Source organism: Lentzea aerocolonigenes, from assembly GCF_000974445.1.
Taxonomy (GTDB): domain Bacteria; phylum Actinomycetota; class Actinomycetes; order Mycobacteriales; family Pseudonocardiaceae; genus Lentzea; species Lentzea aerocolonigenes.
In genome coordinates this window covers 57,672-115,342 of the sequence record NZ_BBOJ01000024.1, presented here as the reverse complement: position 1 = coordinate 115,342, position 57,671 = coordinate 57,672, and the positions used below count along the sequence as shown (strand labels likewise).

Here is a 57,671-nt window from a genome sequence, read left to right as displayed (position 1 = left end):
CCAGCACTGCGCCGGCGGCCGACTTCTTCGTCAGGGTGCGGATGCGGTCGAGCGGGTCGTAGCTGTACTCGCGCACCTCGTCCAGGTAGGCGGACGCGTTGTCCGCGTTCTGGACCTTCGACGCGTCCCTGTTCCGGTGACCGTTGGCGTCGTAGTCGATGACGTGCTGGGACACCAGCGCACCACCGGACTTCGACTCCACCTGCGAGGCGAGAGCGCCGTCCTGGTGGTAGCCGTAGACGACCTTGTTGCCGTTGGGCTTGGTCTCCTCCTTGACCTGACCGCGGTCGGTGTAGCTGTAGGAGGTGATCTTCGGTGTGCCACCGGTCTCGGTGTTCTTGACCTGCGCGACCAGGTCGCGCGGGTCGTAGGAGAACTCAGCGGACTGCTTGTCGTGCCCGCGAGTCAGCGGAGCACCGTTCTCGTTGTAGGAGAACGTGGTCGTGCCCTTGATGACCGAGGCCAGCTTCTCCTCGACCTTGGTCAGCTGGTTCAACCCGTTGTAGGTCAACGCGTAGGCGTCCACCTTCGCACCCGGCGACGAGTCGGTCAGCGACGTCAGGTTGCCGTTGGCGTCGTAGGACTGGCCGAACGTCTTCGACTCGTTGTCCGGCTCGGAGGCGTTGTTGCGCACCAGCTTCACCGCGTCGGCGAGCACGGTGCCGTCGGCGTTGTCGGACACCGTCACCTTGGCTGCGGTGCCGGCGGTGAACGCGAAGCTGCCGACGCTGACCCACTCGCCGCCCCGCTGCGTCTGGTTCACCGCGACGGTGGACCTCGCCGTGCCCGTCTCGACCGTGTACGGCGCGTTGGTCGCCGCGCCCGAGACGTCCTTCGGGTACTTGACGAACACCTCGTAGCTGCCGTCCTGCGGGATGACCGGCTTCCACGTGAACGTGGTGGCGCCGGTGCCGCGGGCGGTGCTGCGGTAGTCGTAGCCCTGAAACTCCGCCCCCGCGGACGAGGTGGTCCAGTTGCCCGCCAGCTCGACGAACCCGGTGTCGGAGTTGTCGGTCAGCGCCACGTGCAGGCCGACCGGCACACCACTGTCCGAACGCGACTTCAGCTTGCCGTCCGGGAAGTGGTCCCACGTCATCGTGCGGCTCGACGAACCACCGGCCGACGTCAGCGTCCGGGAGGCCTGCTGCCCGAGCGGGTTGTAGTCGTAGGTGGTGACGATGTTCCACGGGTCGGTGGACGAACGCACCCAGCCGGTGTCGAAGTAGGAGTACCTGGTGACGTTGCGGAGGGTCTGACCGGCCGAAGGCGGTGCGCTGACCTGCTCGACCCTGCCGATGGCGTCGTAGACGTAGGTCGTCTTGTCCGCGGTCTTGTAGCGCGAGTCGTCCTTGTCGAACGGCGTGAGCTTCTCGACCGGCCGGTTCAGCTTGTCGTACACGGTCTGCGCGACGAAGTCGTCGGCGTCGTCGGTGGTCTCGACGCCGCGCGGCGAGATGACGCGCGTGGAGTTGCCGACCTCGTCGTACTCGAACTTCGTGACCCGCGTGACGCCCGCCTTGTGCGGGACGCGTGCCTCGACGACCTTGGCGCGCTCGTCGTACACGAGCGTAGTGGTGTTGTTCTCCTTGTCGCGCTGGGTGGTGACGTTGCCGTCGCGGTCGAAGCCGACGTGCGTGGTCTTGCCCGCGGCATCGGTCGTGTCGACGGCGCGATGGTTGAGGTCGTAGGCGATCTTCGTGGTGTAGTCGGTGGTGTCGGCGGTCGCGTTCTTGCGCGGGTCCACCACGGTGATCAGGTTGCCGACGCGGTCGTACTCGTAGGTGATCTTCTTGTTGTCCGCGTCGGTCGCCGACTTCAGCTGGTAGATCTCGTCGTAGTCGTACCGGGCGACGTAGTCGTTCGCGTTCGCCGGCGTCAGGTTGCCGAGCGGCTGCGTCTCGGTCTTGAGGTTGCCCACCGAGTCGTAGGTGAAGCTGGTCTTGCGCTCAGGACCGGTCGGCGTGTCTTTGGGCGCCGTGGTCTCCAGCAACTGGTCGGCGTTGTCGTACACGGCCGTCGACACCGCGCCGTTGGGAGCCGTGGACTGGGTGACGTTGTCGTTCGCGTCGTAGACCGGTGCCGGCGAGGTGATGAAGAGGCCGGCGGCCTGATCCTTCGGCGTCCTGCGCTCCAGCGGACGGCCGAACACGTCGTAGGCGACCGTGCTGGTCTTGCCCAGCGCGTCGGTCGTGGACGTGACGTTGCCACGCACGTCGTAGACCGTGTTGGTCACCTTCCCGTACGCATCAGTCGTCTTCTTCGGATAGCCCGTCGGATCGAACTCCGAGTACGTGGTGGTGTTCTCGTTGGCGTCCGTGGACGTCTGCAGCTGCCCGAACTGGTCGTAGGTGTAGACGGACTTGTAGTCGTCCGGCGACGCCGTCGGCACGCCCTTCGGGTCGGTGACCGAGGTCAGGTTGCCCTTGGCGTCGTAGCCGAACGCCCACGCACGCCCCTCCGGCGACGTCTTCGAGGTCAGCTCGGCGACGTGGCCGTTCAGCGACGTCTGGTACGCCATCGTCGTGGCGGGCCAGTTGTTCGCCACCGCCTCGGCGTCCCGCAGCGAGGTGGGGTAACCGGTCTTCTGGTCGTAGGACCACGTCGACACCGCGCCGTTGTCCTCGGTCAGCTTGGTGACGTTGTTGCCGGCGTCCCACTCCAGCGCCGTGGTCTGGTTCTTGGCGTTGGTCGTCCTGAGTGGACGGCCGTACCCGTCGATGCGGAACTTGGTCTGGCGGTTCTCCGAGTCGGTGACGGTCGACTCCACCTCGGAGCCGGCCGAACCGTCGGGGTCGGCGTAAGCGAACGTCGTGGTGGCGTTCAGGCGATCGGTGATCGTCTGGAGCTTCCACTTGTCCTTCGGGTCAACCGGAGCCGTGTAGTAGGCGAGAACGGTGTCGTGGTTGCGCGGGTCGGTGACCTTGACCAGCTTGACGTTCTTGTTGCCCTGTCCGGCGTCGTAGCCGAACTTGAACGTCTTGGCGAGCGACGTGCCGGAGCCGTCGACGAGCTGGGTCAGCAAACCCTTGTCGTCGTATGAAAAGGTGATGGTGCGGCCCGAGACGTCCTTGAGCGACTGGACGTTGTCGATGATCTTCGGGTTCTGCGTCTCGCCCTTCTCCCAGTAGTCCAGGGTGAGCGTCTGCCGGCCGGACGGGTCGGTGACGTAGGCGAGGAACTTGCGCGGCTGGTTGTTCGACCTGCGCTCGGTGTAGGTGAACCGCTGCTCGTTGCCGTTGCGGTCGCGGACGGCGGTGAGCCAGCCCTCGTCGTCGAACAGGAACTCGGTGCGGTCCGGGCGGGTCATCTTCCAGCGCCGCGACTTGTCCGCGGCACCGTCGCGCTGCACGTACAGGTGCACGCCCGCCGGTTCGTCGTACGTCCACTGCGCCGGGTCGGAGCTGTTGTTCTTGTTGAGCTCGAAGGTGTGCGAGGTGCCGTCACCGTCGGGCAGCGTGATCCGGCTCGGGTGGTCCTGCCCCTTCGGGTGCAGCTCCAGGTACGCGCCCAGCCTCGTCACGCCCGCGGCGGCCAGCGACCAGCCCTGCCCGAGCGACGTGGCCGAGGTGTCCAGGCTGTTGTAGGTCATGCGCACGAACGAGTTCAGGCCCCGGCCGGGGTTGGTGAACGCGTCGTACGACCAGACCGTGTTGCCCGCGAACTGGTTCACCAGCACGTTCGAGCCGGACCCGGTCGACTTGCCCGCGTAGGAGTAGAACTTCTCCAGGCCCAGCTGGTCCGACGTCGGGTCCTCGACCGTGACGTTCTGCGGCAGCGCCGCGATCCCGCCCGTCGCGGACAGCCACGTGCCCGCGGTCTTGTTGCGCAGGTCCCAGTTCAGCACGAACTGCTCACGCTTGTTGCCCGCCTCGGACTGGATCGGCGTCTTGACCTTCGCCTGCACCGTGACGCTGCCGCCGGGCGGGACATCGGCCGGCAGTGCCGTTTCGAGGCGGTTTCCGCCGGTGGTGACGTCGGTGCCGTCGGGCAGGTTCCAGCGGTAGGACACGACCTGGTCCGCCGCGCGCCACGTCGACGTGGTCGAGTTCGTGACGGTCACCGGGATCGTGTACTCGTCGCCGGGGATCATCCGGATCGACGGGGTGTCCGGCGCGTAGTAGGTCATCTCCGCGATCGGCTGCGTGTAGGTGACCGTCAGCTTCGGCCGCAGATGCGGTTCCGCGGCCTCGTCGGACAGGAACAGAACCCGTTGCGTGGGGCCGTTCTCGTCGCGCAGCTTGACCTCGTAGCCGTAGTTGGTCGCGGGGTTGTCCACCCAGCCCTGCGCGGCCGCGGTCAGGTCCCAGATGTGCCGGTTCGGGTCGTTGGTGATGCCGGAGACGTTGTCGCCGGCCGCACCGATGTCACCACCCGGCGCCGTCCACGCCGTCGCCGTGGACGCCCGGTTCCACGTGACCTGGTTCTCCACGAAGGACTTCGTCAGCGGATGGCCGTCGAAGATCGCACCGGAGCCGGTGCTGTAGAAGCCCCACAGCGTCATCTCGGCGTTCGTCACCCGCGCACCGGCCGGCAGCGCGGACAGGTCGCGGAACCGGACGGCCGCCCGCGTCGTGCCGTAGGTGCCGGAACCCTTGCCCGCCATCAGCCACGGCTGGCCGCCCAGCGTGTCCAGGTTCGTGTTCGGCTGCGTCGACGACAGGGTCGCGTCGTCTGCGCCACCGCGGAACACCTGCGTGATGAACCCCGCCTTGGGCAGCCGCACCAGCTGCGTCGGACCCGGAATCACCTGTCCGTCACGGGTTTTCGCCGCGACCATGTAGTAGTAGGCGTTGCCGAACGGGTCCGGTGAATCCGCTGGCGTCGGCCGGGCGGTGGTGTCGGTGAACGTGGTCGTGGCCGGGGCGAGAGGCGCGACCAGCGTGGACTCCGACGGCGTGAACGCCTGGAACACCGACCGGTGCACCTGGTACTCCACCACGTCGTCGACCGGGTTGTTCGGATCCGGATCCGGGTAGGCGCCCCAGTTCAGCTCCGCACCCGTCGCGAAGATCTTCGTCGGTGCCTGCAGGTCCGCGCTCGGCCTGCCGTAGGTCAGGACCAGCTTCGGGGAGTTCTCGGTCTCCCCGTTGTAGGCGAACTCGGCGGCCTGGTAGATCGCACCACCGCGGTTCAGCGTCTCATCGGTCGACTTGACCATCAGGCCGAAGTTCGACGCCGAACCCGACACCCACTGCTGGGCGATGTTGCGGACGTCCCACTCGTGCCAGACGTTGCTCACGTTCGCCTGCTTGGTGGCGGTCGACAGCGCGGCCTCGGCGAACGCACCGTTGATCGAGTTCCACGTCGCCGTGTCCTCCGACCAGCCCTGCGTGACCCGCCGCACCTCGTGCACGTTGCTGTTGGCGCCGGTCCACAGCTCGGAGTCGTAGTACAGCCGCAGCTTCGCGCTCGTGAGCGCGGTGCCCGCGGGCACGACGCTCGTGTCGAACTTGATCAGCGTGCGGGCCTTGCCCCACGCGTCCGTGCCGACGGAGAGCTGGTAGCTCGACCCGTCGTTGCGATCCGGTGAGTCCGACCAGATCTGGACGTCCTGACCGGTGGTGGCGGTCGGCTGCAGCTTGATCGTCGGGTCGATGACGACCGGGTACTGCCGGTCCTTCGCGGTGAGCCAGCCCTGGTCCGCCTTCACCGTGACGGTGAGCTTCGAGCCCTGCTGCTCGACGGTCTGCGTGACCTTGTCGCTCCACACCTTGCCGTGCGGCGACTTGCGATCCGCCTTGTTGTCGAACATGAACGGCTTCGGCATGGTGAACAGCGGCGGTGCGTCCGGGTTGTCGAAGAACCCGATCGCGCCGTCCGGCAACGCCCGCGCCGTCACGCCGGAGAGGTCGAGGGTGAAGCGGTACGTCGCGTCCTTCGGCGCCTTGGCGAGGACGATCTTCTCCTTCAGCGCCTCGCCCGTGACCTGGTAGACCACGTCCGCGCTGTCGAACGCGCCGGCGTAGGTGACGACGTTCTTCTCCACCTTCGGCTTGACGACCCTGGACGTGCCGTCGATGCCGAGCCCGATCCGCCTGCCGCCGGCCTCGAACCGGGCGAGCTTGTCCGTCGACTCACCGAACAGGCTCGCGAAAGCGCTGGTGTCGGTGGCGAACCGGTAGCCGTCGCGCGGCTTCTCCCTGACGGTCGTGTCGACGTTCGGACGCGGCGAGACCTCTGCCTCGATCTGGCCGTCCGACAGCTGGAACAACCGCACCGACGGCGTCCGCCGCTCGGTCAGCTCCCGCACCCGCTTCGGCGGCTCCTGTCTCGGTCTGGGCGCCGCCTCGGCTCTGCCGCCGAACCACCCGGCGATCGACTGCCACAGCCCCGAAAATCCCAGTTCAGGAAGGTGGCCTGGGCCGTTGATCCCCGGTCCGGCGGGGACGCCGACCAACGCGAGAACGGTCAGTGAGAACACGACCAGAAGTTTTTTGGGCAGGCTGAATCCACGCGGCGGCACCACGTAACCCCCAGGTCTCAGACGCCGCGGGCCGTCACCCCACAGTGATCGACAAGCCACGCGGCATCCACGCGGAGAGGGACGCTAATTGACGAACAAACCGCCGCACAGGGCCGAATGGAGGAATCGGCGCCGCCAACTCTCCCACCGCACCAGTGCGGTCAGGCTGGGCCAGTCGCCGTAACGATCAAGGGCGGATGAGCCGGCATGTAAGCCGGATCCTGTTCATGGGACTCGCGTCCCACTTGGCGGCCATCCATCTGGGCCTGCCGTTGCCGACAGGCTCTAGCGGCCTACCCGCGAGCATCGGACGGGCCGCCCTCGAACGCTCGCGCAGGCACTCACGTGCCCTCTTGGCCTTGCTCCGGGTGGGGTTTACCTAGCCGCCCCAGTCACCTGGGGCGCTGGTGGTCTCTTACACCACCGTTTCACCCTTACCTCGACAAGCGAGGCGGTCTGCTTTCTGTGGCACTGTCCCGAGGGTCGCCCCTGGTTGCCGTTAACAACCACCCTGCCCTGTGGAGTCCGGACTTTCCTCGACAGTCTCCTGCCGCGGCCGCCCTGCCGACTCATCCGCGCCCACCAGGATATCCCAGCGGCTGGAACTGGTTGTCCAGTGGTCCGGACGTTGGTTCACTCAGTCCATGACACGACGTCGCCACGTCGACTACGGCCGCGTGGCAGCCAGCCTGTGTTGCCTCCGCTGAGCGCTTGCCCCGTCCGCAACCTCAGGGAGCCCTTGTCATGTCCGATCTGCTGATCATCTCCGGCGCGCCGTCCCCCGCCGCGCCGACCGGCGTCGTCGTGTCGTTCGTGGAGGAGCACCTCCGCGCGGCCGGACACCGCGTGTCGGTGCTCCACGTGCGGTCGTTGCCCACGTTGTCGCTGCTCACCGAAGACCTGCGCGACCCGGAGATCGCCGGCGCGGTGAGCGGTGTGCTCTCCGCGGACGGCGTCGTGGTCGCCTCGCCCGTGTACCGCGCGGCCTACAGCGGCCTGGTCAAGGCGTTGCTGGACCTGCTGCCGAAGAAGGCGCTGCGCGGGCGCGCGGTGCTGCCCCTGGCGACGGGCGGCAACCAGGGCTTTCTCGTCGCGATGGACTACGCGTTGCACCCGCTGCTCGCGGCCAAGGGCGCCGACCAGGTGGTGCGCGGCGAGTTCGTGCTGGACCGGAACGTGGACTCACCCGGCGCGGCCGCGGCCCTGGAGGCGGCGGCCGACCGGTTCACGACGGCGCTGACGCCGCGGCTGCGCAAGGTCAGCTGAGGTGTGAGGTGTCGTTGACGAGCTTCACCGAGGCGTGCCCGTCCGGGTAGAACTCGGCGATCGACACACCGGTCAGGTCGAGGTGCATCCGGAAGAGGAACTGCGGCCCGACGTCGAGCGCCTGCCGCAGCAGCGTCTTGATCGGCGTGACGTGACTGACCAGCACCAGCGTCTTGCCGCCGTACCGGGCGATGATCTCGGTGCGCGCCTTCCGCACCCTGGCGTTGACCTCGTCGAAGCTCTCCCCGTCCGGCGGCCGGACACTCGTGTCGGCGAGCCACCGCCGGTGCACCTCGGGGTCCTGCTGCGCCGCCTCGGCGAACGTCAGCCCTTCCCACGTGCCGAAGTCGGTCTCGATGAGCCCCTGGTGCGTGACGACCTCGAGCCCCGTCGCGTCCCCGAGCTTCTGCGCGGTCTGCACGGCCCGCTGCAGCGGCGACGAGATGATCGCGGCGATGTCGTCCACTTCGGAGAGACGCTGGGCGGCCTTGGTGGCCTGCTCCAGCCCGAGCTCGGTCAGCGGGTGATCACCCCGTCCCGAATAGCGTCGCTCGATGGAGAGCTTGGTCTGCCCGTGCCGCAACAGGATCAGCCGCGTGGGCTCACCGACAGCCCCGCTCCAGTGCGGCTGCTTGTCCCCCTCAGCCTCGCCCTTGGTCTCCTCGTCCATCGCCTCGTTGGCGAGCCGGTCGGCCTGCCGGTTGCGCTCGCGGGGAATCCACTCGTAGCTGACGGCCCTGAACGTCCGCGCAAGAGCCTGAGCCTCACGCGCGAGCGGCTGCATCGAGGGGTGCTTGATCTTCCAGCGCCCGCTCATCTGCTCGACGACGAGCTTGGAGTCCATCCGCACGTCGACGGTCTCGGCGTTCAGCTCGCTGGCGGCCCTGAGCCCGGCGATCAGCCCCTGGTACTCGGCGACGTTGTTGGTGGCGACACCGATGGAACCCTTGCGCTCGGCCAGCGTCTCACCGCTGAGCTTGTCCCGGACGACCGCGCCGTACCCGGCCGGCCCGGGGTTGCCCCGCGACCCGCCGTCGGCCTCGACGATGACCTTCACGCGGCGATCGTAGCCCCGCGTTCAGGGGGCCCGGACGGGTCTGTATGATGATCCCATCAGTCTGGGTGGCGGAATGGCAGACGCGCTAGCTTGAGGTGCTAGTGCCCGAAAGGGCGTAGGGGTTCAAGTCCCCTCTCGGACACGTTCGCCAATGACAGGGCGGATGCTCACATCGAGCATCCGCCCTGTTGGCGCCGCAGACGGCCTCGTTGCTTTGTCGTACGACAACTCGGCCCCGAGTCTCACGGTGTCCGACCAGTGAGGCGTGCCCGCGGTAACTCGGTTGCAGCAGGCGCCGATGATGGGGCCATGCGCGCAACAGACGACGCCGGCGCCGAGCTCAACGCGGAGTTCGAGATCGAACCGGACGGCGACCATCTCGCGTTGGTCATGAAGAGTTCGGGCGGCAAGGTCAACGGAAGTCCTCACCCCCGCAACCACCAGTACAACCTCGCCCTGGAGCTACTGCTCCGCCGGCTTCGCGAGCGCGGTGCAGCGCTACAGAGCGGAGTCGTCGACTCCACCAAGGTCCAGGATCTGCCCGAGACGCAACGCACGATCGTCGAAGTGCCGGTCGTGCTGGCGACGGTGCGAGACGTGGAGGCGCTGCGCAAGAAACTGGGACGCGCACAGGGAAAGATCGGCAGGAACCCGGACGGTAACGCCACCAAGCAGATTCGGCTCAGGCTGCGGGTACCCGGATACGCCGCCGACGACGCCGACCGTCTGGCTGCGGACCTGGCGAAAGCGGCGAACCGCGGCAAGGCACCGGACGCGTCGGCTCTGCTGCGCTCGCTCATCGGAGATCCCATCGAGACGGTGACCGGCAGCGTGAACACCATCGTCGAGGTCAAGCAGAAGCAGGTACTGGTGACCACCGACCGATCGCCTCTGGGGCAGTGGGTCGACATCGCCGATGTCGAGGCCGGTCTGGAGAAGCTGCACGCGCAGGGGTCTGTGCTCGTGGCCGTCGACGAGCTCGGGCACCGTTCCTCGTTCGTCGGAGCTGTATTGGCGACCATTCCCGGCACAGTCGTCTCCCTCCGGCCAGCCATCGTCACCTTGCACGACCCGAAGTTCCCAGTGCGCATCCGGAAGTTCACTGTGCTCGACGGCAGCGCGCAGGTCACGACCCGCAAGGAGCAGAGGGAATTGCGCAGGTTGTTGCTCGGCGGTCGCACCGCCGCACCCTGTGACCTGTGCGGGCACGACTACCCAGGAGACTTCCTCGTCGCCGCCCACATCAAGAAGCGGTCGCTGTGCACCGACGACGAGCGCAACGACCTGACCAACGTGGCGATGCTCGCCTGCAAGTTCGGCTGCGACAGCCTGTTCGAATCCGGCCACATCACCGTGGACGACACCGGTCGCGTTCTCTCCTGGTTCGAGGACGGGCTCCGCGGCCGCCTGCGCGATCACCTGAACCAGCTGCACGGACGTCCCTGTGGAGCACACCGAACCAGCTCGCAGCCGTACTTCGCTTGGCACCGCGACAACGTCTACCGCGGATAGCGGACGAATCCCGCCCTGGAGGTTGCTACGTCGAGCGGCACCATCGTCCTACTCAGCTGCGGGACTGGTGTCACTCACCTTCGGTCCAGTACCTGTTTGCGCGTTCGATCGCCTGCTCCTTGGTCATCCGCATGACCTCGACTTCAGGGATACCGACCTGGCTGATGAGCAGGTGGACAAGTTGGGCAGGAATCGCCTCCGGCGGCGGTTCAATACCGCCACGAGACGGGATTACCCCGTCACGCACGCAAGACCAGAACTCAGCTTCGTCGACGTCGAGCTGGTCGCGCAGGATGTACTTCCACAAGCTCGGCCCGTATCCGTCGCGGTTGACAGGCCGTGAAACGCGAGTGCGCAGAATACGACCATCAGGCAGGTTGAGTTCGTATGTGACGTGATGGGAGACGGCGCGGCCGCGAGCGTCGCGTACCAACTCCCACCCTTCAACCTCGCAGAACTTGTTGTGGTCGCTTCGAGTGGGCTCAGGCCAGGTCACCGGTGATCAGCCCACCAGCCAAGCTTGAAGCTGCTCGTCCGTACTCAGCACGATCAATGCGACAATGCCCCAGTTCTCGCGGTGGTTGGGTGCATCGCGCAGGCGTGCTTGCCAATCCTCGGCGTACTCCCGAAGAGCATCGATCATCTCGGTGATTGCCTCGTCGAAGCTGTTGCCATCGGCCGACACAGGCAACCCGGGAATGAACACGGACCAGCCGCCGTTTTCCGGCACGACAGAAGCATGCGAGGGAACCACTGAACTCAGGAAATGCCGCATGCGATCACTGTCGACAACCACCGCCGTGTGGCGGTCCCGCCGCAGCGTCGCGACGCGCCCTTGCTCCGCCGCGTCGAGCAACGTCTTCAGATTGGCCCGGCCTTCGCTGTAGCTCTCAAAGTGCACGGCAGCGCTCATGATGCCCTCCCCAGATCGACCAACTGCGACAGGTGCTCCTCGACTGCGCAGCTGCCGTTGACCTTGACATCGAGTATGCATCGCTGGTTGACGTACGTCAAGTACGGCCAGTACGTGACGTACGTCCAACCCCTCGCCAGGAAGGCAGCTATCTGAGCCGGTCCTGCCTCGTCGAAGCATGGGCCTCCTTTGCTGGCCGGTTCAGCTCACATTGAGGCGTGTACTTAGCGAGCAAGTCCCCCCTCGGACACCAGCTTCATCCCTACCGACAGGGCGGACGCTCGCATCGAGCGTCCCGCCCTGTCGGCGTTGTGGACGATTTCCGTGTTCCACTTCTCGTGGAGTCTCTGCAGTGCTTCCGGCTCGCCGAACCTGGTCACCTTCCGGTCAGGGGCAGCGCTTCCACACGAGGTGGTAGACCGTGGCGAAGTAGGCGTCAGTCGAGTCCATCGCCATGTAGCTCGTCGTCTTCGGATCCGACGTGCCGACGCTGACCCGCAACTCGGTGTTGATGTTGAGATTCCCCGGCACGCCGCACGGCCGGTAGAAGGGTGTGTCGATGGTGTCCGTGGCCTGCCAGTTGTCGTCCAGCGGACCTTGCCAGGTGTGACTCTTGTTCGTCACCTGCGGCATGCCGGCGAAGTAGTAGGTCCCTCGCTGTGTGCCGGTAGCGCCGCGTTCGAGGTGGGCGAAGCCGCGGTAGTCGATCTGGCCTATGGCGAAGGTGAAGTCCTGCGGCACGTTCACCCGGAGGTTGAGTTGGCAGTTCTTCCGGTAGTCCGTCGGCCTGGTACCGGCACCGACCGCCGCGAGGTAGTCGCTGTAGAGCACGTGAAGGGTTGCGTTGTCCGGTGACGGGGCTACCGCGGCCGTGCCGGGGCGGCAGCCGGACCCGTTGACGGTGACCACCTCGACGGTGACCGCACCGGGCGGTGGGCTGTCCGCCGCTGGGAGGGCGACCGTGGACATCGCCATGACAACGGCGACCAGGGTGTTGATCATTGGACACACCTTCCGGCTCGTGCGGTGCGCAGCGGCGGAGAAGCTGGTGGATCAGTGCTGTCCAGGAGAAGCCTCACGTGACACTGGCGCCGGTGGTCGGCGGCCTGCCGGTTGTCGCTGAGTGGGCCGTCGAAGGTGCGGCACTTCCCGACAATCTCCGACTGGCCGCAGAAGCCGTTCGTGCCCAGGCGCGCGGATCCATTGATCGTCACCACCTCGGCGGCGATCCGAGCAGGAGGCACGGTGCCCGGCGTGATCGTGGTGGGCATCGCGAACGCGGTGATCGTCGTCGCACGCAACATGGTCCAGCCTTTCGGGCACCGCTGAGGCAGCAGTACTCGTACCCAACCCGATGGGGCCGATCGCGAACGTTTCAGCCGCCTTGCGATCAACTGACGATCCGCACGTTCGCACCCCTGCCTGACCGCTGCGGACGTGCTCAGCTCCGTGGTCGCGAACCTCTCCGGGTAGTTCGGCGGCACACGGCGGCAAGCATGGACGTGCGGAATCCCGCGATTCTCGGATCGACCTCCACAATCCGCGGGTCCAACGGCTTCAACGAATCTCACCGTCCACACTGGAGTGTGTAGATCATGTTCCAGCAACGGAGAAAATGCGCGCCACCGTGGCCACCATCGCGTCTCACCGACGGCCCCTCCGCTTTGTCGTGCTTCGGAACCTGATCAGAGGTAACCGAACAACGGCGGGAACACCAGCACCACTGTCCACGCCCACCCCGCGACCACCGGCAGATACGCGGTCTGCCAGCGTTCGAGCGTCGCAAACGGGGTGCGGCCGCGCGCGAGGCCCACCAGCAGCCACGCCGACACGGCCAGGTTGGCCAGCAGCAGGACGTTCTCGCCCAGTGCCGCCGCCTTGTTCGGGGTGGTGCCGAACTCGGTGATGCGGCCGGTGATCTCGAGCAGCACCAGGACGTCGATGGCCAGCGCGCTGATCACCAGGGCCAGTTGCAGCTTGTCGAAGAGGCCCGCTGGGGCCAGGGGGTCGCGGGCCGAGATCGAGTAGAGCAGCAGTGCCAGCACCACGGCCAGGAGGACGTCGAACAGGATCAAGGCCTCCCGCTCCACGTCGATGCCGCTGCCGGAGAAGCCGAACGCGACGAGGAAAGCCAGCAGCGCCACGGTGAACAGCGGCGTGAACAGTCTGGTGAGGACCGGGGCGATGTTCTCGACCACGCTCTGTTTGGCCTCGACGAGCCAGCCTGCCACGACGACTGCCGCCATCGCGCCGCACGGCACCAGCCAGCGCGCCACGAAGTTCTGCGGCGAGATTCCGATGGCTTCGAAGGTGCCGAACGTGAGGCCGGTCAGCACGCCGCCGCCGAGGGCGATGAGGACGTAGTAGACGAACCACTCGCCGGTGAACCGCACGAAGTCCATGCGGCGGCGGGACGAGCGCAGGTCGTCGGAGACGTAGGCCACGCCGACCACGAACCACAGTGCGATGACCAGGTGGATCGTGGTGAGCACCAGGGACTGGGACTCGTCGCCGAGCTGGTAGACGTTGGCTCCCACGGCGCCGAGTGCGAACAACCCCACCAGCGCGGCGATCACCGGGGGCGCCGTCTTCCTGCGCCACGCCAGGAAACCCGCCAGCCAGGGCAGCGCGAACAGGGCCAGGTTGGGGGCGTAGAACCCGCCGTCTCGTTCGAACCGCTGACCGAACAGCTCCGGCACCTTGATCGACACGGCCGCGCCGAGCGCGCAGAGGACCATGACCAGCAGGTCGCGGCGGGACCGGGGAGACGTGCTATCGGGTTCACCGGTCAGGACGAGCTGTTTCCACAGCCGTTCCGAGTGTTCCCTGGCGAACTCGCGGGACAGGTCGTCCAGGCTGCCCATGCGTTTGACCGCGACCAGGAACGCCTCGTCGGTGTGCAGGCCCGCGGCGAGCAGTTCGTCGACGGAGCCGCGGAGGTGGTCTTCCAGCTCGTCGGCGTCGGCCTGCCGCAGTTCCGGGCGGCTCCGGACGTAGCGTCGCCACTCGGCGAACTGGGCTTCCAGATCCTCGGTCATGCGCGGGCCTCCGACGGGATCACGACGAACTGGTTGGAGTCGCGCCAGAGGCCCTTGAGCGTGTCGACCACGGTGTCCCACTGACGGCGCTGCTCGGCGAGCTCGGCCAGGCCGCCGGGAGTGACGCGGTAGTACTTGCGGCGGCGTTCCCCCGCCACCGCCTGCCAGTACGACTCCACGTGCCCGAGCCGCTCGAGCCTGTGCAGCAACGGGTACAGCAGCCCTTCCGTCCAGTCGAGCTCTCCCCCGGACAGCTCGTTGATCCGTTTGAGGATCGCGTAGCCGTAGCTGTCCTCATCGGCGAGGATGCCGAGCACCATCGGCGTGGCGGAGGCGGCGACGAGGTCTTTGGTGACCTTCATGAGACCCCTAAGTGCCTTATGCATAGAACTGCTAGGCATTGTACACCTGTCAGTGCCGTGTCAGCGCCGGCTCCTAACTTGCCGAGCAGATCAACACGAAGCTGGGAGTCCGATGATTCGCTTGGCCAGCACGGTTCTCACCGGTGTCGCCCTCGCGCCCTGATCACTCCGCCCGCCGGAGCGGCGACCTGCTACAACCTGATCAACCACAAGAGCGGCAAGGTCGCGTCGGTCGCCGGAGGTGGCAGCACGGCGAACGGCGCCAAGATCGTGCAGTGGACCGCGACGGGACGTGCGGAGCAGGGCTGGACGTTCGACGCCCGCGTCATCGACGCGTGATCTTTCCGGCGGTGGTCGAAGCCGAGTGGAAGCCGAAGAGAAGCGGCGACCGCGAAGCTCCCGGGCACCCGACCCAGAGAGGGATCACATGAGATCAACGTTCATCGCCGCAGCGGTGGCCGTCGGACTGGTCACGGGCACCACGACGGCCACGGCCGCCGTCGATCCGGAGCCGCCGGCGGTCATCCAGACGGGGACCAACGAGTTCCAGCACTTCTTCGTCAAGAACGGCAAGGTGATGCAGCGGGCCAAGTCGAGCACGGGTGCCTACCGGGACACCGCGGTGACCGGGTCGACCGGGTTCGCCCAGCTGCCGGTGGCCGTCGTCGATCACAGGGACGGTCACGTGTCCCTCGCCGCGGTCAAGAACAACGGCAAGGTCTACTTCACCAGCAAGACCACCCTCAACGGCACCTGGAAGGCGTTCCAGGACCTGGGTGGGAACATGCCGTCCGGTATCGACATGGTCGGCTACAACCACAACGACGCCGTCGGGATCTACGGGGTGTCCGGGGGACAGCTGTCGTATCGCGGGCAGGTCACCTTCGACGGCGCGTTCTCGCCGTGGGAGAACCTCGGTGGCAGCGAACTGAGCGGCCGTCCGACGCACAGCATCCCGTTCTCGATGGGCCGCGGCGCCCAGCTGGCGATTCGCCAGGGCGGCGGCGCGGTCGTGTACCAGCACTACGCGGACACTCCTGAGGGCAGCAGGTTCCTCAACCGGGGCGGCACCCTCACGGGCAACCGCGTGGAGAGCGCGGCGGACGCGCGGCTGGGCACCCGGCTGTTCGGCACGACGCCGGACGGTCAGGTCGTGACCAGCAGCTTCTACAGCCTCGAGTGGACTTCCCTGAACAGCCCGAAAACCAGCCTTCCTCCGGAAGCCATGTACGACGGGCGGCGGGACGGCTCGGACGTCGTGATCCGTGCCGTTGACGGGTACCTGTACCGCACCAGGCAGATCGGTTCGAGCCCCGAGTTCTCGCCCTGGGTGCGCGTGAGCGACAGCCGCTACGGCAGCGCGGCCACGCTCGTGTGGTACTGGGACGAGACGACGGGGATCTTGTTCACCGACCAGGCCGGCGCGACACACGTGTGCGGCTTCGACGCGCAGGGCAACGAGACGGGCTGCCAGGTGCTGCGCTGAGAAACGGGCCGGGGCTCGCGGCGAGCGAACGAGCCCCGGCCTGAAGGTCACGTCGTTTCCGGCACCGTCACGGGTCGCGGTGCGCTTCGGCGGCCGCGCACGACACCCACCGCCACCACCACTGCCGCGACGAGCAGGCTCAGCAGCAGCTGGGAACGGGCGTCCGCGTCGAACAGCATGCCCACGAGCAAGCCCACCATGCCGACGATCGTCACCCAGGTCAGGTACGGGTAGCCCCACATGCGCAACGTGAGCTGCCCGGGGGTCTGCTGTTCGAGCTGCCGCCGCATCCGCAGCTGGGACACGGCGATCGCCAGCCACACGAAGATCGCCACCGCGCCGGAGGAGTTCACCAGGAACAGGAACACCGTGTCCGGCGAGAGGTAGTTCAGCGCCACCGTCGCGAACCCGACGACGATGGACGCGAGGACCGCGGCGGTCGGCACTCCCCGGCGGCTGACCCGGCCGAGGGCCGCGGGGGCCTCGCCGCGCCTGGACAGCGAGAAGATCATCCGGGACGCGGTGAACAGGCCCGAGTTCAGGCAGGACAGCACCGACGTGAGCACCACGACGTCCATGACCACCGCGGCCGCGGGCAGGCCGAGGGTGTCGAGCACCGCCACGTACGGGCTCTTGGCGACGTTGGCGTCGTCCCACGGCAGCAGCGTGACGACCACGGCGATCGAGCCGATGTAGAAGACGAGGATGCGCCACACCACCGACTTCACCGCGGCGCGCACGGCCTGCACGGGGTTGGCCGACTCACCCGCCGCGACGGTGGCGATCTCCGCGCCGAAGAACGAGAAGACGACCACGAGCATCGCGGCGAAGACCGGACCGGAGCCCGACGGGAAGAAGCCGCCGTGGCCGGTGAGGTTCGACATGCCGGGTGAGGAGAAGCCCGGCAGCAGACCGCCGATGGCGAGCACGCCCAGCACGAGGAACACGGTGATCGCCGCGACCTTGATGCCGGCGAACCAGAACTCGAACTCGCCGAAGGACTTGACCGAGTAGAGGTTCGTCAGCGTCAGCGCGATCGTCAGCACGAGGGCCCACGTCCACTGCGGCACGCCCGGCACCCAGCGGTGCACGATGGCGGCGCCCGCGGTGGCCTCGATGCCGACCACGACGACCCAGAACCACCAGTACAGCCACCCGATCGCGAAACCCGCCCACGGACCGATCGCACGCTCGGCGTAGGCGGAGAAGCTGCCGGTGTCGGGGTTCGCCGCCGACATCTCTCCCAGCATCCGCATCACCAGCACGACGAGCAGGCCCGCGGCGGCGTAGGAGAGCAGCACACCGGGTCCGGCCTTGCCGATCGCGGCACCGCTGCCGACGAACAGCCCGGCGCCGATGACCCCGGCGATCGCGATCATGCTGAGGTGCCGCTTGCGCAATGAGGGTTGCAGGTCCTGCGACATCGGCCCTCCTTCCCTCGACGAGAGCGACTGACTGGCTGCGGATCAGTCTGGGAGCGCCACCACCGCGAGGAACAGTGGACAATCCGTCGAAGACATACGGCCCGACTATCCAGATCCGACAACGCGCGTCATCCCGATGACGACGCTGTTTCCGTCAGGTGACCGCGCAGCCGGCGGTGCGCGGCCATCCGCACCGGCGCGTTGGCGGCACCGACACCCGAATAGCCACCAACGCGTTGCGCGATCTCGAAGAACACGCGCGATCCGACCATCGGCGTGGAGAAGTGGAAGAACTCGCCACCGCTGTCATCCCGGTCGTACTGCAGGCCGAACTCCCGCAGGCTCGCGAGCAGCTCCGCGGACAGCGCCAGCCGCGCTTCGAGGTCGTCGTAGTAGTTGTCCGGAATGGACAGTGCCGAGCCGCCGCAGGCGCGGAACGCCTCAGCGGTGGCGAAGATGTCGTCCGTGGCGAAGGCGATGTGCTGCGGATCGGGCACGTGCGGCGCCCAGTCCCCACGCCGGAGCAGTGGGCGCGTGAGCACGACGTGGACGCCCGCGCGCACGAGAGAACGGCTGCGCACCAGACCGAACGGTGCCGCGTACTCTGTGTCGTCGTGTGGCCGCAAGCCCAGGACGGACCGGTAGAACAACGCCACCTCGTCGAACCGGTCGAACGGCTGCCCGAGTGCGACGTGGTCGATGCCGGTCAGTCCGATGCCGTCTTCCTCGGCTTCCCCGGTCGGGAGGAACACGGCCGGCCACGTGTCGTCGGGCGGGCAGAACGTCAGTGACAGTCCGTCCGGGTCGGCGACGGTGAACGTGCCGGAGTCCGAGGGCAGTTCCGGGGCCAGCAGGGCGGCGGCTCGGCGCGCGGAGGCCGACGGGTCCGCGCTTTCCAGGCCCAGCCCGCTGATCTCGCCGGGCGAGGTGCCGGTGGTGACCAGAAGTGTTGCCGCGCCTTGCCGCCACAGCCGGACCGGGCTGGTGCGGTGGTTCGCGTGACGGGTGAAACCCAGTGACGCCAAGGCGATCTCGGTGTCGGAGCTGTGCGCGGTCAGCTGGGCGAAGGCGATCGAGGCCAGTTCAGCGGCAGGCGGCACCACGTCGTCGCCGCAACGGTCCTGCAGGTCCAGCAGGGAGCGCATCGCGTCCACGGCCGTGCTGCCGGGATCGGCCTGGCGGTAGACGTCGTTGAAGACCTCCAGCGAGAGCGGGCCCTCGTAGCCGGTGCGCCGGACGAGGTTCGTGAAGCCCGGCAGGTCGAACGCGCCCTGGCCGGGGAACAGGCGGTGGTGCCTGCTCCACTGCAGCACGTCCATGTCCAGGTGTGGCGCGTCGGCGAGCTGGACGAAGAACAGCTTGTCCCCCGGCACTTCGGCGATGCCGCTCACGTCGGGGGTGCGCGACAGGACGTGGAAGCTGTCCAGGCACAACCCGAGCGCGGGGTGGTCAGCGGTGCGCACGATGCGCCAGGAGTGGTCCCAGGTGTTGACGTACCGGCCCCAGGCCAGTGCCTCGTAGGCGATGCGGAGGCCGTGCTGTGCAGCACGGCCCGCCAACGCGTGCAGTTGCTCGGCGGCGAGATCGTCGTCGCCGAGACCGTCGGGGGACACCGACGAGCAGACCAGGAGCAGGTCAGCGCCCAGGTCACGCATGAGCTCGAACTTGCGTTCCGCGCGGTGCAGGTTCGCGGCGAACACCGCCGCCGGGACGTCCTCGAAGTCGCGGAACGGCTGGTACAGCTCGATCGACAGACCGAGATCCGCGCACCGCGCCCGGATCTCCGAGGGCGACCACGGGCTCGCGACGAGGTCGTTCTCGAAGATCTCCACGCCGTCGAACCCGGCCCGTGCCGCGGCGGTGAGCTTCTCCTCCAGGGTTCCGGACAGGCAGACGGTGGCGAGTGAGCGCAAGGTGCTGCTTCTTCCTCGGTCAGGCGGACACGGTGGTGCGGAGGCGGTCGTACTCCTCGCGCGGCAGGGGTTCGGCGGTGCGGACGCCCAGGTCCTCCGTGCGCAGGCGGTAGGTCTCACGTGCGGAGAGCGCCGCGATCGCAGCGATGACGGCACAGCCGAACGTGAAGCTGCCGACGATCAGAGGCACGTTGGCTCCGGGAGGGGCGACGACGGCGTACAGCGTGGGCAGGAACGCGGTGATCGCGGTGCCGAGGTTCTGCGAGACCGCGAACCCGGTGACGCGGGTCCTCGCCGGGAAGAGCTCCTGGTAGAAGGACGGGAACACCGCGTTGTAGCCCTGGTAGACCATTCCCCACATGAGCATCGCGAGGATGAACGTGAGGACGGTGTCGCCCTCGCTGATCGCCCAGAGGTAGGCGTAGGACAACGCTCCCGAGCTCAGGGCGCCGACGACGATGCACGGCCTGCGCCCGATCCGGTCGGAAAGGCTGCCCACGAACGGGATGAGCGCCACGGCGACGGCGTTGCCGGCGACGGAGATCCACAGCAGGGTGGTGGTGCTCATACCCACGCCGTAGGCCTTGCTGGTGGCGTAGGTCGCGCCGAACACCGTCGTGGCCACCGGGACGACGTTCATCAACGCCATGCAGACGACCCGGAGCATGTCGGAGCCGTTCTCCCGCACCGCCAGCACGATCGGCGCCTTCGGGGTGGCGTCGTGCGCCTTCTCCTGCTGGAACACCGGTGTCTCGTCAACCCTGCGCCGGATCACGTAACCGGCGATCACCACCACGACGCTGAGCAGGAACGGGATCCGCCAGCCCCACGCCTCGAACGCGTCCTTCGGCAGGATCGCGGCCAACGGGAGGAACACCGCGGCGGCGAGAATCTGCCCTGCCTGCACGCCCTGGAGAGCGAAGCTCGCGTAGAAGCCGCGGCGGCCCGGCGGGGCGTGCTCGCCGATCATCGTGCTGGCGCCGGAGATCTCACCGCCGACGGCGAAGCCCTGGATCAGCCGCAGGACCACCAGCAGGGCCGGGGCGAGGACGCCGACGGAGGAGTACGTCGGCAGCAGCGCGACGAGGAACGTCGACAGGCCCATCATCAGCATGCACAGGATCAGCACGTTCTTGCGTCCGTGCCGATCACCCCAGTGGCCCAGCACGAAGGCACCGATCGGGCGGGCGACGTACCCGACGCCGAACGTGGCGAGCGAGGCGACGATGGCGACGGTCGGGTTGCCCTTCGGGAAGAAGATCGAGGGGAAGACCAGGGCCGCGGCCTGCGCGTAGATGAAGAAGTCGTAGTACTCCAGGGCGCTGCCGAACCATCCGCTCGCGGCGGCCGCGCGCGGTGCTCGCCGGGTGGCGAGCGAACTCGATGTTGGGGTGTCCACGGTCTTCTCCTTTGAAGCGCAGTGACATCAACAGAAGAGGGCTAATGTGCGCTATGCGCACAATTGTGTTTGATGCGCATGGGCACGGTAGGTCTACCCTCATTACCCAGTCAACTGTTTGCGTACAGGTAGTTGACCATGTATGCGCAGATGAACCCGCTTCCGGAGAGGAACGGAGCCGTCACAAAACAGTGAGTCCGCTTGACAGGTGTGCGCATCGTGCGCGTTAGTGCGTATAGCGACGAAGGGAAGTGGTGTGGTGAAGGCCGCCGCGTTGGTCAGTCCAGGGGTCGTCGAGATCATCGACGTCGAAGAGCCGCACTGCGGTGCGGACGAGGTGCTGGTGCGCATGCTCGCCGTCGGCCTGTGCGGGTCCGACCTCACGGTTCGCTCAGGCGCGAAGGCCGTGCCGTCGATGCCGTGGGTGCTCGGCCACGAGGGCGTCGGCGAGGTCGTCGCCGTGGGCGAGCGGGTACACGACCGCCACGTCGGGCAGCACGTGGCGATCGAACCCAACTACTGCTGCTTCGCGTGCCCGCCGTGCCGCACCGGGTTCACGTCCGCGTGCCCGAACCGCGTCGTCATCGGGCTCGGCACGCCAGGACTCCTCGCGGAACGCGTCGCCGTCCCCGCCGAGTTCGCCTTTCCCGCCGCCGCGCACGTCGCACTCCCCGACCTCGTGTGCGCGGAGCCGCTGACGGTCGCACGCGCCGCGATCCGCCGTTCAGGGATCGCACCGGGCGACTCGTGCCTCGTCGTCGGCACCGGTTCACAAGGCTTGTTCGTGTGCCTGACCCTGGTGGAAATGGGGATCACGCCACACGTGCTGGAGCCCCACGAGGGACGCAGAGACCTCGCCGTGTCACTGGGCGCGGTGGCCGCCGGAGAGACGTCCGCCGGGTTCCGGTTCATGTTCGAGACCTCCGGCGTACCGGAGGCCCTCGCCCCCGCGCTCGAACGGCTCGCGCCGGGAGCCACCGCCGTCCTGATCGGCCTCACCGCCCGGCCGCTCGGGGTGCTGATGTCCGAGTTCGTCTACCGCCAGCTCACCCTCGTCGGCTCGCTGATCTACGACCACCCGTCCGACTTCGCCGGCACCGTCGCCGCTCTGGAGGACGGCAAGATCGCGCCGTCCCGCGTGCTCGGCGCGGCGTTCGGGTTCGAGGAGACCGCGAAGGCGTTCGAGGCCGTCCGCTCGACGCCGGGCAAGTGCTGGATCGACCTCACCGCGTGATCAGGCCAGTCCCATCATGTCGGCCTCGATCATCCGGACCGTGCGCAGGATCGCGGGCACGTACTCCCGCTCGACCTCCTGCGGCGTCATCCTGCCCGCGTGCACGGAGACGTTGGCCGCCGCGATCACGGCGCCTGCCCGGTCGCGCACGGGGGCGGCCGCTCCGCGCAGACCGGCCTCCAGCTCGGCGTCCACGAGCGCCCAGCCCTGCTCGCGCGTCCTGTTGATCTCCTCGCGCAACGCGTCGACCGACCGCACCGTGCGGTCGGTCTTGCTCTCCAGGTGCAGGCGCGCCAGGTAGTCCTCGAGCCGTTGCTCCGGCAGGCCCGCCAGCAGCACGCGCCCCATCGACGTCGGGTAGGCATCGAACCGGGTGCCGATGTTGATGCGCACCGTCGCGACGCGCGAGCTCGGGATCAGCGCGACGTAGACGATCTCGTCCCCGTCGAGCACGGCCAGCGCAGCGGTCTCGTTGAGGTCACCGGCGAGCTTGCGCAGGTGCGGGCCCGCGATCTCCGGCAGCGACAGGCCGGACAGGTAGGCGTAGCCGAGCTCGAGCACGCGCGGGGTGAGCTGGAACTCCCGCCCTTCGGCGCGCACGTAGCCGAGGTCCGCGAGGGTGAGCAGCAGCCGTCGTGCGGTCGCCCGGTCCAGACCGGTCGCCCGTGCGACGTCCGCGAGCGACTGGGACGGACGCTCGGCGTTGAACGACCGCATCACGGACAACGCTCGCGCCACTGACTGGACGAAGTGCGGCTCTCGATCCTCGCCAGCCGGCCGCTCGTTTGTGCGCACAGCGCACGCTAACACGCCCACCGGCCCATTCCCTGCTCAGGCGGGTTCGGCGGTGGCCAGCTCGGGCGTGTGGAAGTCGAGCACGAAACAGCCGATCGCTCCGTGGGCGGTGCGTCCGAGCCAGACCGGGAACGCGCCGTCGCTCCAGCCCGGCACGATGATCAGGTCGGTCCTGGCGTCGGAAAGCCTGTGGTGGCGGGCCTCACCGGCGGAGACTGCCGTGATGGCGGCATCGTCGTAGGCCGTCGCACCGGTCTGGTCGACCAGTGCGAGCGTGGCGGTGTCGACCGGGTTGCCGAAGTACTCGCCGTCACCGAGGTCCAGCTCGTGGTCGCCGTCGCGCAACGCGAGGTGCCACGACGTGACCGGTGCGTCCGTGACGGTCACCCGGCACGCGGCCGTCGTCAGCTCGGTCCCGTTCTCCGTCAGCCCGAACACCTCCACGGGGTACTCGCCGGGTGGAACCGTCTCGGCCAGCGGCTTGGACTCGGCGTCGAACCAGTGGGGGTCGCCGACGAGCAGCTTGCCGCTGGGCAGCCGGATCGTGCCCGCGGGACTCCGCTTCACGGTCAGGACACGACCTTCCCGCGTGCGGAAGCGCGCGCCGTCCGTGACGGTCTTCTCGATGTGGTGCGGACGCAACGGTTGCGGTGGGCGCCACGGGAACGTGGCGGGAACCTCGTCGGGGCCGGAGCGGGTGGTCACCGGGCCGGTCAGTCCCGCCAGGGCGGGCCAGCCACCGACCTGGGGAACCGCGACGTCGTCCGGCGGCCGCACCGGTTCGGGCCAGTCCTCGCGCGAGGTCTGGAACGTGCTCCCGTCGGGAAGCTCCGCCGACACCTCGAAATTTTCGATCTCCGCCGTCGCGGTGCGGTGGACGCGGGTCCGCACGGTCGGCCTCTCGCCGGCGAACTCCGGCGTGTCCTTTCCCTCGTAGCGCCAGCCGCGTACCTCGAACAGCCGCACCCGCCCGTCCGGCCACCGGCGGTAGGCGACACCGCGGTAGCGGCGACCGGCCGAGTCGACGTGCCACACCTCGGCGTGGTGAGCCGTCCAGCACACCTCGACCACCGCCCGCGCCACCCCGCCGACGAGCAGGACCGCGGCGTACTGACCGCCCGCGGCGTCCTGAGCACGGGCAACCGCCTCGGACATCGGCAGGACCGGGGCACGCGTGGCGGCGTCCCAGCCCGCGCAGTACACGACCTCGACCGGCTCGGCCGTCGGGCCGGGCGCGGGCACCGTCGGCAACGACTGCTCGTTGATCGGGTCGGGCAGCCGTTCGTCGCGGAACCTCAGCAGCCCGGCGGCGGCCAGCGACACGACGGCGACGCCGGACAGGAGCAGGGTTCTCCGGTTCATTCGCCGCGGGACGACTTGAGCGCCGCGAGGACGGCCAGCGTGCGCCCGACGCCGAGGACGGGCCCTGCCGGAAGCGCGAACCCGAGCCAGTACGCCACCTCGAACGGGAGCAGCGCGAGCGACAGCTTCGTCCCGGCCCTGCGGCGGCGCCACAGCAGGCCGCCGGCGATCACCTCGGCGCCGCAGACGGCCGCGAACCCGGCGAGCAGCGGCACGGTCGTGGGGACGCCGACCTTCTCGAACGGACCGTGCCCGTACGTCGGGAATCCCACGAACTGCCAGACTTCGCCGGTCCGCGCGAGGTGCACGGCGCCGTACACCGCGGGCAGGCCGAACCCGAGTCCGGACAGGACCGAGAGGCCCGCCGCGATCCTCAGCGCCGTCTTCCCGGCGTTCACACCGGCCTCCTCACCGGCACAGCACGGGATCCGCGCAGTGCTCGACCTTCCCGCCGACGATTGTCGCCAGCACCCCGACGTCCGGCAACGAGACGGCGGTCGTGGGATTCTCCGCCAGAACGACGAGGTCCGCGTACTTGCCGGGAACCAGGCTGCCCTTCACGTCCTCCTCGAACGTGCCGTACGCGGCGTCGACGGTGAACATCCGCAGCGCCTGGTCGACCGTCAGTCGCTGGGTCACCGCCTGGTGCACCGCCTCCAGGGGAGAGCCGTGGGGCAGGTCGGTGGCGTGGGAACCCAGTCCCAGCACCAGCCACGGCATGTCTGAGCTCCCGATGGCGCGGACACCGCTGTCGACGAGGTCGCGCCACCGGGCGATCCACTTCGGATCTCCCCGCGCCACCAGTTCGGAGAATCCCTGTTCTGTCACGGAAGCGCCGACCAGACCGGGCTGGATGGAAGCGATCATGCCCAGTTCGCGCATCCTGGCGAGCTGGTCGTCACGCAGCTGGACGACGTGCTCCACGCGGTGGCGGGCGTCCGGGTCGGGGTGGGCGGCCAACGCCCTGGCGATCGAGGTCAGGTACTGGTCGTGAGCCCGCGCGCTGACCGCGTGCGCGCTCACCTGCCAGCCGTTGCGGTGAGCGGCCAGGACGAACGTGTCGAGCTCGACCTGGTCCCAGTGGAAGTCGGTGCCCCAGTCGTGGTCGAGGAACAACTTCACGCCCGCCACTCGCAGGTGCGAGCTGTAGGTGTAACGCGGCTCGTGGTCGAGGAACCAGGTGAACTTGTCGTCGGTGAAGTTGAGCGGCAGGTAGGCGTTGACGCGGACGCGGAGTGCGCCGGAGGCGTCGAGCTCCCGCAGGCGGTTGAGCCGCGGCATGTCGACGAACTGTTCGTTGATGCTGGTCCAGCCGCGCCGCAGGGCGGCCTCGACGGCCTGTTCGGGGCTGAGGCCGACCAGCTGGCCGTCGCCGATCCAGTGCGCGTGCGAGTCGATGAATCCCGGCAGCACGGTCCGGCCGCCCAGGTCCACGAGGCGGGTCACCCGGTCGGCGAGCGGCAGGACTTCCTCGTCGTCGCCGACCGCGGTGATCCGATCCCTGCTGGTCGCGATCGCCTGCGCGTGCGGCCTGGTCTGGTCCATCGTGAGCACGACACCGTTGTGGTAGATCACGGCCGGTGCGGTCCGGCTCGTCAGCAGCACCGGCACGTGCGGCAGCGCCAGACACCCCAGGAGGGTGAGAGCCAGCGTGGCGGTGCGGCGCCTGGACGGCCGTGCGGCCATCGTCCAATGGTGACACTCTCAGCGCATGTTCCGGACCATCGTCGCGGGGCTCCTGCTGGTGCTCCCGGTGAGCGGCTGCGCGCACACGCCTCCCGCGATCACGTGGACCGACTGCGACCGGCGGCCCGCGCTCGCGGAGCACCTGGACGTCGGCTGCGGCACCCTGGCCGTGCCGCTCGACCACAACACCACCGGGAAAACCATCTCCCTCAAACTCGTCCGCGTCCGCCACCGCGAGCAGACCGGCCGGATCGGGTCGCTGGTTCTCAACCCGGGTGGACCAGGGGTCGCGGGGATCGAGTTCGCCACGTCGTTCGCGGCGAGGGCCTCAGAAGGCCTGCTGAAGAGGTTCGACGTCATCGGCTTCGACCCGCGCGGCGTCGGCGAGTCCGCGCCCGTCCGCTGCACCAGCGACCCCGACCTGGACCGCCTGATCGACTTCAACGGCGACATGCGCACCCCTGCCGGCCGCGCGGAGGCCGAGCGCGACAGCCGCCGGACCGCCTTCTCCTGCAAGGAGAAACTGGGCGACTCCGCGCAGTTCTTCAACACCGAGGCCACCGCGCGCGACGTGGATGCGATCCGGGACGCGGTCGGCGACGCGAAGCTCACCTACGCGGGTTTCTCCTATGGCGCCAAGCTCGGCGCGACCTACGCCCACCTGTTCCCGGACAAGGTGCGCGCGCTCGTCCTCGATGCCCCGTCGTTCCCGCTCGTCGACGACAACTCCACCGCGGAACGGCAGCTGCGCGGGTTCGAGGAGGCCTTCGACGGGTTCGCCAAGGACTGCGCGGCACGGCCGTCCTGCGCGGAACTCGGTGACCTGCGCGCCCTGCTCACAGGGGTGCTCGCCCAGGCCGCAACCACGCCTCTCACCCACGAGAACCCGGCCGACCACCGCCGCACGAAGGGCGGAACCGTGCTGTTCGGCGTCATGTCCGCGCTCTACGACAGCGCCCGGTGGCAGCCGCTCGAGGACGCTCTGCGCCTGGCTCGTCGAGGAGACGGCACCGGGTTCTTCGACCTGGCGGACGCCGGCAGCGGGCGGCACGACGGCACGTTCCCCAACGCCGCCGACGCGTCGTTCGTGATCGGGTGCAACGACGGCACCGCGGTGCTGACGGACGAGCAGATCGCGACCGCGGCGGCGCGGTGGAGCAAGGACTTCCCGTTGTTCGGCGGGTATCAGGCGCGAGGGCTGTTCGGCTGCCGGTTCTGGGACGTGCCGCGCCACCCGCTGGCACGTCCGGCCGCGGCCACCGCCTCACCGGTGCTGGTGATCGGTGGTCTGCACGACCCCGCGACGCCGTACCAGGGCGCCGTCGACCTCACCGCCGCCCTCGGCAACGGTGTCCTGCTCACCTGGGAGGGCGAAGGACACACGGCCTACCTGCGTTCGGAGTGCGTCAACGAGGTCGTCGACCGCTACCTGGTGGATCTGGCGGTGCCGGAACGCGGACGCCGTTGCCAGGCCTGACCGTCACCTCCGCGGGCGCCGCCCCTGCGGGAAGAACCCCTCGTCGTCACGCTCCCGCGCCTCGGCCATCCGCTGCCGCGCGAGCGAGAACGCCTCGTCGGCGTCCACCAGGCAGGCGCCGAGCAGGGTCCGCGCCTGCTCCCTGACGCGCTGCTGATCGGGATGGCCGGGCATCCATTGCTCAGGTTCGCCGACGACCAGCTCCCACCGGTCGCCGTCCAGCCGCCGCGCACCAGGGGGAGGACCTCCCAGCCGTTCGACGTGACCGGCGGACAGCACCTGGCACCACATGACGTCCGGCACGACGAAGTCGGCCAGGTTCCCGACCTCCGCCGGCAGCTCGGCCGACAGCAGGTCACGCGCGTCCGGCACCGCGGACACGCCCGCCCACGCCAGCCTGTCGGCGTGGGTGAGCACCACGTCGCGTTGCGCGCGCAGGTGGGCCACCACGTCCCCGGACGCCGTGAGGGTCGCGCCGGGGGTGAGGTGGCCGAAGCCTCCGGTCACCGCGCCTGCCCGCACCCACGTCGCGAAGTCGCTCGCCACCACCGCCGTGGGCGCGCCGGACGACACCGCCGCGGCCACCGCTTCCGCTGTGGCGGGCACCTCCGCCGACAGCACCACTGCCAGCGCATCGGGGCCCGTCCACTCGTGGACCAGGCCCGCGAGCCAGACGGGCGGTGTCCGCGGTGCCTCGCCGAAGGGCTTGGCCAGCGGTGCGCGCAGCCACGCCCGTGCCGATGGAGCCAGCGCCTGGATCGTCTCGTAGCGCTCGCCGATGCGCGTGGGCACGGCGAGCACCGCGTCCTCCACACCTGCCTCGCGCAGCCGTCCGATGACCACGTCCGGCGCATGCCGCAGGTCGGCGGCGCCGGGGTCGATCATCAGCAGGTGGCCGCCGGGGACGGCGAACGCGGGCGACACGAACTTCGCGCCCAGCCCCGTGAGGTCCCCGGCGAACTGCTCCACCGCGGTTCGTGCGGCAGGAGAGTCCGAACGGATCTCGACGAGAACCGTGTCCGCCGACCCGAACTCCGCCCTGGCTTCCTGCCGCACGACGATCGCCACGTGCCGATCCTGCCCTACACCGGGACCGGCACGGGGACGGGAATCGGGATCGGCACGGGAATCGGGAACCCCTCCTCGAACTTCTGCCGCCACACCTTGCTGCGCACCCGCTCCGGGGTCTTGTCCTTCTCCTCGAAGTAGATGTGGCCCGCCGGGTTCTCCAGACCCCAGACGTAGATCGTCTTACCGCCGGTCAGGAAGTCCCAGAAGCCCTCGCTGACGTGGTACGTGTCCGCCCAGTCCATCAGCTCCCGGCCGCGGTCGAAGTGCACGTTGTCGTACCAGAAAGCGAGGTACTGGTAGTGCCCGAGCTGGGCGTCGACCTCGGTCGTGGTCGCCGGGCCGCGCCAGCGCTTGACCTCGTAGATGTTGCGTTCCTCGGTCACGATGTCGATGCGGAAGGTGTCCATGTAGTTGTCCGGCGGGCCGACCTCCCAGTCGACCTTCTCGCTGATCGTCGTGCTGAAACCCTTGTTGTCCCAGAGGTTGTCCCACCAGCTCTGCCGCCGCACGTTCAGCTCGTGGATCGTGAACGCCTGCGAGGCCCGTTCCGGCTGACGGCCGTGCCACAGCGCGTCCAGGCAGCTGTAGTCCGCGTCGAGGCAGTCCTCCGGGACGTAGCCCCTGGTGCGGTACACGTGGTTCTGGAAGCACTTGTCGTGCCTGGTGATCGCGTTGGTCGACGGCGGGCAGTTGGGCGTCAGGCCCGCCAGGATCGCCGCCACCGCGCGGAACAACGCGTCGGTGATCGCCCACTCGCCGAGCGGGTCGGTGAAGTTCACCGGGTCGTTGTTGCCGTAGACGTAGGCGCTCACCGGGTTGGCCTGCCCCGCCTTCGTCGCCACGGGGTCGCGGCTGAGGAACCGGCCGGTGCCGGTCTCGTAGAACCTCGCCCGCAGGTACACGGCCTGCCCGAGCGCGAGCTCACCCCGGTAGCCGAACTTCGGCTTGTCCGGGTTGGACGTGTCCGCGTCCTCACCCTTCTGCGGTGCGCCGAAGACGTCGTAGCCGTCGGCCTGCACCCAGTCGTGCGTCTGTCCTGTTCGGACGGACGAGCCGTACGCGTCGCGGGAGAACGTGGCCGACTTGTGCCGGGTGTCCGCGAACACGCGGCCGTAGCCGTAGACGAAGTCCGCTTCCCCGTTCCCGCTGTCCTCCTGCCGGCCGTCCTCGCGCTGGGACAGCACCTGCGGCACCGGGTCGCCCACGCTCCACCGGTACCGGGACGTGCGCTGATGCTTGCCGCTGTCGTCCTGGTCGCCCTCGGACTGCGTGAGCGCGACCAGGAGGCCGTCACCGTTGTAGGTCGCCTGCGTGCGCTCGGTCTTGTGGTGCCGCGTCGTCGCGGACGCCACCAGCAGACCGAAACCGTTGTAGGTCAACGTGGTCCGCTCACCGCGGTCGGACTTCTCGCCCGCCCGGCTCTCCAGCAGCCTGCCCACGGAGTCGTAGGAGTAGTCGGTGTGCCGGTCGCCGGTCTCGGCCGCGGTCAGCTGGTCGGCCGCGTCGTAGGTGAGCTTCGTGGTGGTCTTGCCGCGCACGACGCTGGTGCGGTTGCCCGCCGGGTCGTAGGTGGCCCGCAACGGCTCGACGTGCTTGCCGCCCACCGAAAGCAGCTGCCCGGCAGGGTCGTAGCGGTACTCGCGCACGGGGTTGCCCTCGGCGTCGAGGTCGTGGCCCCTGCCCTCGGTCTCCGTGAGCACGCGGCCGTCGGCGTCCCTGGTGAACGCGGTCATCCGCGCCGAACTGCCGGGCCCCGACTCCTCGTACCGCGTCAGCAGGCCGCCGGTGTAGGCGTACTTCCGCGCCCACTTGCCCGGCAGGTCCTCCGCGACCAGCCTGCCGTCCGCGTCGAGCGCGTACTTCGCCTCGCCCGCCTTCGGGTCCTTCAACCCGACGAGCCTGCTGTTGCGGTCGAACCGGTAGTCGATCTTCAACCCGTCCGGGTACTGCACCGCGGTCCTGCGGCCGGCGGCGTCGTAGGACGAGGTGAACTTCGCGCCGTCGGGCTCGGTGACGGTGGTCAGCCGCCCGGCCGCGTCGTAGCCGTACTCGTGCTTGCCGGTGCCGTCGGTCATGGACGTGCGGCGTGCGGCCGCGTCGTAGCCGAAGGACACCACCGAACCGTCGCCCGCGCTGCGCTTGACCAGCTCACCGACGGCGTCGTACTCCATGCGCAGCACCTTGCCGTCCGGTTCGGTGACCGCGACGAGGTTGCCGGACGCGTCGTACTCGCGTTTCGCGGTGCGTCCCAGCGGATCCGTCGACGAGGTCTGCCTGCCCGCCGAGTCGTAGGCGAACTTCGTGGTCGCACCCTTCGGATCCGTCAACGACGTCAGGTTTCCGGCCGGGTCGTAGCCGTAGCCGGTGCGGCCGCCGTTGGGGTCGACCGCGGCGATCATCTGCCCGGCGGCGTCGTACTCGGTGCGCCGCACCGCACCGGTGGCGCTCGTCGTGGTGATCAGGTCACCCCGTGCGGAGTACTCGTACTTCGTCACGCCGCCCCGCGGGCCGGTGACGGTCAGAACCCGTCCGTCGGCGTCGTAGGTGAAGCGGGTCACCAGTCCCGCGGGCGTGGTCTGCGCGACCCTGCGCCCGTCGGCGTCGTAGGTGTTGCGCGTGACACCGCCCTCGGGGTCGAGGGTCTCGGTCAGACGTCCGGCCGCGTCGTACCGGTACTCGGTCCTGTTGCCGAGCGGGTCGATCACGGCCGTCAGCCGACCGGCGGCGTCGTACTCGTACTTCGTCACCGCGCCCAGCGGGTCCGTCCGCGACGTCACGTGCCCGGCGGCGTCGTAGCCGGTCCGCCACACCGCCCCGGTCGGGTCCGTGCGGCTGGTCTCGCGGTTGCGGGCGTCGTAGGTGTACCGCGTCGTGCGTCCCGCGGCGTCGGTGGTGGAGACGACGTTGCCGCGGTCGTCGTAGCCGGTCACCACGGTGCCGGCGGGCTCGGCGCGTTCGGACTGCCTGCCGTCGGCGTCGTAGGAGTAGCGCACCACCGCACCGGTGGGCGCGGTCGAGGTGCTGAGCCGGCCGAACTGGTCGTAGCCGTACTTGCTCACCGCACCGGCCGGATCGGTGCTCGTCGCGACGTTGCCGTCACCGTCGTAGGTGAAGGTGCTCTTGCGCCCCAACGGGTCTGTGGTGGCGATGCGCTGACCTGCGCCGTCGTAGGCGTGGGCCGTGACGCCGCCGGCGGGATCGGTCGTGTCCTGCAGCAGCCCGGATCCGCTGTACCGGTTGCGCGTGACCTTGCCGGACGGGGTCACCTGCGCGGTGATCCGGCCGGCGACGTCGTACTCCACTGTGGACACCCGGCCCTGCGGCGACGTCGTGGTGGTGCGCCGTCCGGCGGCGTCGTACCCGAACTTCGTGGCCTGTCCGAGGCCGTCGGTGACCGAGGTGAGCCGGCGTCCGGCGTCGTAGCCGAACGTGGTCTTGCCGCCCGCGGGGTCCACGGTCTCGGTGATCAGCCCGTCCACGACGGTGTTCCTGGTCGTGGCGCCGTTGGGGTCGGTCACCGCGGACGGCACCCGGCTCTCGCCCGCGTACTCGTACCGCGTGGTGCCCTGCCCCGCGTCGGTCGCGCTGGTGAGCCGGTCGCGGTCGTCGTAGGAGAACGACGTCGTGATCTCCCCTGTCGTGCGCCGCACGACGTTGCCGCGTCCGTCGTAGCCGAGCTGCACCTTCGCCCCGCCGCGCGCGACCACCTCGACGAGCCTGCCGTTGTCGTCGAACGACTGGCTCACCGACTTGCCGGCCGGGTCGGTGGCCTTCACCAACCGGCCGGCGTTGGAGTGCTGGTAGACGGCACGGGCACCGTTGCCGGTGCTGGAGACCGTCGTGATGGCGTTCGGGTCGTCGTAGGCGAGGTCGATTCCTCCCCCTGCCACGAAGTCCTGGTGCCGCACGCGATCCCGCTCGTCGTAGACGTTCGCGACGACGCGTCGGCCCTCGGCGTCGAACACGGCCGAAAGACGTCCGGCCGGCGTGTACTCGTACCGCGCCACCGCACCTTCCGGTGACGTCGCGGCGGCGAGCCTGCCCTCCGGCGAGTAGTCGTACTTCACCGCCCGTCCGTCACCGGACTCGACCTTCGTCAGGCGGCCCGCGTCGTAGGTGAAGGTCAGCCGCTCGCCACCGGAGTGCGCGACCGACGTCAGCCTGCCCTCCCCGTCGCGGCCCAGCGACGTCCGTTCGCCCTCGGCCGCGACCTCCTGCAGCTTGCCGGAGGTGTCGAACGTCCAACTGCCGCCCCGGTTGTCCCGCAACGAGAAACGGCCGTCGGGCTCGCGCCGCAGATCCGCGTCGAGGTCCTGCGGCCGCCGGAAACCACCACCGTCGCCGGGCACGAACGTGAGCACCCGCCCGTCGTCCCCGTGGTACGCGACCGATCCGTCGTCCCCCAGCACGAGATGTGCGCTGTAGGTGGTGCTCCAGCCCGCGCCGAGAGCACGGTCCGAGCGGTCGAGCGAGTTGTAGGTGCGGGCCAGCGCGAGCGGCCCGAAGCGCAGGTCGACCGACGTGCGCGTGACGTTGCCGGTGGCGGTGTTGACCCCGTCGCCCGCCATGCCGAAGCTCGGCTGGGCGCCGAACAGCTCGGCCACGGGTCTGTCGATCGCGGCCGCCGCGGCCGCCGAGAAGGGCGCGCTGGACAGCACCAGCACACCCGTGAGCAAGACAGCACAAGTAGCCCTCATCGGGCTCCCCCGATTCCCCCAGGTGCGGACGCGCAGAGGTCCGCACAACTGCCGCTCGGCTCCATCCCCATTTCGCCGGAAGCGGTCCTGCCACTCGAACGTAGCGCCGCTCGCCGTGCGCGCAATAGGGCATTCGGCCCACGCGAAGAGGGGCCGTCGCGGTGACGGCCCCTCTTCGCGTTCGGTTGGAATCAGTAGTTCGTCAGCTGGAAGTCCGCGACGCCGCTGGTCTGGTTGACCCAGGAGCCGTACGGGCCGCCTTCTTTCACGGTCAGCGAACCGTTGTCCTGCAGAACACCGATGCGTCCGGCCTTGGCGTCGACCTCGATGGCCTTGGCGGCGCTGAGCTGGTTGATCCAGCCCGCGTAGAGGGTGCCCTGCTTCACCGTGGCGAGACCGTCGTTGAACACGACGCCGATGTAGTCACCGGAGAGGTCGAAGTCCTTGACGTTGCTGGTCTGCTCGACCCACGACCCGTAGAGGCCGCCGTCCTTGACGGTGAGCGAACCGTTGGTGCGCAGGGCACCGATGCGGTCGCCGTTCGCGGAGATCTCCAGGTCGGCGACGTCACCGAGCTGCGTCGTCCAGGACTCGTACAGGTTGCCCTTCTTCACGTACGCGGTGCCGTCGTTGCTGACCACGCCCAGGTAGTCGCCGGAGAGCTCGACTTCCTTGGCGTTGCCCATCTGCTCGACCCAGGTGCCCTGCGGGCCGCCTTCCTTCACCGCGACGGTGCCGTCGGTGCGCACGATGCCGACGCGGCCCTTCGACGACTCCAGCGAGAAGTCCTTCACGCCGCCAGCCTGGTTGTACCAGGTCTCGTAGAGGTTGCCCTGCTTGACGAACAGGTCACCGGACGCCGTCAGGACACCGATCATGTCACCGTCCACTTCGGACTTCACCACACCGCCGCCGTACTCGTTGAGCCAGCCGTCGTAGAGGTTGCCCTCCTTGACGTGCACCGAGGAGTCGTTGAAGCGGACGCCGATGCGGGACTTGATCGGGCGGACCGCGCTCACGCCGGCGGGGCTGACGAACGCCGAGATGGTCTGGCCGGCCACCGACTGGCCGACGCGGCCGCCGCCGATGGCGTACTGGACGGTCGAGTTCATGGCGCTGGTGCCGCCGAAGTTGCCGTTGATGGTGCGGATGGTGCCGTTGGAGTTGACCGCGTCGACGAGGGCGACGTGGTCGGCCCGGCCGGCGCCGTAGTAGTTGAAGACCACGGCGTCGCCGACCTGCGGGACGTAGGACGAGTCGTTGTGCAGCGTGCCGTTCTGCTCGCCGTAGAGGTAGAAGCTCCCGGCCGCGGGGCTGAGGCGGTCGACCTTGAGGTCGCGGTTGCCCCACACCCATCTCGCGAAGTCCGCGCACCAGAAGTGCTGGAGCCGGCAGCTGTCCATGAAGCCCGTTCCGCCGAGGCTGTTCGTGCTGCAGGTCGTCTTGCCGAGGTTCGCGGCGGCCAGGTCGCGGACGTCGGTGCGGGTGTCGGCACTGGCCGGGATGATGCCGAGCAGGGCCAGGGCGGAGGCGGCGAGAACGGCGGTGACGGTGCGCTTGGACATGGTGATCTCCTTGAAGCTCAGGGCGAAGGGGGTCAGCGGGTGCACTTGATGGAGCTCTCGGCGACGGGGAGAGAGCCGCCGTTGAAGTAGGCGAGGGCCTTCTTGTAGGAGGCGCAGCGGTTCAGCGACTCGGTCGGGTCGAGGTCGTACGAGTAACCGATCGCACGGCCGACGCCGCCCATGTCGTAGGCGTCCGCGGAGGCGTTGATGTTGCGGGCGACGGTCCAGTACCAGCGGGCGATCTTGGCGCTCCACTCGACCTTCGCGGCGTCCTCCGGGTGGCTCAGGAAGTCGTGGCCGAGGTAGCCGCCCGCCGCGCGGTAGTTGAAGTCACCGGTCAGCTGGACGAAGCCGCGTCCTTTGTAGACGGCGCCGTTGCCGGCCTCACCGGCGTTGTAGCGGAACCCGCTCTCGTGCTTGAGGGTCGCGAGGAACGCCGCCTTGCGCGTCGGCGAGGTGATGCCCGCCGCCTGCATCTCCGCGTTCAGGTCCGTCAGACCGGCCGCGACGGTGTCGGTGGCGTAAGCGGAACCGTAGATGTTGACGATGTCCTGCTGCGAGACGTGCCGCCCGCCCTGGTTTCCGACCGCCGCGGCCAGCCGGAAGCTCTGCGCGCCGCCGTACTGGTTGACCCACGAGCCGTAGAGGCCGCCCGCCTTGACCGTCACCGTGCCGCCGGTGGTCAGCACGCCGATCCGGTCACCGGCGATCTGCAGGTCCGCCACGTCCGAGATCTGGTTGACCCACGTCGCGTAGAGGTTGCCCTCCTTGACCGTGGCGAGGCCGTCGTTCGTGACCACACCGATCATGGAGCCGGACAGTTCGAGCTTCTTCACGTTGGCGATCTGCTCGACCCAGTTCGACCAGAGACTGGTCTCCTTCACCGCGACGGTGCCGTCGGTGCGCAGGACACCCACCCGGTCTGCGGAGAGCTCGAGGTCGGCGACGTTACCCATCTGATCGACCCACGAGGAGTACAGAGTGCCCTCTTTGACGGTCGCGACGCCGTTGTCGAGCACGACGCCCACGCGGTTCCCGGACAGCTCGAGGTCCTTCACGCCGCCGGCCTGCTCGACCCAAGTGGCGTTGAGGTCACCTTCCTTGACCGCGACCGTGGAGTCCTGGCGCAGGACGCCGATCCGGCTCCCGGTGAGGCGGAAGTCCTTGACGTTCTGGGCCTGTTCCGTCCAGCTCTCCCACAGGTTGCCCTGCTTGACGAAGAGCTTGTGGTCGGTCGTGAGGACACCGATGCGGTCACCGGCGATGTCGAACTTCTCGACCCCGCCTCCCATCTCCTCGACCCAACTGGCGTAGAGATTGCCCTCCTTGACCTCGAGGGCACCGTTGCTCAGCACACCGAGACGGTGGTTGCCGGACGGGAGCTCGCCGGCGGACACGGTGGCCTGCATCGCGGTGAGCGCGATTCCGGTGACGAGAGTGGCCGCGGTGAGTCGGGCGAGAACGTTCTTGATCGTGGACATCATCGGCTCCTTGCCGGAATTGCTCGGGAGAGTTTTTCGGGGGTTTTTCTTTTTCACGCGGAGGGCGCGGCGAGACCGATCTGCTGAGCACCGGAGGCCTGGTCGGCGAAAGAGCCCTGCGCGCTTTTCACGGCCGCGGTGCCGTCGGTGAACAGCACCGCGACGCGGGTGCTCGTGAGCTCCAGGTCCGCGACGTTCGACGCCTGCTGCGACCAGGCGCCGAACAGACCGTCCTTGACCAGGGCGTCACCGCCGTCCGACACGACGCCGATGCGGTCGCCGGACAGCTCCAGGTCCCTGATGCCGCTCGCCTGCTCCACGAACGCACCGGCCCCGTCCTTGACCGCGGCGGTGGCGTCGGTGCGGATGACGCCGACACGGGTGCCGGTGAGCTCCAGGTCCTTGACGCCGGACGCCTGCTGGGTCCAGGCCGCGAAGAGATCGCCCTGCTTGACGTGCGCTTCACCGTTTTTGGTGACCACGCCGATCCGGTTGTTGGTCACCTCGAAGTCGGTGACGTCGGCGGATTGCTCGACGAACGCGCCGTGGAGGCCTTCCTTGACGACCAGCGTGCCGTCGGTGCGCAGGACCGCGATGCGGTTGCTCGACAGGCGGAAGTCCTTGACGTTCCGGGCCTGCTCGGTCCACGTGGCGCCGAGCGACCCCTCCTTGACGTGCAGGGTGCCGTCGGTGTTCAGAGCGCCGATGAGGTTGCCTGCGACCTCGAACTTCTGCACGTCACCCTGCAGCGTGGTCCAGGAGGAGAAGAGGCTGCCTTCCTTGGCCGACAGCGTGCCGTTCTGGAGGATGGCGATCCGCTCGGCGCCGGCTGGGAGCTCACCGGCGTTGGCGGCCATCTGGCTGCCGGCCAATGCGATTCCGGTGATGAGCGAGGCTGCGATTACGCGACCGAGAACGTTCTTCATTTCCCCCACCAGGTTTCTCTCATCGGCTTGTTCCTTGCGATGGGAGAAGCTTGGCGGGGGTGGCTGAAAGAAAGCTCAAGCGGCTTCTAAAAGCCGCTCACCTGGGGTTTGAGCGGGTTCTAAAACTTTTCCAAAACCTCGCTCAGACGGTCACGTACGACTCTGGTCCGTTTGTGGTCAGGCCCCAGCACCCGCTCGCTGGTGGCCAGGACCGACTCCAACAGCCGGATCGCCTGTTCCAGGTCACCGGTCGAGGCACGAGCAGATGCAAAGTTCATCGCTGACACCAGCGTGTCTGGATGTTCCGGTCCGAGCACCCGATTCTGGACTTCCAGGACCGCCTCGAGCAGACGAGCAGCTCGACCCGTTTGACCGCCATCCGCGTACGCACAGGCCAAGTTGTTCCTCGCGAATAACGTCTCCGGGTGGTCTGCCCCCAACACTCGCTCGTAGTCACCAAGATTGGTCTCGTACAGCTCAATCGCCTGGACTTGATCACCAGACGCTTGGTAGGCGTGTGCCAGGTTGTTCCTCGACCGCAGCGTCTGCGGATGATCAGGTCCCAACACCCTCTCCCGATCAGCACGCACCGACTGCATCAGCGGAATCGCCTCGGTCCAGCCGCCTTTCTCCCCGTAGCAGCTTGCGAGGTTGCCCCTCTGGTTCAGAGTTTCCGGGTGATCAGCGCCCAGCAGTCTCTCGGTGTCAGCGAGGGTCAACTCCAACAAGGGGATCGCCCGATCCAGATCGCCCACCGCCTTGTAGGCGTATGCCAGGTTGTTCCGCATGATCAGCGTGGCCTGGTCCTCAGAGCCACAGAGACGTTCGTAGCCGCTGAGGGCACGGATCTTGTAGCTGATGGACGTCGCGACATCCCCTTGGTTCTCGACGAAGCGGGCCAACTCGTTGAGAGTCCAACAAGCCTCAAGGGAATCATCGTCCGAACTCGTGTTGGCGAAGATCGCCCGGATGTGCGGCAGAACCAATCGGAAGGCAGGCCACGCCGCAGGATCGCGAGCGTCAAGTTCCTTCAGCACCTCTGCGAGACAGACCCAAGCTGCATCACGGGAGGCGGCCACGTCCTCCGGCAGCCGATGACGATCATCGGGGTCGGGCGTGCGTGAGACGGCCTGGATCAGGCGGTGCACCGAGATCGTGTCCACGCCGAGCGTGATCATGCTGTGCGCCGCCAGCCTGCCCAGCGCCTCCGTCAGATCCGGCTCCTCGAACTGCAACGCCAGGAAAGCACGGGGAATCCCGTCCGGTGCGTACCAGGCCAAGTGCCGCAGCAGCCGGCCCGCCAGAGGGGTGTCCGCGAGGCGGTCCAACGTCACGTGCCAGACCCGCGCCATCGTGCGCTGGGCGTCGCCACCCTCGGCCGTCGCGGTGAACATCCGAGCGGGATACCGCTTCAGCAGCTCCAGGTAGTCACCAGGGGTGATGTGAGCCTGACCGATGTAGGCCGCAGCCTGCTCGACGGCCAACGGCAACCAGCCCAGCTCCTCACACAGTTCCGAAGCACCGGTCAGGTCCGCGGAAGGCCAGTCCAGCCGCACGATCTTGGACAGCAGTTCCTCGGCCTGCTGCGGCGACAACACGTCCAACGACACGGTCGTCACGCCGCGCCAGCCTGTGCCCTGCCTGCTGGTGATCAGGACCGCGCCGGAGCGGACGCGTTCGAGCAGGCCTGCCACGTCGCCCGGCGTGGTGAGGTTGTCGAGCACCAGCAGCCAGCCGTCGTGCGTCGCCAGCCACTGCACGGCGAGCTCGGTGCGTTGCTCCAGCGGGAGGTCTGCGGCGTGAGGGGCGAACGTCGTCACCATGTCGGCGAGGCCGGTGTCGATCGCGGTCGGTGAGTCGGCGGTGATCCACCAGACCACGCTGTAGCGCTGAGCGTGCAGGCGGACGAACTCGGAGGAGAGCGTGCTCTTGCCGACGCCGCCCAGGCCGTGCACCGCCACTACCGCAGCGCGGCCCGACTGCGCCAGGGCGTCATCGAGGCGCTGCAGTTCGGTGGACCTGCCGACGAACTGCTCGGTGCTGGCGGGGAACCTGCTCAAGGCGGGCGACACCTGAACCGAAGCCACGTCCGGGACCGCTGCTCCGCCCAAGACCAGGTCGCCCTGCACCACGCCGACCGCGGTCGCGCCGGTCACGCTGCCGGCGAACGAGGCCCTCGGCGTGGCCGGCGTGGCTAGGCCTGGGGCCGCGCCGGCGAGGGAGGGTCCGGTGGGTGTTCGACGTGGACGCCGGTGGTCGGGCCCGAGCCGGAGCCGCCGGTGACGTTGCCGGTGAAGACGATTCCGCCGTGGGTCGCGGTCGGAGTGCTGGAGCCGCTCTGGCGCAACGCCACGATCAATGCCACGACGGCGACGAGCAGGCTCGCGATTCCGGCGATCCAGCTCAGGGCTTCCAGGGCCGGACGGGCCGGGTGGTTCGCGTCGGACAAGACGACCGGGACGCCGAACCGCAGCAACGCCCACACGGCGCCACCGCAGACGATGGCGCCACCGCAGACCCACCACGCGCGATTCTTACCGGCTGTCACGACGGGATGATCGCAGAGTTGCGTCGGCCGTTACGAAATCAGAGACCTGACTCCGTGGTGCGGACCAGGATCGCGCCGCACTCCTCGCACCGCACGACCTCGTCCGCCGCCGCTTCCTTGAGCTTCGACACGGCGCTGCGGTCCAGCTCGATCCGGCACGCGCCGCAGCGGCGGGACTGGATGAGGGCCGCGCCGATGCCGCGCTGCTCACGCTGACGGTCGTAGAGCTTCAGCAGGTCGTCCGGGAAACCCTTGGCCATGACCGCGCGGTCGGCCGTGCGCTTGGTCTCGGTCGACTCCAGGTCGGCGAGGGCCGCGTCACGGCGGCCGGTCGCGCCTTCCAGGGTCTCGCGGGCCTTGTCCAGCTCGACGCGGGCGAAGGAGGCGTCGGCCTCGACGGCCTCACGGCGTTCCATGAGCTCGAGGAGGTCGTCCTCCAGGACGCCCTGGCGGCGCTGGAGCGTCGCGAGCTCGTGCTCCAGGTCGGTGAGCTGCTTGGCGCCGACCGAGCCCGACTGCATCAGCTTGCGGTCGCGGTCCTCGCGGGCGCGAACCTGGTCGATCTCGGTCTCCTGGCGCTTCACGTCGCGGTCGAGGTCACCGAGCGTCGTCTCGACGGCCACCAGCGCGTCCTGCTTCGTGCGCACCTGCTGCTCGGCGGCCGCGATCTCCGCGATCTCCGGCAGCGTGCGGCGACGGTGCGTGACACGCGCCAGTTCGGCGTCGACCTCGGCGAGGTCGAGCAGCCTGCGCTGCACTGCGGGATCGGCTTTCACGCATGTCCTCCTGCTGCTGAACTCGCCGCGCCGACGGTCCACGGATCGGTCCGGCGGGTGGAGACGAGTACGTCGACCCTACCGCCGAACGCCTCCCGCAGGATCTCCGCCGCCTGCTCGCACCACGGCCACTCGCTGGCCCAGTGCGCCACGTCGACCAACGCGGGGCCACCGGACTCGACGTGCTCGCTCGCCGGGTGGTGCCGCAGGTCGGCCGTCACGTACGCGTCGACCCCGGCGCTCTTCACCAGGCCGAGGAAGCTGTCGCCCGCGCCGCCGCACACCGCGACCCGCCTGACCAGGCGTTCCGGGTCGCCCGCCGCCCGCACGCCCTGCACGGTCGCGGGCAACGCGTCGGCCACGCGCTGGGCGAAGACCTTCAGCGGTTCGGCCTCCGCCAGCTCGCCGATGCGGCCGGTGCCGGTCTCACCCGACGGCTCCGCCGGTTCGAGTGGTCCGGTGACGTGCAGACCGATGGCCTTCGCGAGGGCGTCCGACACGCCGGGGAGCGCGCTGTCCGCGTTGGTGTGCGCGCAGTACAGGGCGGCACCGTTGCGGATCAGCTTGTGCACCAACGCACCCTTGGGGTCGTCGGCGGGAACCCCGTTGACACCGCGGAGAAGCAGCGGGTGGTGCGCGAGCACGAGCTGCGCGCCCACCTCGACCGCCTCGTCCACAGTGGACGACGTCGGGTCGACGCACACCAGGACCCTCGTGACCTCTTCCCGCGGATCACCGCAGACCAGGCCCACCGCGTCCCACTGCTCGGCGGTCTTCGGCGGATACGCGGCCTCCAGCACCGCGATCACGTCGGCGAGCTTCACGCGAGTTCCTCCATCACTACCCGCAGCGCGTCCACGAACACCGCGAACTCCTCCGGCGGCCGGATCGCGACGCGCAGGTACGTGTCGTCGAGTCCGGGGAACGTGTCGCAGCGCCGCACCGCGATCCCCTTGTCCCGCAACGCTTCTCGCGTACCCCTCGGCGCCCTGACCAGCAGGAACGGCCCGTTCGGGGGTACGACGACGAGGTCTTGGAGCTGCTCCAACGCGTACGCCGCGTGGGTGACGCCTGCCAGCGCGAACCGCTTCGAGGCCTCCAACGCCTCCGGCTCGCAGCAGGCGGTGATCGCTTCCAGCGTCAGGCTGCCGACGGGCCAGTGCGGACGGCCGTGCGCGAGCCGTCCGAGAGTTTCGGGATCGCCGAGGAGGTAGCCAGCGCGCAGCCCCGCGAGGCCCCAGGTCTTGGTGAGGCTGCGCAGCACCAGCACGTCCGGGTCGTGCGCGAGCGACTCCGGTTCGCCCGGCACGGCGTCCATGAACGCCTCGTCGACGACCAGGCGGCCGGGCAGGGTCTTGAGCTTCGCGGCCTCGTGCAGCACCGACGTGGGGTTGGTCGGGTTGCCGATGACGGTGAGGTCGGCGTCGGACCGCACATCGCCCAGCCGGAAGTCGCCGCTGAGCAGCACGTGTTCCACCGGAATTCCGGCGTCGCGGAAAGCCACCTCGGGTTCGGTGAAGCCGGGGTGGACGATCGCGGCACGGCGCGGCGAGAGCTTCGGCAGCAGCGCGAAGCCCTCAGCGGCACCGTTGAGCAGCAGAACCTCGTCAGGCGAGCGCCCGTGGCGGCGTGCGACGGCCTCACGCGCGCGCTCTTCAGCCTGCTTCGAGGGGTACCGCCCGAGTCCGTCGAGCGCCGCGGCCAGCCGGTCGCGCAGCCAACCGGGCGGGTGCGGCACCCGCACGTTGACGGCGAAGTCGGCGAGGCCTGGTGCGGCGTCGACGTCACCGTGGTGGCGCAGGTCTGGGCTGGTCATCGCCGAGATACTAGGCGACCAGCTCAGAGCACCGCGTCACTGCATGTAGCGGCGGAGCTCGGTGAGGTGGCTGATCAGCTCGTCCAGCTGGAACGCGTCGAGCTGCGCCGACTCACCGGGCGGGGTGCGGAAGCAGACGCGACCCTTCTCGTTGAGGTACACCTCGAACGCACGACGGCGCCCGAGGGCGTCGGTGCACCCGATGATCTCCCGTTGCGGGGGCACGTCGGTACCTGTCTGCATGGGCGGCCTCCATGTCGTTTGTCCGTACATCTTGCGACAGCGGTTGAGCGTTACCGTGTGGCGCGTGAAGGTCGCCTTTGTCTGCACCGGCAACATCTGCCGGTCCCCCATGGCCGCGCTCGTGTTCCGCGAATGGCTGTCGCGGGAAGGATTGTCGTCTTTCGTCACCGTGTCCAGCGCGGGGACCGGTGGGTGGCACGTCGGCGACCCCGCCGATCCCCGCGCGCTGAAGACGTTGGCGGACAACGGATACCCCACGGACCACGTCGCCGCCCAGGTCTCCGAGCTGCACTTGGACGCCGATCTGCTGGTGGCCCTCGACACCGGCCACGCCCGCTCGTTGCGCCGGATGGCCGATCCCGACCGCGTCCGGTTGCTCCGTTCGTTCGACCCGGACGCCGACGACGTGGACGTGCCGGACCCGTACTACGGCGACGACACGGGGTTCACCGACGTGCTGGTCATGATCGAAGCGGCGATGCCGGGGCTGATCGCGTGGGTGCGCGAGCAGCTGTGAGGACGAACTTCTTCAGGAAGCCGTGACCTTTCACCCGCGGACATCTGTGATCCGGCGCACAACGCCGAGGGTCTCACTACCGCCTCGCCGAGCGGCACGTTCCAGTGGCTCCAGACGGTCGCGGGCACGCTTGCTGTTGAGCTGGCCGACGAGGTCCAACGACTTCGTCGCCACCCGTACGCCCTCGTCGACGTCGCCACTGCGGAGGTGACACGTCGCCAGTTCGGCGAGGTCGAACGAACTCGCGAGCGCGAAGCCGTCGCCTCGCTGACGCAAGCTCCGACGAAGCGCCGCGACGGCCTTGTCCCACGCACCCAGCTCGCCCCAGGTCACACCGACTGCGGCGAGGAGCTCCGACTCGTCGAAGAACGTCAACCAGTCGGGCAGCTCGCCCTCCGCGTGGAAGTTCTCCACGGCCAGCGACAGCGACCGCTCAGCCGACTCGCGGTTGCCCATGACCGCATGGCAACGCGCCTCCCGCACTTCGAGCAAGGCGCACAGCCTCGGTGACCTCGACGCCAGGGCCACGGGATAGCCGAACTGGAACAGCCTCAACGCCGCGTCGGGTGGCCCGTGGTACTGCTCCATCCGACCCGCGCAGTAGAACAGCATCGCCTGCAACGGCAGGTTCTTGGTCTCCTGCGTCAGCTCCAGCGCGGCGAGCAGGTGATTCCGCGCCTGGTCAAGACGCCGCATGTCGAAAGCCGCGCTCGACGCTCGCCTGTGCAGCAAGGCCACCGCCTCGAACAACGCAGGCCTGGTGGTGTCCCGCATCGAAGCATGGAGCAGGCGCCGCGCCCACCGCAGCTGCCCTTCGACAGCCGCCAGCACCAGCCCGCCACCGAACCGCGACTCCAGCACCGTCAGATCCCGCAGCACGCGGTTGAGGATCTCGACGTCACCCGGCCCCACCCGGGAAGGCACCGGCGTTGCTTCGTGTTCGTGCCCTTCTCGCGCCGGCCTGCCGAACACCGGTTGACCGACCACGGTCTCGGCCGCATGAGCGAGGAACGAGGCGCGCTTGGCACATTCGTCCCGCTCCGACGAATGGTGAGTCACGTCGTACTCCAGCCCCAGATAGCCGCGCGGGATGCCCAGGCTGAGCGCGATGCGTTCGAGGAGCTCGTACGCCATGACCTGGCGACCACCGATGATCTCGGAAATCTCGGACTGGTTCTGGCTCGTGATCAGCGCTATCTCTCGTTGAGCGACACCGTCCTCGACGAGCAGCCGGAAGACCGTCCCGATGTCGCGGCAGGCCAACGCGTCACGCATCTCGGGACGGTCCCAGTAGGCCTTGAACCTGTCCATCGCCTCGAAGGTACTGCCGGGCACCGACACGGGCCCGGCTCATCGGCCAAGGTGATCGGCCGGACCGATGAGCGCGATCGCCGGACGGTCGTTCCGGCTGGTCGAGCGTGCCAGGATGATCGTCATGGATCTCACCGGCTGGACCTGGCTGAACGAGCCGCAGAAGTGGTCGACCGACCCTCTGACCGTGCACGCCGACCCGTCGTCGGACTTCTGGCGCCTCACCGGCAACGGCGTGATCCGCGACAACGGCCACCTGTTCGGGGTGTCGCTGACCGGCGACTTCACCATCACGGCGACCTTCAGCGGCGAGTACGCGGCGCAGTACGACCACGCCGGCGTCGGACTGCTGGTCGACGGCGAGAACTGGATCAAGGCCGGGATCGAGGTGTTCGACGGGAAGCAGCAGGCCAGCACGGTCGTGACGCGTGGGTTCTCGGACTGGAACCTGGCGTTGGTGGAGCCGTTCGAGCGGTTCACGGTGTCGGCGGAGCGCAAGGGTGACGCGGTGTGGGTGCGGTACGGGGTGGACGGCGAGCAGCCGGTTCACGTGCTGCGGAAGGCCTACTTCCCGCCCGGGGTGGAGGCCAAGGTCGGGGTGATGGCGGCCAGCCCTGAGGGTGAGGGGTTCGTTACCCGGTTCCACGAGGTCCAGCTCACGCAACTACCGTGAAGACGTGCGGTTCAAGTTCCTCCTCAAGCCGGGTTGGCTCGCTCTGACCCTGGCCGTCTGGGTGTTCGCGGGTGCCTGCATCTACTTCCTGTCGCCGTGGCAGTTCGGCCGCAACGACGAGCGTCAGGCGCAGAACTCCGCCATCACCAAGTCGCTGAAGAGCGACCCCGTGCCGTTCGGCGCCCAGCACGACGAGTGGCAGAAGGTCGAGCTCAAGGGCCGTTACGTCCCCGAGCTGGAAGCCCTCGCCCGACTCCGCACGGTCCAGGGCGAGGCCGCGTTCGAGGTCATCACGCCGTTCAGGACGACCACCGGCCACACCGTCCTCGTCGACCGCGGGTACGTCAGGCCCGTCAACGGCATCAAGCCGCCGAACTTCGACGCACCGCCCACCGGCGAGGTCACGCTCGTCGGGCTTGCCAGGCCCAACGAGTCGAACGAGCAGCCCGCGTTCGAGCAGGACGGCCGGAAACAGATCTACTCGATCAACAACAAGGCCGTGGGCAACGACATCGAGCCCGGCTACTACCAGCTGATCGAGAACCAGCCGGGTGCGCTCGACGTGCTGCCGCTGCCCCGGATCGAGTCCGGGCCGTTCTTCTCCTACGCGCTGCAGTGGATCGCGTTCGGGGTCATGGCGGTCGGCGGCTGGCTGTACTTCACCATCCGCGAGGCGCGGCCGGGCGGCGTGCTCTACGAGGGCCGCACGAAGAAGAAGTCGATCGCCGAGCTACTTGCGGAAGAGGGCGATGAAGGCGCTGACGACGCCGGCGCCGAAGCCGACGACTCGGGACAGCTCCACGGCTCGCGTCACGTGACCTGAGTCCGGGTTGCGGCCGTGGCCCATCACCGGGCGCTCTTCGACGCCGTGCGAGTAGACGGTGCGGCCGCCCAGCCTGATCTCCAGCGCTCCGGCGAACGCCGCTTCGACCTGGCCCGCGTTGGGTGACGGGTGGGCTGAGGCGTCGCGGCGCCACGTTTCCAGCGCCTGCGTTGCCGATCCGCCCACCACGGGGGCGCCGCCGACGGTCAGCAGCGCGGCCAGCCTGGAAGGCAGCAGGTTGAGCAGGTCGTCGAGGCGTGCGGAGGCCCAGCCGAAACGCTGGTAGCGCGGGGACTTGTGGCCGACCATCGCGTCCAGCGTGTTGGCCGCGCGGTAGCCCAGCAGGCCCGGAACGCCGGCGACGGCGCCCCAGAACAACGGTGCCACGACGGCGTCCGACGTGTTCTCCGCCACGGATTCAACGGTCGCCCGCGCCAGGCCCAACGTGTCCAACCGAGACGGGTCACGGCCGCACAGGGAAGGCAGACGGTCCCGCGCGGCGTCGAGGTCGCCCTCCGCCAGTTCACGGCCCATCGACGTGCCCTCGACGGCCAGCGAACGACCGCCGAGCACCGCCCACGTCGCCACGCCCGTGGCCAGCGCCTGGGTCAGCCAGTGGCGGCGGGCCACGCGTTCCACGGCCACGCCGAGTGCCACGGTGCCGCCGACCAGGACGGCCGAGTACGCGACGCCGGCGGCCTGGGAGTCCGCGTACACGCGCTTCTCCAGGGCCGCGGCGGAGCTTCCGAATGCCGCTACCGGGTGAAATCGGCGTGGATCACCGAACACCGCGTCCGCGGCCACGCCCAGCAACAACCCCAACGCGCGCCCCGCGCCCACGGCATCCTCCCCAGCTCGCTGTGGGCACGGTAGCGCCGCACCACAACACCGCGCGCATTAGGGTGGCCGGTCGTGGAGCACAAGCGGCTGAAGCTGTACGCCTATCTGGACGCGCGCGATCACCAGCGCACGTACCTGGCGATCATGCGGCTGTTCACCTCCACGCTGCTGGCCGACCTGTCCGCGGGCGAGGTGGCCGGAGCGCTGGCGGGTCAGGAAAGAGAAGGCCGCGTAGAGCCCGGCGAGAGCCGCATCGAGAACGTCATCAACCGACTCAAGCAGCTGGTCGAGTGGGGCAACCTCGTCCAGGGGCGCAGGGAGGTCGTGGCGGCCAGCATCGCCGAGTTCCAGCACGGCAGCGTCCGGTACCAGGTGTCGAAGCTCGCCGTCCGCGTCCAGCGCGACGTCGACGAGCTGCTCCGGGTCCCCGAAGGCGCCCGCGAGGTGTCCAGGGAGCTCCTCCCCGCCATTGAACGCGGCCTCAACGAGCTGGGCGGATCCCTCTCCGTGGCCCTGCTCAACGAGGGCGACAAGACCAAGGAACTCCTCGCCGAACGCGTCACGACCCTGTTCCTGCAGCACGCCGAGCTCGCCGCGACCGTGCGCGACTTCTACGCCTATCTCGGCCAGGTCGTGACGCGGAACCACCTGGCGCCGGACGAGATCGCGGGCTTCCGGAACCTGCTGGTCGAGTACATCCAGCGGGTCGTCGAGGACGTCCTGAAGTACACGCCCCCGATCGCCGAAGCCCTGGCCCGCCTCACCAAGGCCCGCTCCGAACTGCTCAGGCTGCTCAGCACCGACCTCGGCGCCAGCGTCGAACGCGCCCGCGGCCGCACCCCCGAGGACTGGCAGGAGCTCACGGACTGGTTCGTCGACAGGCCCGGCCGCCCGAGCCAGGTCACGGCGCTGCGCGAGGCCACGGCCCGCGCGATCGGCAGCCTCCTGGCCAGCGTCAAGCGAGCGACCTCCGGCGGCGGCCTGCTGCCCGGACGGCGCGCCGAGCTGCTGAAGCTCGCGAGCTGGTTCGACAACTCGACGCGTGAACAAGCCCACGAGATCTACGCGGCCGCGTTCGGCCTCTACAGCGCCCGCCACCTCTCCCCCGCGCCGGAACACGACTCGGACAACGAGCGCACCCCGTGGCGCGACGGACCGGTCTGCGACGTGACGGTTTCAGTGCGGACCCGAGGCGACCGAGGCGCGCGTGGACGGCCGTCGCGGATCCTCGACGACCCGATGACCGAGCAGTCGCTGCTCGCGGAGGCCAGGGAGGCCGACGAGATCCGCGCACGACACGTCGCGGAACTGACGAAGGCCGCCGGAAACCTGGAGAACACCACGCTGACGCACGGCGCGTTGGAGGTCTTCTGCGAGCTGCTGACGCTCGCGATGGCCCAGCGCGACTCGCCGCAGGACAGCGGATCGGCCAGCGATCCCGTGCGCGGCCTCAAACTCGAGATCGCCCACGGCACCACGACGCAGATCCGCTCCGCCGCCGGGACGCTCACGCTGCACGACGCGACGGTGGCGCTGAAGCAATGAACCACTTGGACAACCTCTCCGACATCGACGCCGCCAACGTGGTGCGGTGCGCCCGAACGTTGCTGCGCAGGCCAATGCTCCGCAGCGACGGCCCCGACGGCGAGCTGCTCAGCCTCGTCTACCGGCACCGCGCGACCCTCCAGGACCTGTTCGCGGGCCTGCTCGGCTACCGGCTCGTCGTCGAACGACGGTTCGCGCGCCTCTACAAGTCCGGCCCCGGCCACGACGACACCCGCGGCGTGCTCAGCATGTCCCCGCGCGGCTACGCGTACCTGGCGCTCACGCTCGCGGTCCTCACGGGCATCGGCCGCCAGACGCTGCTGTCCCGCCTGGTCGCCGACATCCGTTCCGCCGCAGTGGAAGCAGGCATCGACGCACCGGACGACGTCACCGAACGACGCGCGCTCACGGCCGCGCTGCGCCACCTCGTTTCCCTTGGCGTGCTGCAGGAAACCGAGGGTTCGGTCGCGCAGGACATGATCCCGCAGGAAGCGCTGATCACGATCGACACCGACCTGCTGGGCCAGCTCGTGACGGGCCCGGTCGGTGAGGCCCAGGACCCAGCTCACCTCGTCGAACTGGCTGCCCGCCCCGGTCCGCGCGGCGTCGAGCACGCCGTGCGGCGCAAGCTCGTCGAGACGCCGCTGGTGCTCTACGCGGATCTGCCGGACGACCAGGCGGAGTGGCTGCGCCGCAACCAGCGCAAGGAAACCGCGTTGCTGGAGCAGGCTTTCGGCCTCTACACCGAGTGCCGCGTCGAGGGCGTGCTCGCCGCCGACCCCGAGGACTTCCTGACCGACCTGTCGTTCCCCGGCGTCTCGACGGTCGCCCGCATCGCGCTTCTCGCGCTCCCCGATCTGGTCGAGGGCGACGAGGAAGACCCGCCCGCACGGCACGTCGTGACCACCGAACGCATCGGCGAGGTCTGCGCCGCGCTGGTCGAGGACTACCCCGCCGCGTGGTCGAAGCAGTTCACCGACGACCTCGACCGGCTGGTCGCCGAGGTGACGGAGTTGTTGCGCCGCATGGGTCTGGCCGTCCCGACCGACGAAGGCTGGTCCATCAGCGCGGCCGCGCACCGCTGGTTGCCGTCCCCCGACGGCGATCCCGAACGAGAACAACCGGAACCCGTTGTCGTGCCCGAAGTGCCGAGCTGGTCCCTGTTCGACGAGGAGAACGTGTCATGAGCAGGTGGCGGCTGCACCGCGGCGGCGTGGTCAACATCTGGCAGTACACCGAGCAGACGTTCGACTTCTCCGGTGGCCGCGCGATCTTCCAGGGCACCAACGGTTCCGGCAAGTCCCGCACGCTGGAGCTGCTGCTGCCGCTGTGCCTCGACGGCGACCTGCGCCAGCTCGGCTCCAAGGGCTTCGACACGGTCAGCATCCGGCGCCTCATGCTGGACGACTACGACGGCGGCCCGAACCGCATCGGCTACGCGTGGGTCGAGCTGATCCGCGAGGCCGCCGACCACTCGGGCAACGAGTACCTGACGTGCGGTCTCGGCGTGAAGGCCTCCAAGACCTCGCAGGCCATCACGGACTCGTGGCGCTTCGTCACGCCCATGCGCGTCGGCACGGAACTCCAGCTCGCCGGTCCGGAACGCGTCCCGCACGGCCCCGCACAGCTGCGCGACCTCATCGGCGCGGACTGCATGTTCGAGGAGCCCGCGTTCCGCGCGAAGATCGCCGAGAGCGTCTACGGCGTGCCCGCGGCCCGGTACGGCGACCTGCTGCACCTCCAGCGGACGCTGCGCAACCCGGACGTCGGCCTGAAGGTGCTGGAGGGGCAGCTCGAACAGATCCTGAGCGACGCCCTGCCGCCGCTGGACCAGACGATGGTCGAGCAGCTCGCGACGTCGTTCGACGACCTGGAGTCGATCCGCGAGAACATCGTGCGACTGTCCTCTGCGGACAGTGCGCTGAGCACGTTCCTCAAGACCTACAGCGACTACGCGTTCGGTGGGCTGCGGTCGGCTTCGGAACGGCTGGAGGCCGCCGAGAAGTCGGTGGCGAAGCTGCGCCGCGAGCAGTCGAAGCTCACCCAGGAGCTGGACCTCACGCGGATGGAGCGTGCGGCGTCCGAGCAGGCACTCGTCGACATGGAGACCGGCGAGCAGCAGGCCGAGGAGACCATCGCGGCGCTGAAGGAGCTGCCGGCGTTCCGCGACCTCCAGGATCTCAAGACGCGCGAGAACCTGGTGGCGGAGAAGCGTTCCTCCGCCGTCGCCGCTCTCGAGACCGCTCACCGCCAGCGCGCCCAGGAGGACGCGGCCGTCGACAACGTGCTGCGCCTGCTGCGAAGGCTCGCGGAAGACCTGAGCGCCGCCGACGCGTTGAGCGACCCGTTGCGCGAGCACCTGCGCCTGGCCGGCATGGACGCCGACCTCGCGCCGGACGTGCCGCAGGTGCCTCCCGCCGAGGCGACCGTGACCACGGACTCGGTGCGCGCCAAGCCCGATCCCGAGGCCGGGCCGCTGCCGATCGAACGCCGCGTGCCGCCCGCCGCCGCGACCGAGGACGTGCTGGCCGCGCTCACGTCCGTCGTCGACCAGACCTCCGGCATCGCTTCCCTCGCACGCCAACGGGGTGCGCTCGCGCTGTCGTTGCACGAGCAGGCGATCGCGCTGGACTCGCAGCAACGCGAGGTGGAGTCGTTGCGGCAGAAGACCCGCGACGCCCAGCACGGCGCGACCGAGGCGACCGCGCTGCGCAACCAGGAGATGCAGGAGCTGGCCGAGGTCGTGCAGACCTGGCTGGAGCAGGTCGAGGTCTGGACGTCGAGCGGCCCGCTGCTCGACGAACGCCCCGCCGAGACCCTGGTGTTGCCGCAGACCGCCGATCCCGCGGCTGCGAAGACGTTGAGCACCACCGCGCGCGAGTGGGCAGGGCCTCTCGTGCAGGCGGCCCGCGACGCCGCCCACGCGTTCACCCAGCAGCGCACCGAACTGCGCGCTCGCCTGGACACGCTCGACGAGGAACTGGTCGGCCTGCGCTCGGGCAACGAGCGCGTTCCCGTGCCCGGTCAGTACACGTCGGCGGCCCGCGACACCACCAAGGGCGCCCCGTTCTACCGGCTGGTGGACTTCGCGCCCTCGCTGACCGACCCGGAACGCGCGGGACTGGAGGCGGCGTTGCAGGCGAGCGGCCTGCTCGACGCGTGGGTGACGGCGCACGGCGGTGAGCTCGACGACGTCCTGGCCGTTCCGCGGGACGCCGTCGACGGCCGTTCGCTGTCCGAGTTCCTGGTGCCGGCGGTGGAAGGATCACCGGTGCCGGAGTCGCTCGTCGCCGACCTGTTGCGCGCGGTGTCGTTGGACGACATGACGACCACGGGTGACTGGCGCACGGGCGTGCTGACCGGTCGCTGGGTCAAGCCCGAGGCCGAGTTCATCGGTGCGGGCGCGCGAGAAGCCGCTCGGGGCCGTCGAATCGCGGCTCTGGAAGAGGAACTGGCCGAGCTGCGCGCACGACTCGGCACCGCTGAGGACGAACTGGCCCGCGCCCACGAGCACGTCGCCACGTGGGAGGCGCACCTCGCGGCGTTCCCCGGCGACGGCGAGCTGATCGCGAAGCACAGCCGCGTCCAGGCCGCCGAGGAGTCCGCGGCACGCGCGCAGCAGCGCACGTTCGAGCTGCGCGACGCCCTGGAGAACGCGAACGCACGGCTGGAAGCGGCACGATCAGAGCTGACCCGCCAGGCAGGCGACGCCGGTCTGCCGTCGGACACCGAGGCGCTCAGGCAGGCCCGAGCAGCGGCGTCGGAAGCCCAGCGCACGGCCGATCTGCTCGGCGACGCCGTGAAGAGGCGTTGCCAGGGCACGATCTCCGACCTCACCGACGCCTCGCACCGCTACCACGAGGCCGTCGCCGACCGGCGGACCGCCGAGGCCGACGCCGACACCCGGTGCGTCGACTACGCGGCCCAGGCAGGGACGCTCGCCGAGCTGACCGACGCGGTCGGCGGCGAGGCCAAGGAGATCAGCGAGCAGCTCACGTCGTTGGAGAAGTCGCGCAAGAAGATGCGCGAGGACCTCAAGGGAGTGCGCGAGAGCATCACGACCGCGCGTGAGCAGGCGGCGAAGCTCGAAGCGTTGCTGGAGACCAACTCCACGCAGGTCGCCGACGCTTCCGAGGCGCTGGACCGCGCGTCCGCGAACTTCCAGGCGACGGTGCGCGCACCGGGCCTGTTGGCAGCGGCTTTCCCCGAGGCTCCCGAGGAAGCTCTGGTGCGCCAGGCCATCGCCGAGACGCCGGACCGGCGCGGCGGCACCGAGGCCACCGTGATCGCCAAGTTGCAGGCCCTCCAGACCGCGCTCGCCGGCAGCCACGACATCGCCGCCGAGCAGCACGCGGGCCTGCTGACCGTGACGGTGACCGGTGAGGAGGGCGCGAAGCCCGTCGCCGTCGCCGCCCGCCAGGTCACGACGAAGCTGGCCGAGCAGCGCGGGTTCCTCGACGAGCAGTACCAGGGCATCTTCGCCGACTACCTGATCCGCGACCTCGCGGAGTGGCTGCGCGGCCAGATCACCGTCGCCGAGGACCTCACCAAGCGCATGAACGAGGTGCTCTCCCAGGCCCGGTCCAGCCAGGGCGTGCACGTGAAACTCGCCTGGAAGTCGTCCAGCGCGCTCGACGACCAGACGAGGCAAGCGCTTGCGCTCGTGCGGCTGCCGTTCGGCGAACGCACGCCCGAGCAGGACGCGACGCTGCGCCGCGTCTTCACCGAACGGATCGAGAACGAGCGCGACACGCACTCCGGCGGCTACGCCGAAATCCTGTCCCGGGCGCTGGACTACCGGACGTGGCACCAGTTCACGGTGACCGTCGCCGACACCGGCCCCGACGGCAACCCGCGCGAACGACGGTTGCGCCAGCTGTCGTCCGGTGAGACCCGGCTGATCTCGTACGTGACGCTGTTCGCGGCGGCGGCGAGCTTCTACGACGCGGTGAGCAACGAGTTCGACCCGTTGCGCCTGGTGCTGCTGGACGAGGCCTTCGAACGGCTCGACGACCCGACCATCGCGCGCATGCTGGGCCTGCTGGTCGACCTCGACATGGACTGGGTGATCACCTGGCCGAGCGGCTGGGGCGTGTCCGACAAGATCCCGCGCATGCACATCTTCGACGTGCTGCGGCCAAAGAACGGCCGTGGCGTGGCGTGCACCCAAACCACCTGGGACGGCGCGGCGCTGGACCGGATCGACCCCTAGGCTCGCGATGAAGGGTCCCTTCATCCACGTGACGTGGATGAAGGGACCCTTCATCGTTTTCAAACGGGTCAGTCGAGGATGCGGTCTGCCAGGTGCACGGCGCGCGTGAGCCTGGTGATCCGGTCGGCGGACACGTCCCAGGTGGTGCCCACCGGCTCCAGCGTGAGCACGACCATGATCTTGCGGTCGTCGCGCCCGTAGGTGCCGGTGGTGTGCATCGCCGGACGCGTCAGGTCGACATCGGCGGCCGAACGCAGGCCCTCACCCACCGGACCGTCCTTGCCGACACCGGGATAGGTCGGCGGCTTGGGCGACTCGACACACGGCCTGGGCGGCGTGTCACCGAAGCGCGACCACCCCTGCTTGTAGGCCAGCGCACCGTGAACGACGCTCGGCAGGCCGAACGACTGGTCGAAGCCGTCGGTCGCGCACTTCGTCGCCTGGTGCAGGTTGCCCATGATGAAATCGCGGAACTTCGGGTGTGCCTGCTCGAGCACATAACGGTAGATCTTGATGACATCGGCCGCGCTGAGCGCCGTGTAGCCCCAGAACCCGACCTTGACCGGCGGTGCGGTGTCCTCGAGCCCCAGCTTCACGACCATGCGTTCGACGATCTTCTCCCAGCCCTCCTGGACCCAGAGCTCCGAAGCCGCGTTGTCGTCGCTCGACCTCAGCATCGGCTCCAGCCGCACCAGGTCGGCCTGCGGGATTTCGGCGTCAGGGCCGCGCTTCTCCAGGTAGTCGAGCGCGATGAGGATCTTGACCACCGACGCCGAGCGGTACTGCTTGTGCTCGTCCCAGGCGATCGTCGTACGTCCGGTCTTGCGGTCGAACACGGCGAACGCCGCCTCGGCGTCCACGGCGATCTCAGCCCGGGGGTCGGCATTCGCGGGCAGTGGCGCCAGGAAAGTTGCCATGACCGCCGCCGTGACCCCTGCGGCGAGCAGTCGGATTTTCTTCATGTCCCAGTAGACGCCTCACGTGTCGACGAGGATGCCCCGTATTCGCGACCGATGTGTACCGGCCGTCCTGAGTGGATCGTTCCCTAGAACGGCACCTCGGTGTCCAGCGGGGCGGCCCCACGTCCGGACAGCGCGCGGCAGAACTCGACCGCGTCGAACTCCAGCACCGGGCCGCCCTCGCCCCACGTGCCGCCCGCCGGACCGGTCAGGTGCAGGGTGAACGGCCTGCCGTGCCGCTGCGCCCACTCGCGCACGACGTCGTCGACGAGCACGCCGTCGTGGTCGGCGGTGAGCACCAGCGGCGCCCCGACCGCCCGCGAGATGTCGACCCGGTGCATCCACGGGTCACGCGTCATGATCACGTCGCCGAGGAAACCGAGCGTCCACGTCTCGTCGCGGCCGTTGATCTGCTGCGCCTGGCCCATCTTCTGCTTGCGCACGAACCACGGCATGCGACGCCGTCCCTTGACCGCGCGTGGAGCGACCTCGGCGTAGCGGGCCGCGATGCCGGCCGGGGACATGTCCGCGCGCTCGGCGACCTGGAGCTCGGTCAGCGCGTCGATGAACACCCCGCCGCGTTTCTCCGCCGCCTTGACCTGGCGCAGGCTCTCGCGGATGGACGCGGACATCTCCGCCATGCCCAGCATGTGCGCGACCATCGCGCGCACGTCCCACCTGGGACAGTCAGTGGGCCTGGCCCAGTCCCGGGACCCGAGGCCGTCGAGCAGCGCGACGACCCGTCCGTACTCGGTCTCGGCGAGCCGCATCGCGGTGTCGCGGTCGAGCGCGGAGGTCCTCGGTCTGGTGGCGAGTGCGGAAGTCATGTCGTGCTCCTCAGCGGAGGTCCGGGAAGGTCGAGGTCGTCGGCGAACATGTCGATCACGCGCGGCAGCTGACGGAGCCAGCGGTCGCCGCCGGGCTCGTTCGCGAGCTGCCGTTCGAGCAACCCGCCGCCCAGCGCGAGGAAGAGGTCGACGTCGGCACCGTCGGTGATGCCGAGCCGGTGGAACGTCCGCTGCAGCAGGTCGATGACCTGCACCGACGGCGCGTAGGCAGCGTCGGACGGCACGAAGCCGGGGATCGAGCGCTGGTTCATCAGCTGGTAGCGGGCCACGTCGGCGACCGAGAAGTCGTAGAAGTGGCGGACGATCGCCAGCAACGCCTCGCGCGGCGCTTCCGGCAGGTCTTCGAAGTTCTGCTCGGCCTCGGCGAGGAAGAGCGTCCACGCCTGGCCGAACATCGCGTCGTAGATAGCGTTCTTCGAGTCGAAGTGCGAGTACAGCGACGGTGAGCGCATGCCGATCATGGCCGCGACCTCGCGCAACGTGACGGCACCCAGCCCGTCGCGGCGCGCGATCTCCCACGCGGCGTCGACTATCTCTCTTCGGGTGGCCTCACGCCGTTCGGCTTGCCTATCGCGATTAGGTGCGGCGCTCATGGTTAGGTACGGTCCGCTCACGACGTCCGGAAGTCAAGGCCTAAGTTGGCGTCGTGACTGAGTTCGACCGCCCTGAGCTGGCAGAGTTCTGGCGCCTCGCCCGCGAGACGATGGAGGGCGGCGGCCGCTCGGCGTTCAGCTTCCGCGTCGAGGACGCCCGCACCGCGACCGCGCTCGGCGAGCTCCTCCGCAAACCGGTCGCGCACCCGGCGCGTCGTCAGATCTCACTGGCACGTCTCGACGAACACGTCCGCGCGCACGGCAGCACCCTGCCCGAGGTCCTGGAGTCCGTGCACGGCAGGCCGGTCGGGATGTCGAGCACCGAGGAGGCGTCCACCGCGGACGCCGTGCTGAGGTTCGCACTGCGCGAGCACGGCCTGCTGCACGCGCCCTGGGCGGCCGAGTGGATCGAGCACGTGCGCAGGTACGGCAAGATCCCGCAGCCCGCGTTGCCGATGATCGCGAACCAGGCGGCGTCGATCCTCGCCCGGCTCCAGCAGGAACCCCGGCAGTGGACGACCCGGTTCGCCTTGGCGGGCAACGATCTCGACGACGGCCGCCCGCTCGCCCGCGTCGTGCGGCAGGCGTTGCGGCTCGCCGGCACCGACTGGGAACGCGCCGGGGTGCTGCCGGACGCGTACAGCGACCCGGTGCTGACCTCCCAGGGCTACCTGACGTTGCACGACACCCTGGACACCGATGAGGTCACCGTCGTCCACAGCCCGCGCCTGCTCGAGTCCGGCGTGCCCGGACCGTTGGTGGTGCTCCCGAACGGCCTGACGGCACAGGCGAAGCACCACCTCGACGGCAGGACCGTGCGGTGCCACAACGACTTCACGCCGGACGGCATCCGCACCACCAACGAGGTCCTCGCCTGGACGGGCGGAACGGCGTGGCGGATGTCGGCGAACGACTACCGCGAGGCCGTCGCCACGCTGATCGCCCGCGGCGTGGAGCTGCCGACCCTCAACTCACGCCCCGAGAACGCGAGCTGGGACCCGGACCTGGCCGACACCATGGCCACCACGGGTCTGATGGTCACCGAGGAGCACGTGCTGCCGTCACTCCTCTGACGGCGCGAACCGCTTCACGTCCCACCGGCCGTGCCCCTCGAGGAGCTTGCGGCCGATCCGGCGCAGGTCGGCGAGGTCGCGGTCGTTGAGCAACCCGGTGAACTCCTCGGCGAGCGACGCCCGGTACACGCGCGCCGTGGTGCCGAGGCACGCTTCCTCGCCCTCCTCGGTGAGCACGGCGTAGACGAGCCGCCGGTTGTCCGGCGGCTGCTCGCGCGTCACCCACCCGCGCTTCACCAGCCGTTCGATCAGCCGCGTGACTCCCGACGGGCTCACGTCCAGCAGCTCGGCGAGCTCCAGCATCTTCAGCCGTCCGCCGTTGTGGTGCAGCTGGTAGAGCGCCACGTGCTCCAGCAGCGAGCACCCGGCGTCGGCCTCCATGCGGCGTCCCATGGCGGCCTTCACCGCGTCGACGCCCTGCTGCACGTACAGCCACGAGTAGATCGGCTCCGTCACCACCTCATCCTAAAACAGGTTTGACACCGCGACATTTCCACAGTCAAATGTTGTGCATGAAAACCTCAACCGACGTCACCGTCGTCGGCGCCGGCCCTGTCGGTCTCCTGCTCGCGTGCGAACTCGCCCTGCAGGGCGTCCGCACCACCGTGCTCGAACGCCTCACCACCCAGGCCGACACCATCAAGGCCCACATGATCAGCGGCCGCACGTTCGACATGCTCGCCATGCGCGGCCTCGGCCCGGCCGTCACCGCCGCGAGCGAGGCCGAGACCTCCCGCCTCGCCTGGTACCGCGCCAGCACCGGCCAC

The 57,671-nt window shown here is 69.0% G+C and carries 46 protein-coding genes, 1 tRNA gene and 1 other RNA gene (2 of these 48 cut by a window edge); 16 read left to right on the top strand and 32 right to left on the bottom strand.

The window, feature by feature from the left end; genetic code table 11:
• Positions 1-6,421 carry the 5' portion of a DNRLRE domain-containing protein gene (locus tag AOM45_RS39200; RefSeq protein WP_051784574.1) on the bottom strand. It extends 1,628 nt beyond the left edge of the window, so only the first 6,421 of its 8,049 coding nucleotides appear in the window; the start codon lies at positions 6,419-6,421; its stop codon lies off the left edge, out of view.
• A 236-nt stretch (positions 6,422-6,657) separates the two neighbouring features.
• An RNA gene (gene rnpB, locus AOM45_RS39195) (RNase P RNA component class A) lies at positions 6,658-7,035 on the bottom strand.
• Between the two features lie 172 nt (positions 7,036-7,207).
• On the opposite strand from rnpB, the gene AOM45_RS39190 reads away from it, so the two are divergent.
• A complete protein-coding gene (locus AOM45_RS39190) occupies positions 7,208-7,729 on the top strand; it encodes an NAD(P)H-dependent oxidoreductase (protein WP_030472651.1) in 522 nt (173 codons plus the stop codon).
• On the opposite strand, the gene AOM45_RS39185 is transcribed toward AOM45_RS39190, so the two are convergent.
• Positions 7,722-8,786, bottom strand: coding sequence for a bifunctional RNase H/acid phosphatase (locus AOM45_RS39185; protein WP_030472652.1), 1,065 nt, complete (start codon positions 8,784-8,786; stop codon positions 7,722-7,724). The two genes, AOM45_RS39190 and AOM45_RS39185, sit on opposite strands and share 8 nt — an antisense overlap.
• Positions 8,787-8,845: 59 nt before the next feature.
• On the opposite strand from AOM45_RS39185, the gene AOM45_RS39180 reads away from it, so the two are divergent.
• Both AOM45_RS39180 and AOM45_RS39175 read left to right on the top strand, forming a co-directional pair.
• A tRNA-Leu gene (locus tag AOM45_RS39180) sits at positions 8,846-8,928 on the top strand.
• Between the two features lie 167 nt (positions 8,929-9,095).
• A complete protein-coding gene (locus AOM45_RS39175) occupies positions 9,096-10,298 on the top strand; it encodes an HNH endonuclease (RefSeq protein ID WP_051784575.1) in 1,203 nt (400 codons plus the stop codon).
• Between the two features lie 70 nt (positions 10,299-10,368).
• Here AOM45_RS39175 and AOM45_RS39170 read toward each other — a convergent pair whose 3' ends face one another.
• The 3 genes from AOM45_RS39170 to AOM45_RS39160 all read right to left on the bottom strand — a co-directional run bounded on the left by AOM45_RS39170 (position 10,369) and on the right by AOM45_RS39160 (position 12,213).
• Positions 10,369-10,794 carry a hypothetical protein gene (locus AOM45_RS39170; RefSeq protein ID WP_030472654.1) on the bottom strand — a complete coding sequence of 142 codons (426 nt, stop codon included), beginning with the start codon at positions 10,792-10,794 and terminating at the stop codon, positions 10,369-10,371.
• 6 nt (positions 10,795-10,800) lie between these two features.
• A complete protein-coding gene (locus tag AOM45_RS39165) occupies positions 10,801-11,211 on the bottom strand; it encodes a type II toxin-antitoxin system HicB family antitoxin (RefSeq protein ID WP_030472655.1) in 411 nt (136 codons plus the stop codon).
• Between the two features lie 387 nt (positions 11,212-11,598).
• Positions 11,599-12,213 carry a DUF4360 domain-containing protein gene (locus tag AOM45_RS39160; protein ID WP_030472656.1) on the bottom strand — a complete coding sequence of 205 codons (615 nt, stop codon included), beginning with the start codon at positions 12,211-12,213 and terminating at the stop codon, positions 11,599-11,601.
• Between the two features lie 180 nt (positions 12,214-12,393).
• On the opposite strand from AOM45_RS39160, the gene AOM45_RS39155 reads away from it, so the two are divergent.
• Positions 12,394-12,540 carry a hypothetical protein gene (locus AOM45_RS39155; RefSeq protein WP_156094341.1) on the top strand — a complete coding sequence of 49 codons (147 nt, stop codon included), beginning with the start codon at positions 12,394-12,396 and terminating at the stop codon, positions 12,538-12,540.
• 356 nt (positions 12,541-12,896) lie between these two features.
• Here AOM45_RS39155 and AOM45_RS39150 read toward each other — a convergent pair whose 3' ends face one another.
• Both AOM45_RS39150 and AOM45_RS39145 read right to left on the bottom strand, forming a co-directional pair.
• Positions 12,897-14,249: a permease prefix domain 1-containing protein gene (locus tag AOM45_RS39150; protein WP_030472658.1), complete on the bottom strand. Its 1,353-nt coding sequence runs from the start codon at positions 14,247-14,249 to the stop codon at positions 12,897-12,899.
• Positions 14,246-14,611 carry a PadR family transcriptional regulator gene (locus AOM45_RS39145; RefSeq protein WP_051784576.1) on the bottom strand — a complete coding sequence of 122 codons (366 nt, stop codon included), beginning with the start codon at positions 14,609-14,611 and terminating at the stop codon, positions 14,246-14,248. The genes AOM45_RS39150 and AOM45_RS39145 overlap by 4 nt, the downstream gene beginning before the upstream one ends.
• 78 nt (positions 14,612-14,689) lie before the next feature.
• Between AOM45_RS39145 and AOM45_RS50125 the strand changes: the two genes are divergently transcribed.
• Together AOM45_RS50125 and AOM45_RS39135 are read left to right on the top strand one after the other, a co-directional pair.
• Positions 14,690-14,950 carry an RICIN domain-containing protein gene (locus tag AOM45_RS50125; RefSeq protein ID WP_201780157.1) on the top strand — a complete coding sequence of 87 codons (261 nt, stop codon included), beginning with the start codon at positions 14,690-14,692 and terminating at the stop codon, positions 14,948-14,950.
• A gap of 88 nt (positions 14,951-15,038) precedes the next feature.
• Complete coding sequence (locus AOM45_RS39135; protein ID WP_156094342.1) at positions 15,039-16,097, top strand: PLL family lectin; 1,059 nt, start codon at positions 15,039-15,041, stop codon at positions 16,095-16,097.
• A 47-nt stretch (positions 16,098-16,144) separates the two neighbouring features.
• Here AOM45_RS39135 and AOM45_RS39130 read toward each other — a convergent pair whose 3' ends face one another.
• The 3 genes from AOM45_RS39130 to AOM45_RS39120 form a co-directional block, all read right to left on the bottom strand.
• Positions 16,145-17,521 carry an amino acid permease gene (locus AOM45_RS39130; RefSeq protein WP_030472662.1) on the bottom strand — a complete coding sequence of 459 codons (1,377 nt, stop codon included), beginning with the start codon at positions 17,519-17,521 and terminating at the stop codon, positions 16,145-16,147.
• Between the two features lie 128 nt (positions 17,522-17,649).
• Positions 17,650-19,434 carry a sugar phosphate isomerase/epimerase and 4-hydroxyphenylpyruvate domain-containing protein gene (locus AOM45_RS39125; protein WP_030472663.1) on the bottom strand — a complete coding sequence of 595 codons (1,785 nt, stop codon included), beginning with the start codon at positions 19,432-19,434 and terminating at the stop codon, positions 17,650-17,652.
• 19 nt (positions 19,435-19,453) lie between these two features.
• Entirely contained in the window at positions 19,454-20,833 is a 1,380-nt protein-coding gene (locus AOM45_RS39120; protein WP_030472664.1) for an MFS transporter, read from the bottom strand.
• Between the two features lie 256 nt (positions 20,834-21,089).
• Between AOM45_RS39120 and AOM45_RS39115 the strand changes: the two genes are divergently transcribed.
• A complete protein-coding gene (locus AOM45_RS39115; protein WP_236703991.1) occupies positions 21,090-22,067 on the top strand; it encodes a zinc-dependent alcohol dehydrogenase in 978 nt (325 codons plus the stop codon).
• On the opposite strand, the gene AOM45_RS39110 is transcribed toward AOM45_RS39115, so the two are convergent.
• From AOM45_RS39110 to AOM45_RS39095, 4 genes are read right to left on the bottom strand one after another with little or no spacing between them, the layout of a single operon-like run.
• The gene (locus AOM45_RS39110) at positions 22,068-22,862 is read right to left on the bottom strand and encodes an IclR family transcriptional regulator domain-containing protein (protein WP_030472666.1); all 795 of its coding nucleotides are present in this window, start codon (positions 22,860-22,862) and stop codon (positions 22,068-22,070) included. It abuts the gene before it with no gap.
• A 36-nt stretch (positions 22,863-22,898) separates the two neighbouring features.
• Positions 22,899-24,224 (bottom strand): DUF4241 domain-containing protein, encoded by a 1,326-nt coding sequence (locus tag AOM45_RS39105; RefSeq protein ID WP_030472667.1) that lies wholly within the window; start codon positions 24,222-24,224, stop codon positions 22,899-22,901.
• Positions 24,221-24,622, bottom strand: a complete 402-nt coding sequence (locus tag AOM45_RS39100; protein ID WP_030472668.1) for a hypothetical protein — start codon at positions 24,620-24,622, stop codon at positions 24,221-24,223. The genes AOM45_RS39105 and AOM45_RS39100 overlap by 4 nt, the downstream gene beginning before the upstream one ends.
• A 10-nt stretch (positions 24,623-24,632) precedes the next feature.
• Positions 24,633-25,910, bottom strand: a complete 1,278-nt coding sequence (locus AOM45_RS39095; protein WP_030472669.1) for an amidohydrolase — start codon at positions 25,908-25,910, stop codon at positions 24,633-24,635.
• 25 nt (positions 25,911-25,935) lie between these two features.
• On the opposite strand from AOM45_RS39095, the gene AOM45_RS39090 reads away from it, so the two are divergent.
• On the top strand, positions 25,936-27,387 hold the full coding sequence (locus tag AOM45_RS39090) for an alpha/beta hydrolase (protein WP_030472670.1): 1,452 nt from the start codon (positions 25,936-25,938) through the stop codon (positions 27,385-27,387).
• A gap of 3 nt (positions 27,388-27,390) precedes the next feature.
• Here AOM45_RS39090 and AOM45_RS39085 read toward each other — a convergent pair whose 3' ends face one another.
• From AOM45_RS39085 to AOM45_RS39035, 11 genes are all read right to left on the bottom strand, one after another.
• Positions 27,391-28,455 carry a hypothetical protein gene (locus AOM45_RS39085; protein WP_030472671.1) on the bottom strand — a complete coding sequence of 355 codons (1,065 nt, stop codon included), beginning with the start codon at positions 28,453-28,455 and terminating at the stop codon, positions 27,391-27,393.
• A gap of 14 nt (positions 28,456-28,469) precedes the next feature.
• Positions 28,470-33,155 carry a DUF6531 domain-containing protein gene (locus AOM45_RS39080; RefSeq protein WP_081902683.1) on the bottom strand — a complete coding sequence of 1,562 codons (4,686 nt, stop codon included), beginning with the start codon at positions 33,153-33,155 and terminating at the stop codon, positions 28,470-28,472.
• Between the two features lie 191 nt (positions 33,156-33,346).
• Positions 33,347-34,720 carry a CHAP domain-containing protein gene (locus tag AOM45_RS39075; protein ID WP_156249762.1) on the bottom strand — a complete coding sequence of 458 codons (1,374 nt, stop codon included), beginning with the start codon at positions 34,718-34,720 and terminating at the stop codon, positions 33,347-33,349.
• Between the two features lie 32 nt (positions 34,721-34,752).
• Complete coding sequence (locus tag AOM45_RS39070; protein ID WP_162185754.1) at positions 34,753-36,201, bottom strand: glycoside hydrolase family 19 protein; 1,449 nt, start codon at positions 36,199-36,201, stop codon at positions 34,753-34,755.
• A gap of 53 nt (positions 36,202-36,254) precedes the next feature.
• The gene (locus AOM45_RS39065; RefSeq protein ID WP_051784580.1) at positions 36,255-37,127 is read right to left on the bottom strand and encodes a hypothetical protein; all 873 of its coding nucleotides are present in this window, start codon (positions 37,125-37,127) and stop codon (positions 36,255-36,257) included.
• 119 nt (positions 37,128-37,246) lie between these two features.
• On the bottom strand, positions 37,247-39,199 hold the full coding sequence (locus tag AOM45_RS39060) for a tetratricopeptide repeat protein (RefSeq protein ID WP_236703996.1): 1,953 nt from the start codon (positions 39,197-39,199) through the stop codon (positions 37,247-37,249).
• Positions 39,200-39,321: 122 nt separating this feature from the next.
• Positions 39,322-39,675 carry a hypothetical protein gene (locus AOM45_RS51990; RefSeq protein ID WP_162185755.1) on the bottom strand — a complete coding sequence of 118 codons (354 nt, stop codon included), beginning with the start codon at positions 39,673-39,675 and terminating at the stop codon, positions 39,322-39,324.
• Positions 39,676-39,713: 38 nt separating this feature from the next.
• On the bottom strand, positions 39,714-40,451 hold the full coding sequence (locus AOM45_RS39050; RefSeq protein ID WP_030472675.1) for a zinc ribbon domain-containing protein: 738 nt from the start codon (positions 40,449-40,451) through the stop codon (positions 39,714-39,716).
• Entirely contained in the window at positions 40,448-41,275 is an 828-nt protein-coding gene (locus AOM45_RS39045) for a Nif3-like dinuclear metal center hexameric protein (protein ID WP_030472676.1), read from the bottom strand. The genes AOM45_RS39050 and AOM45_RS39045 overlap by 4 nt, the downstream gene beginning before the upstream one ends.
• A complete protein-coding gene (gene cobC, locus AOM45_RS39040) occupies positions 41,272-42,267 on the bottom strand; it encodes an Rv2231c family histidinol phosphate aminotransferase CobC (RefSeq protein WP_030472677.1) in 996 nt (331 codons plus the stop codon). The genes AOM45_RS39045 and cobC overlap by 4 nt, the downstream gene beginning before the upstream one ends.
• Before the next feature lie 36 nt (positions 42,268-42,303).
• Positions 42,304-42,510 (bottom strand): hypothetical protein, encoded by a 207-nt coding sequence (locus tag AOM45_RS39035; RefSeq protein WP_030472678.1) that lies wholly within the window; start codon positions 42,508-42,510, stop codon positions 42,304-42,306.
• Positions 42,511-42,574: 64 nt separating this feature from the next.
• Between AOM45_RS39035 and AOM45_RS39030 the strand changes: the two genes are divergently transcribed.
• Positions 42,575-43,027, top strand: coding sequence for a low molecular weight protein-tyrosine-phosphatase (locus AOM45_RS39030; protein WP_030472679.1), 453 nt, complete (start codon positions 42,575-42,577; stop codon positions 43,025-43,027).
• Positions 43,028-43,057: 30 nt separating this feature from the next.
• On the opposite strand, the gene AOM45_RS39025 is transcribed toward AOM45_RS39030, so the two are convergent.
• Positions 43,058-44,338, bottom strand: coding sequence for an NsdA family TPR-like regulatory protein (locus tag AOM45_RS39025; protein WP_156094344.1), 1,281 nt, complete (start codon positions 44,336-44,338; stop codon positions 43,058-43,060).
• Positions 44,339-44,405: 67 nt separating this feature from the next.
• Between AOM45_RS39025 and AOM45_RS39020 the strand changes: the two genes are divergently transcribed.
• Both AOM45_RS39020 and AOM45_RS39015 read left to right on the top strand, forming a co-directional pair.
• A complete protein-coding gene (locus AOM45_RS39020; protein WP_236703990.1) occupies positions 44,406-45,011 on the top strand; it encodes a DUF1349 domain-containing protein in 606 nt (201 codons plus the stop codon).
• Positions 45,012-45,015: 4 nt separating this feature from the next.
• Positions 45,016-45,834 carry an SURF1 family cytochrome oxidase biogenesis protein gene (locus AOM45_RS39015; RefSeq protein ID WP_051784584.1) on the top strand — a complete coding sequence of 273 codons (819 nt, stop codon included), beginning with the start codon at positions 45,016-45,018 and terminating at the stop codon, positions 45,832-45,834.
• On the opposite strand, the gene AOM45_RS39010 is transcribed toward AOM45_RS39015, so the two are convergent.
• The gene (locus tag AOM45_RS39010; protein ID WP_059362930.1) at positions 45,742-46,674 is read right to left on the bottom strand and encodes a cobalamin biosynthesis protein; all 933 of its coding nucleotides are present in this window, start codon (positions 46,672-46,674) and stop codon (positions 45,742-45,744) included. The two genes, AOM45_RS39015 and AOM45_RS39010, sit on opposite strands and share 93 nt — an antisense overlap.
• 72 nt (positions 46,675-46,746) lie before the next feature.
• Here AOM45_RS39010 and AOM45_RS39005 point away from each other — a divergent pair, with 72 nt between their 5' ends.
• The 3 genes from AOM45_RS39005 to AOM45_RS38995 are packed head-to-tail and all read left to right on the top strand — an operon-like array spanning position 46,747 to position 53,431.
• Positions 46,747-48,219 (top strand): DUF2397 domain-containing protein, encoded by a 1,473-nt coding sequence (locus tag AOM45_RS39005; RefSeq protein WP_030472684.1) that lies wholly within the window; start codon positions 46,747-46,749, stop codon positions 48,217-48,219.
• Complete coding sequence (locus AOM45_RS39000) at positions 48,216-49,406, top strand: TIGR02678 family protein (RefSeq protein WP_030472685.1); 1,191 nt, start codon at positions 48,216-48,218, stop codon at positions 49,404-49,406. Before AOM45_RS39005 ends, AOM45_RS39000 begins: the two co-directional genes overlap by 4 nt.
• Positions 49,403-53,431, top strand: coding sequence for a TIGR02680 family protein (locus AOM45_RS38995; RefSeq protein ID WP_030472686.1), 4,029 nt, complete (start codon positions 49,403-49,405; stop codon positions 53,429-53,431). The genes AOM45_RS39000 and AOM45_RS38995 overlap by 4 nt, the downstream gene beginning before the upstream one ends.
• 68 nt (positions 53,432-53,499) lie before the next feature.
• Here AOM45_RS38995 and AOM45_RS38990 read toward each other — a convergent pair whose 3' ends face one another.
• The 3 genes from AOM45_RS38990 to AOM45_RS38980 form a co-directional block, all read right to left on the bottom strand.
• The gene (locus AOM45_RS38990; protein WP_156094345.1) at positions 53,500-54,393 is read right to left on the bottom strand and encodes a serine hydrolase; all 894 of its coding nucleotides are present in this window, start codon (positions 54,391-54,393) and stop codon (positions 53,500-53,502) included.
• A gap of 83 nt (positions 54,394-54,476) precedes the next feature.
• Entirely contained in the window at positions 54,477-55,217 is a 741-nt protein-coding gene (locus tag AOM45_RS38985; protein WP_035913352.1) for a maleylpyruvate isomerase family mycothiol-dependent enzyme, read from the bottom strand.
• Positions 55,214-55,831, bottom strand: coding sequence for a TetR/AcrR family transcriptional regulator (locus AOM45_RS38980; protein WP_063757173.1), 618 nt, complete (start codon positions 55,829-55,831; stop codon positions 55,214-55,216). Before AOM45_RS38980 ends, AOM45_RS38985 begins: the two co-directional genes overlap by 4 nt.
• A gap of 53 nt (positions 55,832-55,884) precedes the next feature.
• On the opposite strand from AOM45_RS38980, the gene AOM45_RS38975 reads away from it, so the two are divergent.
• A complete protein-coding gene (locus tag AOM45_RS38975) occupies positions 55,885-56,904 on the top strand; it encodes a DUF2399 domain-containing protein (protein WP_030472690.1) in 1,020 nt (339 codons plus the stop codon).
• Here the strand turns inward: AOM45_RS38975 and AOM45_RS38970 are convergent.
• Positions 56,893-57,360 (bottom strand): MarR family winged helix-turn-helix transcriptional regulator, encoded by a 468-nt coding sequence (locus tag AOM45_RS38970; protein ID WP_156094346.1) that lies wholly within the window; start codon positions 57,358-57,360, stop codon positions 56,893-56,895. The two genes, AOM45_RS38975 and AOM45_RS38970, sit on opposite strands and share 12 nt — an antisense overlap.
• A 56-nt stretch (positions 57,361-57,416) precedes the next feature.
• Here AOM45_RS38970 and AOM45_RS38965 point away from each other — a divergent pair, with 56 nt between their 5' ends.
• A protein-coding gene (locus AOM45_RS38965; protein ID WP_030472692.1) for an FAD-dependent monooxygenase crosses the window boundary here: on the top strand, positions 57,417-57,671 show its 5' end (the start). It continues 948 nt past the right edge of the window; the window shows 255 of its 1,203 coding nt (coding positions 1-255); the start codon lies at positions 57,417-57,419; its stop codon lies off the right edge, out of view.

Excerpts from the sequence above, each read along its gene's own strand:
- AOM45_RS39190 (WP_030472651.1), top strand. The coding sequence starts at position 7,208 with ATGTCCGATCTGCTGATCATCTCCGGCGCGCCGTCCCCCGCCGCGCCG.
- AOM45_RS39175 (WP_051784575.1), top strand. The coding sequence starts at position 9,096 with ATGCGCGCAACAGACGACGCCGGCGCCGAGCTCAACGCGGAGTTCGAG.
- AOM45_RS39165 (WP_030472655.1), bottom strand. The coding sequence starts at position 11,211 with ATGAGCGCTGCCGTGCACTTTGAGAGCTACAGCGAAGGCCGGGCCAAT.
- AOM45_RS39160 (WP_030472656.1), bottom strand. The coding sequence starts at position 12,213 with ATGATCAACACCCTGGTCGCCGTTGTCATGGCGATGTCCACGGTCGCC.
- AOM45_RS39150 (WP_030472658.1), bottom strand. The coding sequence starts at position 14,249 with ATGACCGAGGATCTGGAAGCCCAGTTCGCCGAGTGGCGACGCTACGTC.
- AOM45_RS39145 (WP_051784576.1), bottom strand. The coding sequence starts at position 14,611 with ATGAAGGTCACCAAAGACCTCGTCGCCGCCTCCGCCACGCCGATGGTG.
- AOM45_RS39135 (WP_156094342.1), top strand. The coding sequence starts at position 15,039 with ATGAGATCAACGTTCATCGCCGCAGCGGTGGCCGTCGGACTGGTCACG.
- AOM45_RS39130 (WP_030472662.1), bottom strand. The coding sequence starts at position 17,521 with ATGTCGCAGGACCTGCAACCCTCATTGCGCAAGCGGCACCTCAGCATG.
- AOM45_RS39105 (WP_030472667.1), bottom strand. The coding sequence starts at position 24,224 with ATGAACCGGAGAACCCTGCTCCTGTCCGGCGTCGCCGTCGTGTCGCTG.
- AOM45_RS39095 (WP_030472669.1), bottom strand. The coding sequence starts at position 25,910 with ATGGCCGCACGGCCGTCCAGGCGCCGCACCGCCACGCTGGCTCTCACC.
- AOM45_RS39090 (WP_030472670.1), top strand. The coding sequence starts at position 25,936 with ATGTTCCGGACCATCGTCGCGGGGCTCCTGCTGGTGCTCCCGGTGAGC.
- AOM45_RS39080 (WP_081902683.1), bottom strand. The coding sequence starts at position 33,155 with ATGAGGGCTACTTGTGCTGTCTTGCTCACGGGTGTGCTGGTGCTGTCC.
- AOM45_RS39075 (WP_156249762.1), bottom strand. The coding sequence starts at position 34,720 with ATGTCCAAGCGCACCGTCACCGCCGTTCTCGCCGCCTCCGCCCTGGCC.
- AOM45_RS39070 (WP_162185754.1), bottom strand. The coding sequence starts at position 36,201 with ATGTCCACGATCAAGAACGTTCTCGCCCGACTCACCGCGGCCACTCTC.
- AOM45_RS39065 (WP_051784580.1), bottom strand. The coding sequence starts at position 37,127 with ATGAAGAACGTTCTCGGTCGCGTAATCGCAGCCTCGCTCATCACCGGA.
- cobC (WP_030472677.1), bottom strand. The coding sequence starts at position 42,267 with ATGACCAGCCCAGACCTGCGCCACCACGGTGACGTCGACGCCGCACCA.
- AOM45_RS39035 (WP_030472678.1), bottom strand. The coding sequence starts at position 42,510 with ATGCAGACAGGTACCGACGTGCCCCCGCAACGGGAGATCATCGGGTGC.
- AOM45_RS39025 (WP_156094344.1), bottom strand. The coding sequence starts at position 44,338 with ATGGACAGGTTCAAGGCCTACTGGGACCGTCCCGAGATGCGTGACGCG.
- AOM45_RS39020 (WP_236703990.1), top strand. The coding sequence starts at position 44,406 with ATGAGCGCGATCGCCGGACGGTCGTTCCGGCTGGTCGAGCGTGCCAGG.
- AOM45_RS39000 (WP_030472685.1), top strand. The coding sequence starts at position 48,216 with ATGAACCACTTGGACAACCTCTCCGACATCGACGCCGCCAACGTGGTG.
- AOM45_RS38995 (WP_030472686.1), top strand. The coding sequence starts at position 49,403 with ATGAGCAGGTGGCGGCTGCACCGCGGCGGCGTGGTCAACATCTGGCAG.
- AOM45_RS38990 (WP_156094345.1), bottom strand. The coding sequence starts at position 54,393 with ATGAAGAAAATCCGACTGCTCGCCGCAGGGGTCACGGCGGCGGTCATG.
- AOM45_RS38985 (WP_035913352.1), bottom strand. The coding sequence starts at position 55,217 with ATGACTTCCGCACTCGCCACCAGACCGAGGACCTCCGCGCTCGACCGC.
- AOM45_RS38980 (WP_063757173.1), bottom strand. The coding sequence starts at position 55,831 with ATGAGCGCCGCACCTAATCGCGATAGGCAAGCCGAACGGCGTGAGGCC.